At 29.5% G+C, this 57,671-nt stretch carries 49 protein-coding genes, 5 pseudogenes and 1 riboswitch (2 of these 55 only partly in view); of the genes and pseudogenes, 38 read left to right on the top strand and 16 right to left on the bottom strand.

All coding sequences use genetic code 11. From position 1 onward, the window contains the following. From prdC to JJC02_15870, 20 genes and pseudogenes are all read left to right on the top strand, one after another. Positions 1-987, top strand: partial view of a proline reductase-associated electron transfer protein PrdC gene (prdC, locus tag JJC02_15965; protein UDN54348.1) — the 3' portion only. It extends 327 nt beyond the left edge of the window; only the last 987 of its 1,314 coding nucleotides appear in the window; the start codon falls outside the window, past its left edge; the stop codon is at positions 985-987. A gap of 441 nt (positions 988-1,428) precedes the next feature. Beyond that, a riboswitch (cyclic di-GMP riboswitch) is annotated at positions 1,429-1,514 on the top strand. A 589-nt stretch (positions 1,515-2,103) separates the two neighbouring features. Beyond that, complete coding sequence (locus tag JJC02_15960; protein UDN54347.1) at positions 2,104-4,131, top strand: cell surface protein; 2,028 nt, start codon at positions 2,104-2,106, stop codon at positions 4,129-4,131. A 356-nt stretch (positions 4,132-4,487) separates the two neighbouring features. After that, a complete protein-coding gene (prdR, locus tag JJC02_15955; GenBank protein ID UDN54346.1) occupies positions 4,488-6,248 on the top strand; it encodes a sigma-54 dependent transcriptional regulator PrdR in 1,761 nt (586 codons plus the stop codon). 427 nt (positions 6,249-6,675) lie between these two features. Then, positions 6,676-8,550, top strand: a complete 1,875-nt coding sequence (gene prdA, locus JJC02_15950; protein UDN54345.1) for a D-proline reductase (dithiol) proprotein PrdA — start codon at positions 6,676-6,678, stop codon at positions 8,548-8,550. A gap of 80 nt (positions 8,551-8,630) precedes the next feature. Next, a complete protein-coding gene (locus JJC02_15945; protein ID UDN54344.1) occupies positions 8,631-8,915 on the top strand; it encodes a hypothetical protein in 285 nt (94 codons plus the stop codon). 37 nt (positions 8,916-8,952) lie between these two features. Beyond that, positions 8,953-9,678: a D-proline reductase (dithiol) protein PrdB gene (gene prdB, locus JJC02_15940; GenBank protein UDN54343.1), complete on the top strand. Its 726-nt coding sequence runs from the start codon at positions 8,953-8,955 to the stop codon at positions 9,676-9,678. Between the two features lie 79 nt (positions 9,679-9,757). Continuing rightward, positions 9,758-10,516 (top strand): proline reductase cluster protein PrdD, encoded by a 759-nt coding sequence (gene prdD, locus JJC02_15935; GenBank protein ID UDN54342.1) that lies wholly within the window; start codon positions 9,758-9,760, stop codon positions 10,514-10,516. 13 nt (positions 10,517-10,529) lie between these two features. Beyond that, positions 10,530-10,997, top strand: a complete 468-nt coding sequence (locus tag JJC02_15930) for a proline reductase (GenBank protein ID UDN54341.1) — start codon at positions 10,530-10,532, stop codon at positions 10,995-10,997. A 16-nt stretch (positions 10,998-11,013) separates the two neighbouring features. Then, positions 11,014-11,343: pseudogene (locus JJC02_15925) on the top strand (proline reductase). A gap of 19 nt (positions 11,344-11,362) precedes the next feature. Next, positions 11,363-12,370, top strand: a complete 1,008-nt coding sequence (locus tag JJC02_15920) for a proline racemase (GenBank protein ID UDN54340.1) — start codon at positions 11,363-11,365, stop codon at positions 12,368-12,370. A gap of 119 nt (positions 12,371-12,489) precedes the next feature. After that, positions 12,490-13,371 carry a TSUP family transporter gene (locus JJC02_15915; GenBank protein ID UDN54339.1) on the top strand — a complete coding sequence of 294 codons (882 nt, stop codon included), beginning with the start codon at positions 12,490-12,492 and terminating at the stop codon, positions 13,369-13,371. A gap of 664 nt (positions 13,372-14,035) precedes the next feature. After that, positions 14,036-14,671: a single-stranded DNA-binding protein gene (locus tag JJC02_15910; GenBank protein ID UDN54338.1), complete on the top strand. Its 636-nt coding sequence runs from the start codon at positions 14,036-14,038 to the stop codon at positions 14,669-14,671. Between the two features lie 182 nt (positions 14,672-14,853). Beyond that, the gene (locus JJC02_15905) at positions 14,854-15,423 is read left to right on the top strand and encodes a methyltransferase domain-containing protein (GenBank protein ID UDN54337.1); all 570 of its coding nucleotides are present in this window, start codon (positions 14,854-14,856) and stop codon (positions 15,421-15,423) included. Positions 15,424-15,500: 77 nt separating this feature from the next. Beyond that, a complete protein-coding gene (locus JJC02_15900; GenBank protein UDN54336.1) occupies positions 15,501-15,638 on the top strand; it encodes a hypothetical protein in 138 nt (45 codons plus the stop codon). Continuing rightward, a complete protein-coding gene (locus tag JJC02_15895; GenBank protein UDN54335.1) occupies positions 15,635-17,410 on the top strand; it encodes a sigma 54-interacting transcriptional regulator in 1,776 nt (591 codons plus the stop codon). The genes JJC02_15900 and JJC02_15895 overlap by 4 nt, the downstream gene beginning before the upstream one ends. Before the next feature lie 355 nt (positions 17,411-17,765). Next, a complete protein-coding gene (locus JJC02_15890; protein ID UDN54334.1) occupies positions 17,766-19,073 on the top strand; it encodes a serine dehydratase subunit alpha family protein in 1,308 nt (435 codons plus the stop codon). Between the two features lie 327 nt (positions 19,074-19,400). Further along, positions 19,401-19,940: a hypoxanthine phosphoribosyltransferase gene (hpt, locus tag JJC02_15885; protein ID UDN54333.1), complete on the top strand. Its 540-nt coding sequence runs from the start codon at positions 19,401-19,403 to the stop codon at positions 19,938-19,940. A gap of 218 nt (positions 19,941-20,158) precedes the next feature. Then, complete coding sequence (locus tag JJC02_15880; GenBank protein UDN54332.1) at positions 20,159-20,692, top strand: sigma-70 family RNA polymerase sigma factor; 534 nt, start codon at positions 20,159-20,161, stop codon at positions 20,690-20,692. Positions 20,693-20,754: 62 nt separating this feature from the next. Then, positions 20,755-21,972, top strand: a complete 1,218-nt coding sequence (locus JJC02_15875; protein ID UDN54331.1) for a DUF4179 domain-containing protein — start codon at positions 20,755-20,757, stop codon at positions 21,970-21,972. A 103-nt stretch (positions 21,973-22,075) separates the two neighbouring features. Then, positions 22,076-23,122 (top strand): collagen-like protein, encoded by a 1,047-nt coding sequence (locus tag JJC02_15870; GenBank protein ID UDN54330.1) that lies wholly within the window; start codon positions 22,076-22,078, stop codon positions 23,120-23,122. A 211-nt stretch (positions 23,123-23,333) separates the two neighbouring features. Here the strand turns inward: JJC02_15870 and JJC02_15865 are convergent, their stop codons facing one another. The 6 genes from JJC02_15865 to JJC02_15840 all read right to left on the bottom strand — a co-directional run bounded on the left by JJC02_15865 (position 23,334) and on the right by JJC02_15840 (position 29,457). Beyond that, positions 23,334-24,089, bottom strand: a complete 756-nt coding sequence (locus tag JJC02_15865; GenBank protein UDN54329.1) for a 4-hydroxy-tetrahydrodipicolinate reductase — start codon at positions 24,087-24,089, stop codon at positions 23,334-23,336. Positions 24,090-24,405: 316 nt separating this feature from the next. Continuing rightward, positions 24,406-25,122 (bottom strand): 2,3,4,5-tetrahydropyridine-2,6-dicarboxylate N-acetyltransferase, encoded by a 717-nt coding sequence (dapD, locus tag JJC02_15860; protein UDN54328.1) that lies wholly within the window; start codon positions 25,120-25,122, stop codon positions 24,406-24,408. A gap of 201 nt (positions 25,123-25,323) precedes the next feature. Continuing rightward, positions 25,324-26,073: a 4-hydroxy-tetrahydrodipicolinate reductase gene (locus JJC02_15855; GenBank protein ID UDN54327.1), complete on the bottom strand. Its 750-nt coding sequence runs from the start codon at positions 26,071-26,073 to the stop codon at positions 25,324-25,326. 67 nt (positions 26,074-26,140) lie between these two features. Beyond that, positions 26,141-27,028 (bottom strand): 4-hydroxy-tetrahydrodipicolinate synthase, encoded by an 888-nt coding sequence (locus JJC02_15850; GenBank protein UDN54326.1) that lies wholly within the window; start codon positions 27,026-27,028, stop codon positions 26,141-26,143. Between the two features lie 116 nt (positions 27,029-27,144). Beyond that, on the bottom strand, positions 27,145-28,146 hold the full coding sequence (locus JJC02_15845) for an aspartate-semialdehyde dehydrogenase (protein ID UDN54325.1): 1,002 nt from the start codon (positions 28,144-28,146) through the stop codon (positions 27,145-27,147). A 429-nt stretch (positions 28,147-28,575) separates the two neighbouring features. Beyond that, complete coding sequence (locus tag JJC02_15840; GenBank protein ID UDN54324.1) at positions 28,576-29,457, bottom strand: 4-hydroxy-tetrahydrodipicolinate synthase; 882 nt, start codon at positions 29,455-29,457, stop codon at positions 28,576-28,578. Positions 29,458-29,778: 321 nt separating this feature from the next. Here JJC02_15840 and JJC02_15835 point away from each other — a divergent pair, with 321 nt between their 5' ends. The 14 genes and pseudogenes from JJC02_15835 to JJC02_15770 all read left to right on the top strand — a co-directional run bounded on the left by JJC02_15835 (position 29,779) and on the right by JJC02_15770 (position 44,933). Then, positions 29,779-30,972, top strand: coding sequence for an L-serine ammonia-lyase (locus tag JJC02_15835; GenBank protein ID UDN54323.1), 1,194 nt, complete (start codon positions 29,779-29,781; stop codon positions 30,970-30,972). Positions 30,973-31,178: 206 nt separating this feature from the next. Beyond that, on the top strand, positions 31,179-32,297 hold the full coding sequence (locus JJC02_15830; protein UDN54322.1) for an N-acetyldiaminopimelate deacetylase: 1,119 nt from the start codon (positions 31,179-31,181) through the stop codon (positions 32,295-32,297). A 131-nt stretch (positions 32,298-32,428) separates the two neighbouring features. After that, positions 32,429-32,674: a small, acid-soluble spore protein, alpha/beta type gene (locus tag JJC02_15825; GenBank protein UDN54321.1), complete on the top strand. Its 246-nt coding sequence runs from the start codon at positions 32,429-32,431 to the stop codon at positions 32,672-32,674. Next, entirely contained in the window at positions 32,661-33,407 is a 747-nt protein-coding gene (locus tag JJC02_15820; GenBank protein UDN54320.1) for a methyltransferase domain-containing protein, read from the top strand. The genes JJC02_15825 and JJC02_15820 overlap by 14 nt, the downstream gene beginning before the upstream one ends. 263 nt (positions 33,408-33,670) lie before the next feature. After that, positions 33,671-34,546, top strand: coding sequence for an Hsp33 family molecular chaperone HslO (gene hslO / locus JJC02_15815; GenBank protein ID UDN54319.1), 876 nt, complete (start codon positions 33,671-33,673; stop codon positions 34,544-34,546). A 417-nt stretch (positions 34,547-34,963) separates the two neighbouring features. After that, the gene (locus JJC02_15810; GenBank protein UDN54318.1) at positions 34,964-35,341 is read left to right on the top strand and encodes a hypothetical protein; all 378 of its coding nucleotides are present in this window, start codon (positions 34,964-34,966) and stop codon (positions 35,339-35,341) included. Positions 35,342-35,433: 92 nt separating this feature from the next. Then, the gene (locus JJC02_15805; protein UDN54317.1) at positions 35,434-37,611 is read left to right on the top strand and encodes a DUF1430 domain-containing protein; all 2,178 of its coding nucleotides are present in this window, start codon (positions 35,434-35,436) and stop codon (positions 37,609-37,611) included. Between the two features lie 5 nt (positions 37,612-37,616). After that, positions 37,617-38,261, top strand: a complete 645-nt coding sequence (locus JJC02_15800) for a putative bacteriocin export ABC transporter (GenBank protein ID UDN54316.1) — start codon at positions 37,617-37,619, stop codon at positions 38,259-38,261. 431 nt (positions 38,262-38,692) lie between these two features. Next, positions 38,693-40,933 (top strand): excinuclease ABC subunit UvrA, encoded by a 2,241-nt coding sequence (locus tag JJC02_15795; protein UDN54315.1) that lies wholly within the window; start codon positions 38,693-38,695, stop codon positions 40,931-40,933. 355 nt (positions 40,934-41,288) lie between these two features. Continuing rightward, the gene (locus JJC02_15790; protein ID UDN54314.1) at positions 41,289-42,824 is read left to right on the top strand and encodes an ABC transporter permease subunit; all 1,536 of its coding nucleotides are present in this window, start codon (positions 41,289-41,291) and stop codon (positions 42,822-42,824) included. A gap of 14 nt (positions 42,825-42,838) precedes the next feature. Next, on the top strand, positions 42,839-43,600 hold the full coding sequence (locus JJC02_15785; protein ID UDN54313.1) for an ABC transporter ATP-binding protein: 762 nt from the start codon (positions 42,839-42,841) through the stop codon (positions 43,598-43,600). 123 nt (positions 43,601-43,723) lie between these two features. After that, positions 43,724-44,137, top strand: coding sequence for a cupin domain-containing protein (locus JJC02_15780; GenBank protein UDN54312.1), 414 nt, complete (start codon positions 43,724-43,726; stop codon positions 44,135-44,137). Between the two features lie 129 nt (positions 44,138-44,266). Next, a pseudogene (locus JJC02_15775) lies at positions 44,267-44,518 on the top strand (DUF3781 domain-containing protein). Between the two features lie 106 nt (positions 44,519-44,624). Beyond that, positions 44,625-44,933: pseudogene (locus tag JJC02_15770) on the top strand (MarR family transcriptional regulator). 151 nt (positions 44,934-45,084) lie between these two features. Here JJC02_15770 and JJC02_15765 read toward each other — a convergent pair. Both JJC02_15765 and JJC02_15760 read right to left on the bottom strand, forming a co-directional pair. After that, a complete protein-coding gene (locus tag JJC02_15765) occupies positions 45,085-45,396 on the bottom strand; it encodes a hypothetical protein (protein ID UDN54311.1) in 312 nt (103 codons plus the stop codon). 55 nt (positions 45,397-45,451) lie between these two features. Beyond that, complete coding sequence (locus tag JJC02_15760) at positions 45,452-46,045, bottom strand: nitroreductase (protein UDN54310.1); 594 nt, start codon at positions 46,043-46,045, stop codon at positions 45,452-45,454. A gap of 514 nt (positions 46,046-46,559) precedes the next feature. On the opposite strand from JJC02_15760, the gene JJC02_15755 reads away from it, so the two are divergent. The 3 genes and pseudogenes from JJC02_15755 (at position 46,560) to JJC02_15745 (ending at position 48,085) form a co-directional block, all read left to right on the top strand. After that, a complete protein-coding gene (locus tag JJC02_15755; GenBank protein UDN54309.1) occupies positions 46,560-46,790 on the top strand; it encodes a hypothetical protein in 231 nt (76 codons plus the stop codon). A gap of 54 nt (positions 46,791-46,844) precedes the next feature. Continuing rightward, the gene (locus JJC02_15750; GenBank protein ID UDN54308.1) at positions 46,845-47,495 is read left to right on the top strand and encodes a membrane protein insertase YidC; all 651 of its coding nucleotides are present in this window, start codon (positions 46,845-46,847) and stop codon (positions 47,493-47,495) included. A gap of 222 nt (positions 47,496-47,717) precedes the next feature. Further along, a pseudogene (locus JJC02_15745) lies at positions 47,718-48,085 on the top strand (response regulator). 101 nt (positions 48,086-48,186) lie between these two features. Here the strand turns inward: JJC02_15745 and ascB are convergent. The 7 genes and pseudogenes from ascB to JJC02_15710 form a co-directional block, all read right to left on the bottom strand. Beyond that, complete coding sequence (gene ascB, locus JJC02_15740; protein UDN54307.1) at positions 48,187-49,611, bottom strand: 6-phospho-beta-glucosidase; 1,425 nt, start codon at positions 49,609-49,611, stop codon at positions 48,187-48,189. A 12-nt stretch (positions 49,612-49,623) separates the two neighbouring features. After that, positions 49,624-51,483 carry a PTS glucose transporter subunit IIA gene (locus tag JJC02_15735; GenBank protein ID UDN54306.1) on the bottom strand — a complete coding sequence of 620 codons (1,860 nt, stop codon included), beginning with the start codon at positions 51,481-51,483 and terminating at the stop codon, positions 49,624-49,626. A gap of 425 nt (positions 51,484-51,908) precedes the next feature. Further along, positions 51,909-52,799, bottom strand: a complete 891-nt coding sequence (locus tag JJC02_15730) for a MurR/RpiR family transcriptional regulator (GenBank protein ID UDN54305.1) — start codon at positions 52,797-52,799, stop codon at positions 51,909-51,911. Positions 52,800-52,828: 29 nt separating this feature from the next. After that, positions 52,829-53,249 (bottom strand): annotated as a pseudogene (locus tag JJC02_15725) (aldo/keto reductase). A gap of 23 nt (positions 53,250-53,272) precedes the next feature. Beyond that, a complete protein-coding gene (locus tag JJC02_15720; protein ID UDN54304.1) occupies positions 53,273-54,442 on the bottom strand; it encodes an MFS transporter in 1,170 nt (389 codons plus the stop codon). 64 nt (positions 54,443-54,506) lie between these two features. Then, positions 54,507-54,827 (bottom strand): carboxymuconolactone decarboxylase family protein, encoded by a 321-nt coding sequence (locus JJC02_15715; GenBank protein UDN54303.1) that lies wholly within the window; start codon positions 54,825-54,827, stop codon positions 54,507-54,509. 201 nt (positions 54,828-55,028) lie between these two features. After that, positions 55,029-55,910, bottom strand: a complete 882-nt coding sequence (locus JJC02_15710; GenBank protein UDN54302.1) for a LysR family transcriptional regulator — start codon at positions 55,908-55,910, stop codon at positions 55,029-55,031. Positions 55,911-56,505: 595 nt separating this feature from the next. On the opposite strand from JJC02_15710, the gene JJC02_15705 reads away from it, so the two are divergent. Continuing rightward, the gene (locus tag JJC02_15705; protein ID UDN54301.1) at positions 56,506-56,709 is read left to right on the top strand and encodes a hypothetical protein; all 204 of its coding nucleotides are present in this window, start codon (positions 56,506-56,508) and stop codon (positions 56,707-56,709) included. Positions 56,710-56,985: 276 nt separating this feature from the next. Here JJC02_15705 and cme read toward each other — a convergent pair whose 3' ends face one another. Next, positions 56,986-57,671 carry the 3' portion of a multidrug efflux MFS transporter Cme gene (gene cme, locus JJC02_15700; GenBank protein ID UDN56442.1) on the bottom strand. Its footprint extends 565 nt past the window's final position, so the window shows 686 of its 1,251 coding nt (coding positions 566-1,251); the start codon falls outside the window, past its right edge; the stop codon is at positions 56,986-56,988.

Below are 57,671 nucleotides of genomic sequence, written 5' to 3'. Positions count from 1 at the left end.
ACAATATTAGCAAATGCAGCTGAATGTGAACCTTTATTAGCTCATAATATAAAAGAAATAGAAGAAAGACCAGAAATAGTTTATCAAGGTATAAAATATGCTATGGAAGTTACTAATGCTGGAAAAGGTATGCTAGCAATAAAAAGCAAACATCCAAAAGCAATAGAAGCTTTCAAAAAAGTAATAAAGCCAGGAGACAACATAGAAGTTGCAGAACTAGTTGATATGTACCCAATGGGAGAAGAGAGAGCAATAGTAAGAGACGTTCTAGGAAAATTACTTGAGCCAACTCAATTACCTTCAGAGGCTAATGCAGTAGTAATAAATGTAGAAACATTAACTAGAATAGTAGAGGCTGTTGAGCAAAAAAGACCAGTTATATCTAAAAATATAACTGTAGTTGGTCAATTAAACAGTGGAAAAGAATCTATAGTATTTGAAGATGTGCCAATTGGAACTACTGTTGGAGAATTAATTGAAAGAGCGGGTGGAATAAAAGGTGAATATGGTGAGATAATCTTAGGAGGACCTTTCACTGGTAAAGCTACTACTTTAGATACTCCAATAACTAAAACTAGTGGTGGTATAATAGTTACTATGCCATTTGTTAATGAAAAGAGAAAAATGGGTCTTTTAGTCTGTGCATGTGGACCTAACGAAGAGAGAATGAGAGACATAGCAACTAAAATGGGTGTTACTGATATAGTATCAGTTCAAAAATGTAAACAAGCTCAAGAAATTAAAGGTGCATTAAAATGCGAAAATCCAGGACACTGTCCAGGACAAGCTCAAAAATGTATAGAGTTTAAGAAAGCTGGAGCAGAAGTTATATTAATAGGAAACTGTACTGACTGTAGTAATACAGTAATGGGATCTGCACCAAAATTAAAATTAGGTGTATATCATATTACTGACCATGTAATGAGAACAGTTAATCACCCATTAATAAGAAGAATAAAAGGTGACGTAAGATTAAAAATAAAATAATTAATTAATGTAAAATCATATAATAAAAACATCTTTAGAAGTGAGTCTTAAAAATTACTTCTGAGGATGTTTTTTTATGTAATATATAAGTTGAATTTATAAAATATGTAAATGAAATGGAAAAAATAGACAAAAATTAATCTATATTGTATAATAATGACAATAGCTATTAAAATTATATCAGACAAAAATAGTAAAGCTCAAGTATGTGATTTGTGTTGACATATATAAATTAAATTTAGTTAACTATCCAATAGAGTAAAAGTTTTTGTGTTATTTAAAGATACTCCATGGTATCTTTTTTAGTATAGAAACGAATTTTTGTCTCATATTAGAAAAATTATTTTGAAATATTAGTTTGTATTTTAATACATTCATAAAAAGTGCACTTAAAGAGTTAAAGCATTGAACAAAATATTAAAAAAATAAAAATTACAAAAACCTATTTATAGAAACTTTGAAGTATATCTTAAATTTGGGCACTTAAGGGATATATGGAGTTAGTAGTGCAACCTGCTATAAATATAAATAGGAGTAACTTTTAATTATCAAAAATATATAAACAGATACAATAAAGTACATAAATCATAGTAAATATAAATAAATATAAAATATATTTTTGAAATAGCTCCCTACATTCATAAAGAGTGTAGAGTGGCAGAACATCTGCCCAAAACTCCTTTAATTGCTGGAAGTTCCTAAAGCTAACTAAACCACAACATAATCATGAAATAAGGATAGATGTGATAGAGTGTATATTTGATAGATACTTGATGGTTACGAAAGTAGAAAAAATTAGTTAGATAGCATAAGGTTAAATCCTAAGTGCCTTAAAAATGGATAATCAGCAGGTAAGCTTCGAAAAGAAGAAACTTCAACGACTAGAGAGAAATCTCGTACCTACAAGTGTGGGGAAATGGGGAGTACTTAATTATTAGGTAATGATATAGTCTGTGCTTAATAGAAATATTAAGAAGTTCATTAGAGAACTGGTTAGGATTAACGACCCTAATTGAACACGCTAAAGATGTATTGTGGAATCAAATCTATACAAGAATATAATATTTTGAATTATATTAGATAGATACAATATATATTTTTAGTATCAGGAGAATTTTGAAAGTAAAAATTAAAAAATCAAGCATAATTAGTTTAGCCATCGCTTTTAGTATGGTATTTGCTACGTTTACGCCAATAGTATCTTACGCTGCTGAAATGAAGGATAAAGATGTAGTTCTTGATGGTGAGAAGCCATCAGAGGGACAAACTCCAGAAGGAGAACAACCATCAGAGGGACAAACTCCAGAAGGAGAACAACCATCAGAGGGACAAACTCCAGAAGGAGAGCAACCATCAGAGGGACAAACTCCAGAAGGAGAGCAACCATCAGAGGGACAAACTCCAGAAGGGGAACAACCATCAGAGGGACAAACTCCAGAAGGGGAACAATCATCAGAGGGACAAACTCCGGAAGGGGAACAACCATCAGAGGGGCAAACTCCAGAGGGACAACAGCCTTTAGAAGAACAAACTCCAGAAGAAGAATTAGTAGTAGAAGAAATGAACTTAAAGCAAAATATTGAGAAAATTCTTGATATGACTTTATCTCAGATAACTAAAATTGTATATAATTTTTGGGAAGATGAAGAATCTGTAAAAACAGATGAACAATCAGAAATTAATGAGGTACTTACTTCAAAAGATGGAAATATTAGCCTTTGGGATGATAAAAATTCAAAAGTAAAGAATAGTTGTTTATTAAAAGAAACAGATGGTTCAAATAGACCTTATTTTGATATAAGATTTGATAATATTACAAAAACCTTAACTTTTGATTATGTAATAGAAGGTCTTATAGGTGCAAGCCGTAAGGATGGTAAATATGTTATAGAAGGTGAAGATGGAGACCAAACTGCATTTTGTTATAATAATAATCTAAAAGCTCCAACCAGTGATAGTAAGAGTCCATATTTACCAGCAGAAGATTTTAATGGTCAAGAAAATAAAAATGAAGATGCAATTAAATCTATACTATATGCAGGTTCTGAGTTTGATGGATTTGGATATAAGCAACAATTTAATTTAGGTGGAAAAGAACATGAATTTATGACTCATTCTGCTACTCAAGATGCAATTTGGATTATGCTTGGACAAAGGAATGAGCAAGAAAGACTTAAGCTATATCAAACTAATATAAATAGTTATGATAGATATATAGCTAATGCAAAAACAGAGGAAGAAAAAGCTAAATATCAAAAACAGAAAGAAATATTAATAAATACAAAAGCTTATTTAGAAGCATTATTAGACGCAGGTCGTAAAGAATTAAAGCCAAATGATACAGGAAAACCTAGTCTGAGCAATTCTTCAACTGATATTAAATTTGACAAAAACCAAGATGGTACTTACGAAACAGAAGCTGTGGCTCTAGTGGGCTATAGTGGTGTAGTTAAGTTAAAATTGCCAGACGGAGTAACTGCTTATGATGAAAATGGAAATGTAATAGGTACAGGCGAAGTAGAAATTTCAACACAAAAAAAGTTTAAACTTAAGAGTATTAATAAGCCCGATGTAAAAGCTAATATATCTGCTGTATCTTATGATTATATTTTCCCAAAAGCTATTCAATATTTTAAGGCAGTTTTTGATTTGGGAGGTAAAGACCATTCATCTTTATTACCAGCTAGTAAGCAAAATTTATTGAGTTATACAATAGATCAAAAGAATGGTGAAGAAGTTAATTTCAGTATAGGTGTACCAACTGATGGAGAACCAGATGTAAATCCACCAGTGCCACCATCAGGAGGAGGAGACTCAAATGGACATAAGCCATCACCACCAACAGATGACACAGTGATAAATCCACCAGTGCCACCAGCAGATGATACTGTGATAAATCCACCAGTGCCACCAACAGATGATAATGTGATAAATCCACCAGTGCCACCAACAGATGATACTGTGGTAAATCCACCAGTACCACCAACAGATGATACTGTAATAAACCCACCAGTACCACCAACAGATGATACTGTGGTAAAATCACCAAAAACAGGTGACGAAACTCAAATAATGTCATATCTATTTATTGGCATAATTGCAATTTGTGGATTAGGGTATCATTGTAAAAGAGTAAAAAATTAATCTAGATTATTATTTATTAAGTTTAAAAATACATTGTCTCAAATTGATTTAAAAATCGTTTTGAGACATTTTTTTTTGCGTAAGTATAACTTATTTTAAAGTGTACACTAACTGTTTTATGAATAGAAAAATGATTTGAAGGTGAAAATAGTATTGAAAAAGTAATGTACTAAGTATATAATTCATTTGATTTTATTTGTATGAATTAAAAGTCAATTTTAGTGATTATACAAATTTAGATATTAATCTCTTAAGAAATTTTAATATTAATTATTCAATAAATTATTATTATAATATGCTAGAATAAATATATGTAAATAAGTTTTGATGAGGTACTACTATAAAGGGGGGACTTTATGTTTTCGATACCAGAAGTAAAAAAAGTAGAAGAAGTAATGGATACAAAATTTACAACTATAGACGAAGACACAAGAATTGAAGATGCAATAAAAGAAATGATAAAAAGCAATACAAAAACTCTAATGGTAATAGATTCATCTGGTGAATTAAAAGGTATTATATCTATGACAGATATACATAATCTTTATGAGATGCATAAAAAGTATGAAGGCCAGCCAGTAAAACTTATAATGAAAAAGGATGTAATATATGTCAGCGAAGGTTTAACCTTAGATGAGTGTAGAGATATAATGATATTGAAAAATATAGGAATTCTTCCTGTTCTTAGAAACAATAAAATTATTGGTGTCTTAAAACAAGAACATATTAGAGATTATCTATATATGCACTTAGAAGACTATGGATTGACTTTGAAATATATTATAGGTCAAATTAAAGAAGGAATTTGTGCTATAAATAACGAAGGTGTTGTTATCTTGTGGAATAAGTTTATGGAGGAAAGGTATGATATAAAGTCTGAAGACATCGTTGGACGACCTATGAATGAATTTTTGGAAAATACTATTTCAGAAAAAGTGCTAAATAGCAAAGTTGGAATGAGTGACTTGTATTTTACGGATAAAAAAGAAAATATGTATGCGTTAGTCCATGCAAATCCTATATTTTATAAGGAAGAATTTATTGGTGTTGTATGTACAGAAGTTGATGTTACAGAAGCTAAGATACTAGCTCTTGAGCTTGAAAAAGTAAATGATACATTAAAATATCTAAAGAACGAAGTTAAGAATTTATCTAAAGGTAGTTTTGACAAGATTTTAGGTAAAAGCTATAAATTAGAAAAATCGAAAGCGATTGCAAAACAAGTATCTAGAACAAATAGTAGTATATTTATCTGGGGTGAAAGTGGTACAGGTAAAGAAGTATTTGCAAGAGCTATTCATGATTATAGTGAGAGAAAAGGTCAATTTATACCTGTTAACTGTAGCGCCATACCAAATGAGTTATTTGAAAGTGAGTTTTTTGGGTATGAATCAGGTGCATTTACTGGAGCAAGTAAAAAAGGTCGAATAGGTATATTTGAACTTGCAAAAGATGGAACTGTATTTTTAGATGAAATTGCTGATTTACCTCTTAGCATGCAGGCTAAATTGCTTAGAGTATTACAAGAAAAAGAAATAAGAAGAGTTGGTGGAGATACTACAATAAAAATAAATCCTAGGATAATATCAGCGACCAATAAAGATTTAGGGAAAATGGTAAAGGCAGAAAAATTTAGAGAAGATTTATACTATAGATTAAATGTTGTGGAGATAAAGATTCCTCCACTTAGAGAGAGAAAAGAGGATATAGGATTATTGGTTCATAGCTTTTTAGAAGAGATATGCAAACAAAATAATAAACCTGTTCTTAAAATTAGCAAAGATGTAATAGATATATTTCAAAATTATAGATGGAAAGGTAATATTAGAGAATTAAAAAATACAATTGAAAATATTGTTGTATTGTCCCAAAATTCTAAAATAGATGTGGACGATGTACCAAGTTATATGATAGAGTCTACAAATAATAGTGCTGAAGAAGAAGAGTATCCTTTAGATTTGACTAAAGCAACTCAAAAAATTGAGATAAAGAATATAACGAAGGCACTTAAAATGTCTAATGGGAATAAGGCTAAAGCAGCTAAGATATTAAATATACCAAGAACAACATTATATTATAAGATAGACCAATACAAGATAGATGTGTCTAAAATATGACACATGACTAAATTTTGACAAAATGATAAACTTTAATTTAAAACCTAGTAAAACCAATGCTTATAAAAGGGTTATGTATATGGGTATATTAAAAAAAATAAAAAAGTGTTGATTAATTGACACTTTTTTGTTTGAGAAAATGTTTACAAATACAAAAAATAACATATTTTAAATAAATATTTATAGAATATTTGGCTAAAAATAGCGATAGATAAAGAATTTATTATAGAAAAAATCTTTTTGTTAATAAGTTGGCATAGGAATTGCTTATAAATATAAAGTGACTTTAAGTGAGAAAAAATAATATTAATCATAAGAAATTACGTAGGTTTTAATTTACTTAATTTCTCAGTTAAGGGGTTTCCTATTGAGGAGTTGAGATTTAAAATAATAAATAAGAAAATAATGTAAGGAGGTATTTTATACTATGTCAATAACTTTAGAAACAGCTCAAGCCCATGCAAATGACCCAGCAGTTTGTTGTTGTAGATTTGAAGCGGGAACAATTATAGCGCCAGAAAACTTAGAAGATCCAGCAATATTTGCAGACTTAGAGGATTCTGGATTATTAACAATACCAGAAAATGGATTAACTATAGGTCAAGTACTAGGAGCTAAGTTAAAAGAAACTTTAGATGCTCTTTCTCCAATGACTACAGATAACGTAGAAGGATACAAAGCAGGAGAAGCTAAAAAAGAAGTAGTAGAAGAAACAGTAGTAGAAGCAGTATCAGAGGCAGCAGTAGTTCCAGTAAGCACAGGAGTTGTAGGTGAAACAGTTAAAATACACATAGGTGAAGGTAAGAACATAAGCTTAGAGATACCTTTATCAGTAGCTGGTCAAGCAGGAGTTACTGCTCCAGTAGCAAACGTTGCTGCTCCAGTGACAAGTGCATCAGAAGAAGTAACTCCAAAAGTTGGAGAAAAGAAACTTTTAAGAAGCTTAACTAAAAAACATTTTAAAATAGATAAAGTTGAATTTGCTGATGAGACTAAAATAGAAGGAACTACTTTATACATCAGAAATGCAGAAGAAATATGTAAAGAAGCTAATGAAACTCAAGAGTTAGTTGTAGATATGAAGTTAGAAATAATAACTCCTGATAAATATGAAACTTACAGTGAAGCTGTATTAGATATACAACCAATCGCTACTAAAGAAGAAGGCGAATTAGGTTCAGGTATAACAAGAGTTATAGATGGAGCTGTAATGGTATTAACTGGTACAGATGAAGATGGAGTTCAAATAGGTGAATTCGGTTCTTCAGAGGGTGAGTTAAATACCACTATAATGTGGGGTAGACCAGGTGCTGCTGATAAAGGTGAAATATTCATCAAAGGTCAAGTAACAATAAAAGCAGGAACTAACATGGAAAGACCAGGACCTCTAGCTGCTCACCGTGCATTTGACTATATAACTCAAGAAATAAGAGAAGCATTAAAGAAAGTTGACAACTCTTTAGTAGTTGATGAAGAAGTAATAGAGCAATACAGAAGAGAAGGTAAAAAGAAAGTTGTTGTTATAAAAGAAATAATGGGACAAGGTGCAATGCATGATAACCTAATATTACCAGTTGAGCCAGTTGGTACATTAGGAGCTCAACCAAACGTTGACTTAGGAAACATGCCAGTTGTATTATCTCCACTTGAAGTATTAGATGGTGGTATCCATGCATTAACTTGTATAGGACCTGCATCAAAAGAAATGTCAAGACATTACTGGAGAGAGCCATTAGTAATAAGAGCTATGGAAGATGAAGAAATAGATTTAGTAGGTGTTGTATTTGTTGGTTCTCCACAAGTAAATGCTGAGAAATTCTATGTATCTAAGAGATTAGGTATGTTAGTTGAAGCTATGGAAGTTGATGGAGCTGTAGTAACTACTGAAGGTTTCGGAAACAACCATATAGATTTCGCATCTCACATAGAACAAATAGGTATGAGAGGTATACCGGTAGTTGGTGTAAGTTTCTCAGCTGTTCAAGGTGCTTTAGTTGTTGGTAATAAATACATGACTCACATGGTAGACAACAATAAATCTAAGCAAGGTATAGAGAATGAAATATTATCTAACAATACTTTAGCTCCAGAAGATGCAGTTAGAATAATGGCTATGCTTAAAAATGCTATAGCAGGTGTAGAAGTTAAAGCTCCTGAAAGAAAATGGAATCCAAATGTTAAATTAAATAACATAGAGGCTATAGAAAAAGTTACAGGAGAAAAAATAGTATTAGAAGAGAATGAGCAATCTCTACCAATGAGTAAGAAAAGAAGAGAAATATACGAAAAAGACGAAAACTAAAATTTAGATAACAACTAAGATTTAGATAATAACATAAATTTAGATCCAAGTTTAAAACAGTATAGAGAGGTAGAATTATAATGGATAGGTTAAAATATATCTCATCAGAGACTTTTTATGAAGGTATTATAGTTGACATCAAAGGTGGTGGAGTGACTATAGACCTAAAAGGTAGACTTGGACAATTTAAAATACCTAATAGAATGCTTATAACTGACTACGAACTTAAGATAGGTCAAGAAGTTGGATTCATGCTAAGCTATCCTGAGGTATTAAGTCCAGAGCCTAATCAAGAGTATGTAGAAAATATTAGGAGAGAAAAAGAAAAACAAGCAGAAATGCAATCAAAGCAAGAAGAAAAATAATAAATAATCGTTTGAAAATAGAAGGGAGAGGAAATATATGAGCCTTACAACAGTACAAGGACTTCAATCTGAAATATTCGTTCCAATAACACCTCCTCCAGTTTGGACTCCTGTAACTAAAGAATTAAAAGATATGACTATAGCTTTAGCTACAGCAGCTGGTGTTCATTTAAAATCTGATAAGAGATTCAATCTAGCAGGAGATACTTCATTTAGAGCTATACCTAATACAGCTACAGTTGATGAAATGATGGTATCACATGGTGGATATGACAATGGAGATGTAAACAAAGATATAAACTGTATGTTCCCTATAGATAGATTACATGAATTAGCTGCAGAAGGGTTTATCAAAGGAGTAGCTCCTATGCACTATGCATTCATGGGTGGTGGAGGAAACCAACATGTCTTCACTGAAGAAACTGGTCCTGCTATCGCTGCTAAACTTAAGGAAGAGGGAGTAGACGGTGTAGTTATGACAGCTGGCTGAGGTACTTGCCATAGAACTGCCGTGATCGTGCAGAGAGCAATAGAGGAAGCTGGAATACCTACAATAATAATCGCAGCTCTTCCTCCAGTAGTTAGACAAAACGGAACTCCTAGAGCAGTTGCTCCATTAGTTCCAATGGGTGCTAATGCTGGTGAACCACATAACATAGAAATGCAAACACATATATTAAGAGATACATTAGAGCAATTAGTTGCAATACCATCTGCTGGTAAGATAGTTCCATTACCATACGAATATAAAGCTCACGTTTAAAATGTAATTTATATTTGAAAATATAGAACCCTTCTTCTACACAGTTAGGAGAGGGGTTTTAAGAACAAAGGTGGATATTATGGAAGAAAAAATAATGAGAAGACTTGTTATAAAACCGTTTCATATGAATGAAGTTAATTTCGGTTCAAAAACTTCTATAAAGAAAGATGTACTTACAATAAATTTATCAAGTATAAATGAAATAAAAGAAAGAGAAGAGTTAATAACAGACATAAAAGTAGATATTATAAAACCTGGAGATTATGACAGAGAAATTAATACTATTATGGACATTATACCAATATCAACTAAAGTTTTAGGCAGATTGGGAGAGGGAATTACACATACTTTAACTGGTGTATATGTAATGTTAACTGGTGCAGATGAAGATGGAAATCAAATGCATGAATTTGGTTCTTCAGAAGGTATTTTGAGAGAACAAATGGTATTTGGGAGATATGGAACTCCATCAGTTGAAGATTATATAATTCATGTAGATGTAACTCTAAAGGGAGGCTTACCTTTTGAAAGAGCGCTTCCACTTGCAGCATTTAGAGCATGTGATGATTTTATACAAGAAATAAGAACGTCTTTGAAAATGGAAGACGGAAGAAATGCAACTCAAGCTCGTGAATATTTTGACAAAATTCGACCAAATGCAAAAAAGGTTGTCATAGTGAAACAAATAGCAGGTCAAGGTGCTATGTATGACAATCAGTTATTCTCAAAGGAACCTAGTGGATTTGAAGGAGGAAAATCAATTATAGATATGGGAAACGTACCTATGATTATATCTCCTAATGAATACAGAGATGGTGCCCTTAGAGCTATGACTTAAGAGAGGTGATATTATGGGAATAGGACCTTCAACAAAAGAAACATCTCTTCATCACTTTAGAGACCCACTTTTAGACATAGTTGAAAGTGATAAGGATGTAGATTTACTTGGAGTAATAGTAGTAGGAACTCCAGATGGAAATGAAAATAAAACTTTTGTGGGACAAAGAACGGCTGCTTGGCTGGAAGCCATGAGAGTAGATGGAGCTATAGTTTCATCAGATGGTTGGGGAAACTCACATGTTGACTACGCTAACACATTTGAGGAAATAGGAAAAAGAGATATACCTGTAGTTGGAGTGACGTTTAATGGTACTCAAGCTAAGTTTGTTGTAAGCAATCAATATATGGATACCATAGTTGATATGAACAAATCAAAAGAAGGTATTGAGACAGAAGTTGTTGGAGAAAACAACACAAATGAAATAGATGCTAAGAAAGCTTTGGCATTTTTAAAACTTAAAATGAGAAAACAAGGATAATGATTCTGACATAGACTTAGCAACTAAACTTGGAAGATGGATTGAATCATTTCTACCTGATGGAGTGATTATAACTTTAGATATAGCAGGAAACCAGCATATTGATTTTATAAATGTTATAGCAGAGTTTGTAAAATCAGATATACCTACAGTAGGTCTTACTATTATGGGAGCAGATGGACTAGTAATTACCAATCCACATTTGGATAAAGCTATCATAATTGATTATAAAAAGACAACAGGCTACATAGAAACAGAAGTAGTTGGAGACAATCACATGGATGAAGCTAATGTTAAAAAATCATTGGCTTTCCTAAAATTAAAAATGCGTAAAGACGCAAAATAAACCTAAGGGGGAATTTGATATGAAATTTAGCAGAAGTATACAAGCTATAGACTCTCATACAGCAGGTGAAGCAACTAGAATAGTTGTAGGTGGAATACCTAACATAAAAGGAAATTCTATGCCTGAAAAAAAAGCATATTTAGAAGAAAATCTAGATTATTTAAGAACTGCTATAATGTTAGAGCCAAGAGGACATAATGATATGTTTGGTTCTGTAATGACTCAACCTTGTTGTCCAGATGCTGACTTTGGAATAATCTTCATGGACGGTGGCGGATACCTTAATATGTGTGGCCATGGTACAATAGGAGCTATGACAGCAGCTATAGAAACAGGTGTAGTTCCAACAGTAGAGCCTGTAACTCATGTAGTTATGGAAGCTCCAGCAGGAATAATAAGAGGAGACGTTACAGTTGTAGATGGAAAAGCTAAAGAAGTATCATTCTTAAACGTACCAGCTTTCTTATATAAAGAAGGTGTTGAAGTTGACTTACCAGGTGTTGGAACTGTTAAATTTGACATATCATTTGGTGGAAGCTTCTTTGCTATAATACATGCAAGTCAATTAGGTTTAAAAATAGAACCTCAAAATGCGGGTAAATTAACTGAACTAGCAATGAAACTTAGAGATATAATAAACGAGAAAATAGAAATACAACATCCAACTTTAGCTCACATAAAAACTGTAGACTTAGTTGAAATATATGATGAGCCAACTCATCCAGAAGCTACTTACAAAAATGTAGTTATATTTGGTCAGGGTCAAGTTGACAGATCTCCATGTGGAACTGGAACAAGTGCTAAACTAGCTACTTTACATGCTAAAGGTGAATTAAAAGTGGGAGAAAAATTCGTATATGAAAGTATATTAGGAACTTTATTCAAAGGTGAAATAGTTGAAGAAACTAAAGTTGCAGATTTTAATGCTGTAGTACCTAAAATAACTGGTTCTGCTTATATAACTGGATTTAATCACTTTGTAATAGATGAAGAAGATCCACTTAAACATGGATTTATTCTTAAATAAGTAATAAATAAATTGGGAAATTAAAATAGAATAGTAGTCACTTATCGGCTACTATTCTATAGCTTTTAGGCTATAAGATTCAGAATATATGAAAAAGTGAAAAAATAGGAGGACAGATTATGGTAGCAATCTTAAAGGCATTATACGTAGTATTCGCAGCAATCTTTGCAGTTGTGTTTGGTAAAGACGTAGCTAAGGCAAACAAAGAGGGGAAACTAGAAGAACAAAGTACTCCAAAAGTTGCTGTAACAGGATTTATAACAGACTTCTTTGATACATTAGGAATAGGCTCATTTGCTCCAACAATAGCAATGTCAAAAGCTTTAAAATTAAATATACCAGATAAAAAAATGCCTGGTACATTAAACGTAGCACATACTATTCCAGTTGTTACAGAAGCATTCATATTTACGTCAATTATACCAGTTGATGGTGGTACTCTAGTATCTATGGTTGTAGCAGCAGCTGTTGGTTCATACATAGGTGCAGGAATAATAGCTAAGATGGACGAGAGAAAAATACAACTTGTTATGGGTGTAACTCTAGCATTAACAGCAGTATTAATGTTATTAGGTCATCCTTGGATTAACTTATTACCAGGTGGAGGAAATGAATTAGGTCTTACTGATATTAAATTAGTAATAGGTGTAGTAGGAAACTTTATACTAGGAGCTTTAATGACAGCTGGTATAGGTCTATATGCTCCAGGTATGGCAATGGTTTATTTCTTAGGAATGTCTGCAAAAGTTGCATTCCCAATAGTTATGGGTTCTTGTGCATTATTGATGCCAGTTGCAAGTATGAAATTCATAAAAGAAGATGCATATACTAAAAAAGCATCAGTTATAATAGCTATATGTGGTTTAATAGGAGTTTTTGTAGCTGCATATATAGTAAAAACTTTACCAATGAATATATTAAAAGCATTAGTAATAATTGTTATAGCTTACACTTCTGCTACAATGATAATGGCTGCAAATAAAAACAAAAAGGTTGCTTAATTAAAGACTACTTAGTGTTTATTAAGTATTACAACTAATAACAAGAATTACAAACTGTTTTAAAATATTTAATTAGTATTTTAGGGCAGTTTTTATTTATTTAATTATAAAGCAATTAACATGCCAATTATATAATACATATAGCAATTTAGTAGATTTAATGTAAAAATTGTTGCATTTCCAAAGATTAAAGTACAATTTAAAGCTAAATATTTAAATTTTATAATCAATAAGTTTAATAAATATTCATATATTAATACAGATTAATAAAAATATGAGTTATTATAAGTCTTATATAACTTATAATTGAGGAAAATAAGTTTATAATGACTTGATATTTATCTGAATTGTTTGAATAAAATTAATTCGTTGAAATTGATTATATTATAGTAGTTAAATTTAAGTTATATATGACTTAATAATTTTGTAATAAGAATTTTATAATTAATTCAACACTGAAATAGATAGCTTAATTAGTATATATGGCATAAAAATATAATAATTGTATCATTATAAAAGTAAAAGATTAAATAAAATTTATAACTAAATAAAAACTTTTAAACAGCAATCAAAGATTTGTAATAAAATACATCCCTTATAAATATATTTATTATATAAGCTGATACCAGAAATATAAGAATTAACAATTGTGGAGGGATAAAATATGATAGCTGTTAAAGATGAGAATAATGTAGTAAACTTAAGAGGGGAGTTAGACAATAAGCTAGAATTTAGCCATGAGATATTTGGAGAAAAATTTTATAATATGAAAATAAAAATAAATAGACTAAGCGATTCTTTTGATATACTTCCAATGACTGTATCAGAAAGACTTCTCCAAGATATTGACCTTGATAAACAAAATTTAGTCAATGTCGTAGGTCAATTAAGATCATATAATAAAACATTAAATAATAAAAATAGATTAGTGCTTACAGTGTTTGTCAGAGAAATAAAAAGTATGGACGAGGAAAATAAAGATCCTAATAGTATATTTTTAGATGGATATGTGTGTAAGGAACCTGTGTATAGGAAGACACCTTTAGGGAGAGAAATAACCGATTTATTAGTTGCTATAAACAGACCTTATAACAAATCTGATTATATCCCATCAATAGTTTGGGGGAGAAATGCTAAATTTGCAAAGAATCTAAATGTTGGTGATAGAATACAGCTTTGGGGTAGAGTTCAAAGTAGAGAATATGAGAAAAAAATAGATGAAAATAATGTCGTTAAAAAAATGGCATATGAAGTATCCATATCGAAAATAAAAAAATTGGATGAAAATAACAATGAATAAACATAAAAATAGACTGCTTTTTATGAATAAAATACTAATAAATTTGGTATAATATCATATTAAAATGTATAAAGATTGTTTAAAAAAATACTAATGAAATATCTCTTGAATAGTTGCTCGCCATTTATTATAATGTAATCTGTACATAATTTATAATTGAGGAAATGAAGAGGTGAAGCATTGTGAAAAGCATATTATGTCAGATAAATAAACAGCCGGTTAAAGCTAAATATACATCTGATGAATTAGAATGTTTTTTGGATACAATTGAGTATAATGTAGGTGATAAAATATTGCTTGTTGGTCATATAGGAAACCTAGGCAAGAGATTGAGAGGTCTTGGGACTTCTGTAACTATACTGGAGAATAGTAACTATGAAGATGTCTGTTATTCTTTAGTGTATAATGAAAATTGCAATGTAGTTAAAGGTAAGTTAGAGTTTCTACCATTTGATGATAATCAGTTCAACAAGATAATAATAGTTGACCAATTTAATGTTATTACAGATTGTGAAAAAGCTTCATCTGAAATACAAAGAGTATTAAAGGGCAATGGAGAGGTTATATTAGAGGATTTAAATTTAAAAAATTTAAAAGTTAAGTTAAACTATCTTAAACATAAGTTTTGTGGTTCTGTTGCAAAGATTCACTATCCACATGAAGTATTCAATATATTTTCAAGATTAAACTTTGATGGTATGATTAAAGAGTCAAATAAATTAAAATATATTTATGTGGGAAAAAGAAGATAAATGAGTTAAAATATAAATATGGATATAATATAAAAGACTAGGTTAAGCCTAGTCTTTTATTATAAGGAGATGTTTAAATGGAAATAAATTATGAATTAATAATAATTGTTATGCTCTTTGTAATCCTAATGTCAATACAATTTACTTTAAATAAGATATACTTGATTCTTAAAGAAATAAGACAAATACTTATGTTAAAGAAAAATAAGGAATGATGATTATGATAGGTTTAGAATATATAAAATCGGATATTCAAAATATAGCTGAGGCTATAGTATCAGTACTCAATATAGATGTAACTATAGTAAATAAGGAGTTATTTAGGATTGCAGGTACAGGAATATATGTGGATAAAATAGGTGAGAAAGTAGATAAATATACGGCTTTTAAAAAATCACTTACAGAACAGATTACAATACTAATTGATGACCCAAAGAGTAGTGATATATGTAAAGAATGCTATAAGAATGGCGATTGTGTAGAGTTTGCAGAGGTATGTTGTCCTATTATATGTGATGGAGATTCTCATGGTGTTATAGGTCTTATAGCCTTTACAAAAGAGCAAGCACAGATTATAGAAAATAATAAAAATGGTCTTATAAACTTTTTAGGAAAGATGGCAGATTTAATATCTAATAAGCTAAAAGCTCAAATTAAGACATATGAATTGGAGTTAGAAAAGAAAAAACTAGAGACTTTATTAAATAATATGGATAAAGCTGTTGTGTCTATTGATGTGGATGGTAAGATTGATAAGTATAATTCAAAATTTAAAGAACTTTTTAATATAAAAGATAATATAACTGGCAAAAACATATTTGTCGAATTAGATTTTATAAAGAAGCCTTCTATAAATAATTTTAAGAAGGACAAATCATGTAGCTTTTTTTACAAGAGATACGGATATGACTCAAAGGGCATATATAACATAAACAAAATAGTGCTAAAAAATGAATTAAAAGGATATGTTATTGACTTTATAGATAAAAGAGAGGCTATAAAAAACTACAATAAGATGAATAAAGATTATAAGATAAAATTGGAAAACATAATTGGAGAAAGTGTAGCTATAAGAAATTCTAAAAAAGAAGCCTTAATAGCTTCTAAATCAACATCAACAGTACTTATTACTGGGGAGAGTGGAACGGGTAAAGAGCTCTTTGCAAGAGCTATACACAACCATAGTAATAGGGTAGATAATCCTTTTATAGCTGTAAACTGTGCAGCGATACCAGATAATTTATTAGAGAGTGAATTATTTGGATATGAAGAGGGTGCTTTTACTGGAGCTAAAAAAGGTGGAAAGCTTGGAATGTTTGAAGTAGCACATAAAGGAAGTATATTTTTAGATGAAATAGGAGATATGAGTTTGCATTTACAATCAAAATTATTGAGGGTATTACAAGAAAAAGAACTTAATAAAATTGGAAGTAAATCAAATGTTTTGATAGATGTAAGAATTATCGCTGCTACAAATAAAGATTTAGAAAAAATGGTTCAAAATGGTACCTTTAGAGAAGATTTATATTATAGACTAAATGTTATACCTATAAAATTACCAAGTCTAAGAGAAAGAAAAGAAGATATACCACTTATAATCAAGCATATGGTTAAGGAGTATTCAAAAAAATTAGATAAAAATGTTATCGATATAGATAGCATGGTTGTTGATGCTATGATTGAATATAAGTGGCCAGGTAATATAAGAGAACTACAGAATATTATTGAATATAGTGTGAATATGTCTTCATCTCCAATAATTACAATGAATGTAATTCCTCGAAAAATTAAGAATACATTTGTAGAGGAGTTAGAAGTTAAAAGTGACAGGATAATTCCACTTGATGAACTAGAGAAAATCGAGATAATAAAAGCTTTAAATAAATACAAAGATTATAAAAAAGATAAAGAATTAACAGCTAAAGCACTTGGAATATCAAGAGCTACATTATATAGAAAGATTGAAAAATACAATATAATTTCATAGTAATATAAGAGCATAATAAAAAAATATATAAAATTTAAATAGTAGTAGTCTATAAAAAACAGTATGTGTGAATCGTCTCAAAATGATATAGAATCTCATTTTGAGATTTTTTTTTGTCTTTTTGCGAAATTGTCGCATATTTCCCCATTTTAAAAAATATAAAACCTCTATCCAAATAAAAAAAATATATAAATAAAACCAGTCGTCCCAATAATTATAGAATATCAAATTAAAAATATGAACAGAAATAAGAAATATGGCATGTATTTTGCTATAAATATAGATGAAGATAAGAAATTATTTAAAAGAATTATTTAAGTACTAAATCTAAACTTAATTGGGAGGTTTATATATAATGAGAGATATAAGAAAAGAATTAGTAGAAATGTTAAAGGCAGAAGTTAAGCCAGCAGTAGGATGTACTGAACCAGTAGCTTTAGCTTTAGCATGTGCAAAGGCAAAGGAATTATTAGGAGAAGAAATAGTTGAAAATTGTATGTTAGTTAGTCCTAGTATCTATAAAAATGGTATGTGCGTAGGTATACCAGGTACTGAAAGATTAGGACTAAAAATAGCAGCAGCTCTAGGTATAGTAGGTGGACATTCTGAAAACGGATTAAGTGTTTTAGAGACCCTAACAAAAGAAGAAGTTAAAATAGCTGAGGATTATATGGATAATACTCCTCTATCAATAACTCCTGCTGATACAAGAGAGAAAGTGTTTATAGAAGTTGTGTTAAAAGGAGAAAATCATGTTGCTAAAGTTAGAATAAGAACTAAGCATGATAATTTTACGTTCTTAGAAAAAGATGGAGAAGTATTATTAGACAATGAACCAAAAGTATCAGTTTCAAATGATGCAACAGAAAAAGCTGAGAGCTTAATGGATACTGTAACTATACAAGAATTAATAAAAAATGTAGAAGGCATTGATTTTAAAGATATAGAATTTTTACTAGATGGGGTAAAAATGAATGAAGAAATGGCTGAATATGGATTAAAGCAAAAAACTGGTATTGGTGTAGGATACGGAATTAAAAAGTCTATGGAAGAAGGTCTTTTAGGTAATGATGTTATAAATTATGCAATGATGTTAACTGCTGGAGCTTCAGATGCAAGAATGGCAGGGGTAAAAATGCCTGTTATGAGTTCAAATGGAAGTGGAAACCATGGATTAACAGCAATTCTTCCAATCGTTGCTTACAATAAAAAGTTTCCACAATCTGATGAAAGACTAGCAAAAGCTTTAGCTATATCTCATTTAGTAACTGGTTATATTAAGAACTATACAGGAAGATTATCTGCTGTATGTGGATGTGGTGTTGCTGCATCTACTGGAGCAACTGCTGGTATCTCGTGGCTTATGAATGGTACTGAAAAGCAAATAGAAGGGGCTATAGAAAATATGATAGCTGACTTAAGTGGAATGATATGTGATGGTGCAAAAGCTGGTTGTGCATTAAAATTATCTTCTGCTGCATCTGCGGCTATACAAAGTGCCATAATAGCTAAGCAAGATTGTTTTGTACCACCACTAAATGGTATAGTTGGTTCAAGTGTTGAGCAAAGTATACAAAACTTAGGTAGAGTAAGTGATAAAGGTATGTCTATAACAGATGAGATAATCCTAAATGTAATGAATGATATGAATAAAGTTGACTAGTATTTTAAAATATATTTTGTAGTATGAGGTATAACAAAAATAGCATAAATAAATTTAATTAGTACCATCTAATAAAATACGATTATGTATAAGTTTATGTATAATAGAAAAAACTTGTTAGTGCAAGTTTTTTCTTTTTTTGTCTAAAATATATAGTATGTAATTTAGTATGAATATATTGACTACTTAAAATATAAGATACATTGTTAATAATTGTTGAATGAAATTAAAAACTCAATAATATTGGCTAATATTGAATAAGAGTATTGAAAAAGTGAGCAATCTCTTATAAAATTAAGAAGGATTATTACAATTGGAGGTCTTTTTATGGATATAGAAACAAAAAAATGGGAAGTGTTGTATTCAGAAGAAAAAATTAAAGATAAATTAAAAGAATTAGGAGCAATTATAGAAAAAGATTATAAAGATAAAAATCTTATGGTGGTTTCTCTATTAAAAGGTAGCTTTATATTTTGTGCAGACTTAGTTAGAAATATAAATTTACCACTTAGAGTTAATTTTATGACTACATCTAGTTATGGAAACAGTGAAGAAAGTACTGGAAAGGTTAAAGTGGTTTCAGATGTGACTACTGATATAGAAGGATATGATGTGTTAGTTGTAGATGATATTACTGATTCTGCACTTACTATGGATTTTGTATTAAAACATTTAAAATCTAAAAACCCAGCTAGTTTAAAATGCTGTGTTCTTTTGGACAAACCAAGCAGAAGAAAAGTCGATTTAATACCAGATTATTGTGGATTTGAGATAGAGGATAAGTTTGTGGTTGGATATGGATTTGATTTTGGTGATTACTATAGAAATGTTCCTTATATATTTAATGTTACAGATGAAGATAGATAAGCAATTATATAATTTTGTGTATGCCTTAATATGATTTTTATTAATCGTGTTGAGGTTTTTTTATTTAAAAAGAAATCTAAAGTAGGATTAGTTTAATTTTATACAGATTAACTGGTTTTATTTTTATAATTTAATAAAAAAATTTTAAATAATTGATAGGAAATAAGATTTTTAATTGTATTAGTAATTGTAAAGGCTTTTACAAAGGAGGTATTAACTTGGAAGATAAACTGATAATCAAAAATATAAAAAAACAAAAAGAAAAAGGAATGGAAATGCTTATTGATGAGTATGGGAGTTTTATAACATCTATAGTCAGAAGAACCCTTGCTAATGCTAGGATTTATGAAGAAGAATGTATAGACGATGTACTTTTATCAATATGGAATAACATAGAAAAATTTGATAGTGAAAAAAATTCTTTTAAAAACTGGATAGGTTCTATTTCTAAGTACAGAGCAATTAATTATAGAAAAAAGTATGCAAATAGCAATGTCTATTTAGATTCAGAAGCTAAAGAAATAATCTATATAGACAAGGACTTAGATAAAAGGGAAATTGAAGAAGAAGTAGATAATCTTATAAGTACATTAAGTTATAAAGATGCAGAGCTTTTTAGAAAGTATTATTTAGAAGATGTATCTCTAAAAGACATAGCTGTGCAAAATGAAACTACTGTTGAGAATCTACATAATAGACTCTCAAGAGGGAGGAAAAAAATGAGACTTAGTTTAAGTAAGAAGAAAGCCTAAGTATAGAATTAAAAATAGTAAATGGTTTAAATATAGAAAATATAGAAGAAAAGGAGAATTTTATGAGAGATAAATTTGATTTATTTAATGATACAAATATAGATATAGGAGAATATGATGATGTTGTATTGAGTAGTGAAGAAAAAGATGAGATGAAAAAGAGAATGAAATTTAAGGTTCAATATAATAAGAATAATAATTTTAAGAGGTATGCTCTAGTAGGGGGATTATCAGTAATTATTTTAGGCACATCTGCATTTACTAATAAAACTACTCTAGCATATATGCAACATCTAGGAAAACAAATAGAATATTTCTTTAATAAGGATACTGAAGAACTTAAACCTTATAAAAAGATTGTGGATAGTGTTGCTACAGATAAAGGAATCAGCATAAAGTTAAATGAGATTATGCTTGGAGATGGAGAACTATTCCTCAATATAAGTGTTGATGATAGTAAGCTTGATAAAGATACTTTGGGATTAAAGAAAGAAAATGGATTCTTAGGAATTGATGATATTAAAATTAAAGTTGGAGATATGAACTTTGTCTCAATAACAGGTCCTTCTACATCAGAAAAAAATAAAGATGGTACTACTAATATGCTTATGACCTGTAAACTTGATAATTTGGATAAGAATGAAGATGGGAAAAGTGATATAGAAAATTTTGATTTATTAAAAAACATAGATTTAAATAAGAACTACGATATAAAGATAAGTATAAATAAAGTAGAGTATGAGTTAAACAAGGATATAAAAACATCAAAAGAAATAGAAATAGGAAATATGGGTGGAGTAGAAGGTGAACATCTAAATGGGTATCTTAGTGGGAATTGGTCATTTAATACAAATATAAATGGTTCAAATATAGTTAAAGATACAAGGATTTATAATGTAGATAAGAATGTAAAACTAAAAAATAAAAATGTTGATGTTGATTTAATATTGAAAGAAGTAAGAGTTTCTCCTACAAAGGTTAGGATAATATATGGATTTAAGACTAATAAATATAATTTTGATAAGGATGATAATGCACCAAAGATATTAAAGTTTGCACTTAAAGGTGGAAGAGGAAAAAATTTAGAGCTTCTTAGTGGTTCTGGAGGCTATGATTTAGGATATTCTAAAGGCAATTATGTTGAATCTTATTTAGAATACGAAATTAAAAAAGATGTTAAAAAAATAAGTGTGACTCCAATAATAGAAGACTGGGGTAAGAAAGGCAACAATGTAACAACATTTAATAATCAAAGTATAGATATTGATATAAGTGAATAGATATATTCTCACATAAGAAATTGTCGATTCATATAATTAATTAGAGCAATACTCAATAGTCATAGAGTATTGCTCTAATTTTAAAATAGGGAGGATTTATTATATGAGTGCTTACAATGACAATTTAGGTTCAAGCTTGTATCAAGATGTAGGTCCAACCGGTCCAACAGGCCCAACCGGTCCTAGAGGAGCAACCGGAGCAACTGGGGCAAATGGAATAACAGGTCCAACAGGAAATACAGGAGCAACCGGAGCAAATGGAATAACAGGTCCAACAGGAAACAAAGGAGCGACAGGAGCAAATGGAATAACAGGTTCTACAGGTCCAACAGGAAATACAGGAGCAACCGGAGCAAATGGAGTAACAGGTCCAACCGGAAACACAGGAGTAACAGGGTCAACAGGTCCAACAGGAGTAACAGGAGCAACCGGAGTAACAGGGGCAAATGGAGTAACAGGTTCAACCGGAGCAACCGGAGCGACAGGAGCAAATGGAGAGACTGGTCCAACAGGTTCAACCGGAAATACAGGAGCGACAGGACCAACAGGAGCAGTAGGAGCAACCGGAGCAAATGGAGTAACAGGTTCTACAGGTCCAACAGGAGCAACTGGAGTAGCAGGAACAGCAGGTGTAATAGGTCCAACAGGCCCAACAGGGGCAAATGGTGTGGCAGGAGCAACCGGAGCAACAGGAGCAACCGGAGCAAATGGAGCAACAGGTCCAACGGGTCCAACAGGAGCAACAGGGGTATTAGCATCAAACAATGCACAATTTACTGTATCATCTTCAAGCCTTGGGAATAACTCACTAGTAACATTTAACTCATCATTTATAAATGGAACTAATATAACTTTTCCAACAAGTAGTACCATAAATCTTGCAGTTGGAGGCATATATAATGTATCTTTTGGTATACGTGCTATACTTTCTCTTGCGGGATTTATGTCAATTACTACTAATTTTAATGGAGTAGCTCAAAACAACTTTGTTGCAAAAGCAGTAAATACACTTACTTCATCAGATGTAAGTGTAAGTTTAAGCTTTTTGGTTGACGCTAGAGCAGCAGCTGTTACTTTAAGTTTTACATTTGGTTCAGGTACGACAGGTACTTCTCCAGCTGGGCATGTATCAGTCTATAGAATACAATAATTAATATGACAAATAAAGAAAACTATAAAATAGCAAATGATATGGTTCTATATAGTAATAAATAAAATAATAGAGAAGAGAGTCTTTATAGACAAAAGGACAGTATACAAGTTGGAAACTCTTAGAATATATATTAAAATCTCAATCAATTAAGTATTCAAATTATCAAATATGAATATCTAAATAGATTGAGATTTATTATGTACAAAATTTATCCTAATATATCTGACATTTTATAAAGCCCAGATTGTTTGCTAACTAAAAATTTAGCTGCAACTATAGAACCGTTTGCAAACACCTCATCAGATTGAGAATGATGACTTAGTGTAAGAACTTCATCATCACCTGCAAATATAACGTCATGGTCACTGATTATATTGCCACCTCTTATAGAGTGTATTCCAATTTCATTTGGTTTTCTTTTACAATCTCTACCATATCTTCCATGTGTATTTATACTTTCAGGCAAGGAGTCTTTAATTGCATTGGCTATCATAGTAGCAGTTCCACTAGGAGCATCTTCTTTTCTATTATGATGTTTTTCTATGATTTCAATATCAAAGCCTTCTAACATCTTTGAAGCATCCTTAACTAATTTTATTAAAATATTTACTCCAAGAGATGTATTTGATGATAATAATATAGGAATATTTTTTGATGCTTCTTCTATTTTGTTTAAATCACTCTCATCATATCCAGTAGTAGCTAATACTACAGGTGTATTATTCTTTAGTGCATATGATAAGATAGGTTCTAAAGTTTCGTGATGTGAAAAGTCTATTATGACATCAGCATTTTCATTTACATCAGTAATTGTTTTATAAAGCCTTGTATCACCATGAGATATTTTTTTACCAGCAGACCTAGCTACACCACAAACTAGCTCTAATTCACTATCTTTTTTTACACATTCTGCTAATACTCTTCCCATTGTACCATTATAACCACTAATTATAACTTTCAACATAAATTCCTCCTATGAAATTAATAAAAATTTGTTATATTGTTGTAAGTTTATTTTATCACTAATATAATTTATATAAAACAATATTAAAAATAATAAGAGTATAATTTACTAGATATTAAAAAATTGAACTTAGATTTAATCTATATTAAATATAGGTTCATATATCACAAAATTTACTTAAAAATCAAAATTGAAGGAATTAAAAATATATAATAATAATAAAAACATTACAAGTGAGGAATAAGATAAATTATAAAAAAGAGGCATATCTCTATTTTGAGATAGCCTCGTTCTTAGTTAATACATTACTATTTAATTAGTCTAAACTTCTAAGGTCATCCATAAGTTTAGTCTTGTCAGCCGTTTTTTCATCTTTCATTTTTATAACCTTAGCAGGAGAACCAGCAACAACAGCACCAGCTTCTACGTCAGTAGTTACAACAGCACCAGCTGCAACAACAGCACCTTTACCGATTCTAACACCTTCAAGAATGACTGCATTAGCTCCTATTAAAACATCATCTTCAACTATAACAGGAGTAGCAGAAGGTGGCTCTAAAACACCAGCAACAACAGCACCAGCACCTAAGTGAACATTTTTACCAAGAGTACCTCTAGCTCCAATAACAGCATTCATATCTACCATAGAACCTTCACCAATAACAGCTCCTATATTTATAACAGCTCCCATCATTACAACAGCATTTTTTTCTATAGTAACCATGTCTCTTATTATTGCACCTGGCTCTATTCTTGCATGTTCACTTAAAGTATTTTTTAGAGGAATAGCAGAATTTCTTCTATCGTATTCTACATGAGTATCTGTTATATCTTTACCATGTTTATCTAATACTTCCATTATATCTTCATAGTCACCTACAAATATATAAGAACCATTACTTCCAAATACTTTAAATTTATCAGTTGATTGGAAATGTAAAGAATTAGTATTTACATATACCTTAACAGGTGTTTTCTTTTTTACTTCTTTTATATATCTTGCTATTTCATAAGCATCGTTTAAATTTACCATTTGTTAATTCTCCTTGTATTTCATTATATTTCTTTTATTATATACTTATTTATCAATTTTAGTATATACTTACTTCTCATTATTTATATTTTATTTTACAGATTTTTTATTGTATAAGCATAGTATTAAGTAAATTTATTTATCATATATATTTGTATCATATATATTTGATTTATACTGTTTATTATTATATTATTGTTATTATCCTAACATACTGTCCATATTATAAAATCCTGGTTTTTGTTTAACTAAGTATTTAGCAGCAGCTATAGAACCACTTGCAAAAATACCACGAGATTGGGCTTGATGGCTTATTGTAAGGACTTCATCATCTCCAGCAAATAGAGCATCATGTTCACCAACAATGTTTCCACCTCTTATAGCGTGAATACCAACTTCGTTTGGTTGCCTTTTTGCACTGCGACCATATCTACCATAATTATTTTCAACGTTTGGTAAAACCTCTTTTATAGCGTTAGCAATCATAACAGCTGTGCCACTTGGGGCATCTACTTTTCTGTTGTGATGTTTTTCTATTATTTCTATATCAAATCCTTCTAATAATTTAGATGCATCTTTAACCAATTTCACTAATACATTTACACCAAGAGACATATTATATGATTGGAATATAGGAATAACTTTAGCCGCTTCATGTATTTTGTTCATTTCTTCATCATTATATCCAGTAGTAGCAATTACTAAAGGAGTCTTCGTTTTTAAAACATAAGATAAGATATTATCTAAATTAGAGTGATGAGAAAAATCTATAACTACATCAACTTCTTCAACTATAGTGCTCATATCTTCATAGATTTTGAGGTCACCTTCACAGCTATCCATACCTCTAGCTGCAACACAAACCAATTCTAATTCACTATCTTCTCTTATAGTGTCGGCTAAAATCTTACCCATTTTTCCATCATAACCAGTTGCTATAACTTTTAACATAATTTCCTCCTATGATTAAGGGCTAACTTTTGACCAAACTTATCCTTTTACTATGCATTAATTTTTACTATGCATTAACTTTTAGTCCAAAGTTAACTAACTCTTTCTTTAATACTTCTAAATTTGCTGGGTCCATTTCTGCCAGAGGTAATCTTAAATCTCCAACATTGAATCCTAATAAATTCATTGCAGTCTTAACTGGTATAGGATTTACTTCTATAAATAAAGCTGCAATCAGAGCATCCATACCAAGTTGTAATTTTCTAGAACCTTCAATATCGCCTTCAAAGAATTTGGCTACTAAATCGTGAGTTTCTTTAGGGCAAACATTAGCAAGTACTGATATAACTCCTTGACCTCCTAAAGATAACAAAGGAAGTATAGTATCATCATTACCAGAGTAGATAGCAAAGTCATCTGGTATCAAGCTAGCTATTTCTGCAACTTGTCCTAGGTCTCCACTAGCTTCTTTTACAGCAACTATATTATCTATTTTAGCAAGTTCAACTATAAGGCTAGGACTTATAGTTACACAAGTTCTTCCAGGGACATTGTAAAGTATAATTGGAAGTTTGACACTATTAGCTATTGTTTCAAAATGACGTTTAAGCCCAGCTTTATTGGCTTTATTGTAATAAGGAGTTATTATTAATAGAGCATCTACTCCTAATTTTTCAGCTTCTTGACTTAAATTAACTGAGTGCATAGTATCATTAGAACCACTTCCAGCGATAACAGGAACTCTTTTATTAACTTTTTCTACAACATACTTAATAGTAGCAAGTTGTTCTTCATCAGTCATAGTATTAGCTTCACCAGTAGTACCACAAGATACTATAGCATCAGTACCATTAGCTATTTGGTATTCAACTAATTCACCTAATTTGTCAAAATCAACCTTGTTATCCTTTGTAAATGGTGTAACTAGAGCAACAGCAGAACCTCTAAATATCATATAAAATCAATCCCCTCTTTTTTATTTTTGTGTTTTATATTACAGTTACTTCTAATGCTTGTTTTTGAATTATTATTAATATTTTACAAAATCATATATTTATACAAGTTTGTACATTATACTAAATCGTATGATAAAGCCATTTCAGCTATTTGAATTGCGTTAGTTGCAGCGCCTTTTCTTATATTATCAGCAACAACCCAAAGATTTACACCATTATCAACACTAAAATCTCTTCTTATTCTTCCAACAAATACTTCATCTCTATCATCAAATTCTACAGCAGTTGGATATTCATTTTTAGCAGGATTATCAACTACTACAACACCTGGAGCCTCTTCAAGTGTTTTTACTAAATCCTCTAATTCAAATGGATTGTTAAATTCAACGTTTATAGATTCACTGTGACCATTTTTTACTGGAACTCTTACAGTAGTTGCAGTTATTTTTAAGTCGTAGTTATCAAGTATTTTCATAGTTTCATTTACCATTTTCATTTCTTCTTTAGTGTATCCATTTTCAGTGAATGAATCTATATGAGGAAGACAGTTGTAAGAGATTTGATGAGGGTAGAATCCAGTAGGATTGCCATTCATTCCTTTCTCTAAATCTTCAACACCTTTAACACCAGAACCAGATACAGCTTGGTAAGTAGAGTAAACGACTCTCTTAATTTTGTATTTGTCATCAAGTGCTTTAAGAGGAACCATAGCTTGTATAGTAGAGCAGTTAGGATTAGCTATTATACCCTTATGATTTTTTATGGCTTCTGGGTTAACTTCAGGAACTACTAAAGGTACATCTGGATTCATTCTCCATTGACTAGAGTTATCTACTACTAAGATTCCATTTGAAGCAGCTATTGGAGCATACTTTTCACTAATACTTCCTCCAGCAGAGAATAATGCTATTTGTATGCCTCTATCAGTAAATGAAGTTTCCTTTAATTCTTCTACTATATATTCTTTACCACAAAACATTACTTTAGAACCAGCTGATTTAGAAGAAGAGAATAAAAATAGATTTTCTATTGGAAAATTTCTTTCTTCTAATACTTTTAAAAATGTTCTACCTACCATTCCAGTAGCACCAACTATTGCCACATTTACTTTTTTCATATAAATTCACCCCAATTTTAAATTATTAAAACATTGTTTTATTTGATTTTAGTTATACAAGTAAGATATGTTAATATTTTTATATATCCAAAAACTTTAATATTATATTAACAACTTTAATTATATACAAAAAACGCACAAAGGTATACTTTGTACGTCTAATTTATCACTCAAAGTAAACCCTGTAGCTCATCACCTATAAAAATAAGTGACAGTATTACACATGTTATGTGCAATCCCAGAAAATATTATTGCAAGAAATATTTTCTTCGGCTGTAAATCCTTTTTCCAATCATTAACACCTGCCAGCTACTATTGGATACTCTTAGTTACAGCTACCTCTACCCTAGGTTAATAGGATATTAAAATTTGATTATTCTAATAATAATACATATTTAAGAAAAAATCAACTTATTTATATATATATTGCTAAAATTTAAATCCAAAATTTGTCAACTCTTGTTTTAACACATTAAGATTAGATTCTTCCATTTCAGCTAGAGGAAGTCTTAAATCTCCAACATTAAAACCTAAAATATTCATGGCAGTTTTAACTGGAACTGGATTTACTTCTATAAATAAGGCAGCAATTAAAGCATCCATATCAAGTTGTAATTTTTTTGAGCCTTCAATATCACCTTCAAAGAATTTAGCTACTAAATCATGCGTTTCTTTAGGACAGATGTTAGCAAGTACAGAGATAACACCACTTCCACCTAATGATAATAGTGGTAGTATGGTATCATCATTACCGGAATATATAGCAAAATCTTCAGGCACTAATTTAGCTATTTCTGCAACTTGAGCTAAATCTCCACTAGCTTCCTTCACAGCAACTATATTATCTATTTTAGCAAGTTCAGCCACAACAGTTGGCTTTATATTTACTTTAGTTCTTCCTGGTACATTGTATAAAATAATTGGTAACTTAACGCTATTTGCTATTGTTTCAAAATGAAGTTTAAGACCTCTTTCATTAGTCTTATTATAGTAAGGAGTTATTATTAAAAGACCGTCCACTCCCAATTTTTCAGCTTCTTGACTCATATGAACAGACAACATAGTATTGTTTGAACCAGTACCTGCTATAACAGGTATTCTTTTATTAACTTTTTCAACTGTATATTTTATTACAGCAAAAATTTCAGATTCACTCATAGTAGTCGCCTCACCTGTTGTTCCACAAACAACTAGTGCATCTGTGTCATTATCAATATGGTATTCGATTAATTCACCTAATTTTTCAAAGTCGACATTATTATCCTCTGTAAATGGAGTAACTAAAGCAACAGCAGAACCTTTAAATAACATATAATCAAATCTCCTTTTTATCTAAATTTAATTTTTTAAGTACAATAATAATTATAGTACAAATTAATTAATTTTAATAGGTATAGTTAATATCTTAACTGTTTAAATAAGATATTTATATTATATTAATATTATAAAAATTTGAAATAAATGTTTTATTCTCAAAATATGTATATTAATTTAATAAAATATACCAAAATGGAAATAAAAAATAAATTTTATGCGAATTTAATAACTAATAATTAATATATTTAGGTTATAATAAATATGTGCGTAAAATCTAATAATAAGTAATAATACCGAAGATTCAGGAGGAATAATATGGATACTTTAAAGGAACTTTTTAAAATAGGAAGTGGACCTTCAAGTTCTCATACTATGGGACCACAAAGAGCAGCAGAAAGATTTAAGAATGAAAATCCAGATGCAGAAAGTTTTAGAGCAATATTATATGGTAGTTTGGCAGCTACAGGGAAAGGTCACTTAACTGACTATATAATTGAAAAAACCATAGCACCTAAAAAAGTTGAAATTGTTTGGAAAGAAGATATTATAAAAGATTTTCACCCAAATGGAATGAAGTTTGAAGCTTTAGATAAAGATGGAAATGTAACAGCTGAATGGACTGTATATTCTATAGGTGGAGGGACTATAGCAGAAGAAGGTCAAAGAAACAGTAAAAGTAAGAGCATATATCACTTAGATACAATGGATGAAATAGTAAAATGGTGTAAAGAAAATGACAAGACTTTAGTAGATTTTGTGTTGGAATGTGAACCAGAAGACATAAAAGATTATATAAAAACTATAAAAGATGCTATGAGAAAATCTATTGATGATGGACTAAGTACGGATGAAACAATACCAGGTAAACTATTATTAAAAAGAAGAGCAAGTACATTTTATAATGCATATCAAAAAGATAAGAATTTCTCAACACTTATATATGCATATGCACTAGCAACTTCAGAGCAAAATGCTTCTGGTAATATAATAGTTACAGCTCCAACTTGTGGTTCTGCTGGTGTAATACCAGGAATATTCTTTGCAATGCAGGATTTCTATAATTATGATGATGAAAAAATAATTGAAGCACTACTTGTAGCTGGAATAATAGGTAATATAATAAAAACTAATGCTTCAATATCTGGGGCAGAGGTAGGATGTCAAGGTGAAGTTGGCGCAGCTTGTTCTATGGCAGCAGCGGCAGTAGCATATTTAAAAGGTGGTACAATAGACCATATTGAATATGCGGCAGAAATAGCACTTGAACATCATCTAGGAATGACTTGTGACCCTGTACATGGATATGTTCAAATTCCATGTATAGAGAGAAATGCTATGGCAGCTCAAAGAGCTTATGATGCAGCTAATTATGCATTATTAACTGATGGTTCACATTCCGTCTCCTTGGACCAAGTCGTTGAAACAATGAAAGAAACTGGTATCGATATGCTGGATAAGTATAAGGAAACTGCTAAGGGTGGACTTGCTAAACATTTCTTCTCTTGCTAAAAAATGAAATTTTTTAATAATAATTCCCCTGTTTTGATTTATGAAACAGGGGAATTATTATTAATGGTGAATTATTTAATAATGCAAAATATTTTTATATTCAATTTAGTTTTTTATTTTTAATTAATATAGTATGTTATATAATATTTTAACTATAAGAGATATAGAAATATTTTTTTAATAAAATAGAATTTGGAGGAGATTACATGAGAGAGGCATCATATTTACAAGAGCAACTTTATAAGCATAGGAAGTCATTAAATCCTATTGCAGAGATTGGGAGAAGAGAGTATAAGACTTCAAAATACATAAGAGATTATCTTGATAAATTAGGAATTGAGTATGAAGTTTACTTAGAAACAGGTATAGTAGGTGTAATAGAAGGGAAAAGACCTAAAAAAGATATTGCTTTTAGAGCTGACATAGATGGTCTTCATAGTGAAGAAGGGGTAAAACATTTATGTGGTCATGATGGACATGCTACTATATTACTTGGATTAATTGAGTATTTAAATGATAATAAAGAAGAGTTAAATGATAATATAGTATTTATATTTCAGCCAGCAGAAGAAGGTCCTGGGGGAGCAAAAGCTTTAATAGATAAAGGTGTGCTTAGAAAATACAATGTTGACGAAATATATGGGCTTCATATATATCCAGAGCTACCAGAAGGTTATGTAGGCACAAGAGAGGGCTACTTTATGGCTCAAATAGGAGACATTGACATAGAAATAGTGTCTAAAAGTGGACATGGAGCTATGCCACAAAATGGAATTGATGGTATAGTGATAGCTTCAAACTTTGTAAGCTCACTTCAAACTATAGTATCTAGAAATATAAGTCCAATAGACAATGCAGTGTTGACTATTGGTAGAATTGAAGGTGGAGCTAGAAGAAATATAATAGCTGAAAATATAAAGATGGAAGGTACTATGAGATGTTTTAGCCCAGAAGTGTATGAGAGAATGAAGCTTAGAGTTAGGGAACTTGCTAGAGGGTTTGAATTAGCTTATAACTGTAAGGTTAATATAAATATTATAGATGATTATATTGCTGTTAAAAATGACAAGGGATTGTATCAAGAGTTTGTAGAAGCTGTTGGAAATGATACTGTTGTAGAGTTAGAGCCACTTATGATATCAGAAGATTTTTCTTATTATCAAAAAGAAGTTCCAGGATTATTTTTTATGTTAGGCTCAAGAAATGAAGAAAAAGGATTTGTAAATGGTCTTCATAATATAAATTTTAATTTTGATGAAAAGATATGTGTAAATGCATTGAATGTTTATTCAAAGTTATTAAAATATAAAAAGGCTATAGATTAGAGAAATAAATTATAAAGATTAAAAAGTTAAAATGCCTAAATTTAAAAAGATGTGAATTGATAAATACCCCTTACATATTTGTATAAATTTCTTTTAATTGACAAAAATACAAATATGAAGGGGTGATTTTTTTGAAAGAAAATATGCAGAGAGAAAAGAAGATAACTAATGGCAAGAATACTAAAATATTGACAAATGATGATATAATGAAATATGAGATAGCCTCAGAACTAGGTCTTATGGACAAAGTTGGTGAACGTGGATGGGCAGGACTTACAGCTAAGGAAGCTGGAAGAATTGGAGGTATGCTTACATCACGCAAAAAGAGGCTAAAAAAGATTGTAGAGGGGCTAAATAAAAAGGATGAGTCAATATAGTGATTTTGCGTTTGTATATGATGAGCTTATGAATGAAGTTGATTATGAAGGATGGGTTAAGTATATAGAAGATATAATAGATTATGAAGGTGTAAAAGTAAAAAATATATTGGAATTGGCATGTGGTACAGGTAATCTTACAATTCCATTGACTAAAAAGAATTACGATATAGCTGGTATCGATATATCTGATGAGATGCTTAGTGTAGCAAGAGAAAAGGCGGAAAAAGAAGGAGTAGAACTAGTTTTACTTCAACAAGACATATCAGAGCTTGATTTTGAAATATCTGATTTGGATTGTGTACTTTGTGCTTGTGATGGATTCAACTATATAACTTATGATGATGATTTAGAAAATGTATTTTCAAAGACATATGAATTGTTAAAGAAAGATGGAATATTTATATTTGATATAAGTTCATTTTATAAATTAGCTAATGTATTGGGAAATAATATGTATGGAGAGAATAGAGAAGATATAGCGTATATGTGGCAAAATTACTTTGATGAAGAAGAGAATCTAATTGAAATGGAACTGACCCTTTTTATTAAAGATGAATGTGGAAAGTTTGAAAGATTTGAAGAAGTACACCAACAGAGGGCGTACACTGAAGATGAGATAGTTGATATGCTTAAAAAATCTGGTTTTAAAGATATAAAATCTTATGGAGATTTTACTTTTGATAAACCTAATGAAGAAAGTCAAAGGATATTTTTTGTGTGTAAAAAATAGGATATTTTTATATGTAAAAAAATTTTGTATATAGAAGATAAATGTCATATGAAAATACAACAAATACAGGTTTATATATTAAAACAAAGTGATGATGCTTTATAAACTGTTACTTTTTGATAATTATAAAGTTTTATAGATTGAGAGTAAATCTAATATAGAAGAACTATTATCTAAGGTTAAAATAGGTAAGTATTTATATATTAAAATTAAAATAATAATATAGTGAAATGAGATAATTAACGAAATATGGAGGAATATAAATGAGAGATTATGTACTAAGAGCAACATCAGGAAATGGTCAAGTTAGAGCATTTGTTGCAACTACTAGAAACACAGTAGAAGAAGCTAGAAGATTACATGAAACTACAAAAGTAGCAACAGCAGCACTTGGAAGAACGTTAACAGCGACATCTATAATGGGACTAATGATGAAAAATGATAGTGATAAATTGACTGTAATAATAAAGGGTGGAGGTCCAATTGGAACTATTATCGCAACTGCAGATTCTAAGGGAATAGTAAAAGGATATGTGGGAAATCCACAAGTAGAGGTTGAAGACTATCCAAATGGAAAGTTAAATGTAGCAGCAGCGGTAGGTACAGAAGGTGTTGTAAAAGTTATCAAAGACTTAGGTCTTAGAGAACCATATAACGGGACTTATCCATTGGTAAGTGGAGAAATTGCAGAAGACTTTACTTATTATTTTGCTGTATCAGAGCAAACTCCATCAGTAGTAGCTTTAGGTGTGCTTACAAAAGAAGATGAAGTAGAGTTTGCTGGAGGATTTATAGTGCAATTGATGCCAGATGCAGAAGAAGAGACTATAGCGAAGTTAGAAGAAAATGTAGCAAACTTACCTTCAATAACTAATATGCTAAAGGAAGGAAAATCACCAGAAGATATATTAAATATTGTTTTAGATGGTTTGGAGCCTAAAATACTTGATACTTGTGAAGTTGGTTTTATGTGCGAATGTTCAAAAGAAAGAGTAAAAACTGCGTTGGTTGCAATCGGTAAAAAGTCATTAGCTGAAATAATAGAAGAAGATAAAAAAGCAGAAGTTGGTTGTCAGTTCTGTAATAAGAAGTATATGTATAGTGAAGAAGAGTTGCTTGAGATTTTAAAGGAAATGTAGAGTATGGGAATAGCCATATTGATGTAGTAATGTCATATTGATATAGTAATTAAAGTATAGTTTATCAACAATAGACATATTTGTATTAAAAAATAAGCTCAATAAATTTTTAAGCTTAATAAATTTTAAGAATTAAGAAGCTTTCTGGCTGTAATATTTGCAATGTTACAGTTAGAAGGCTTTTTTATTTTAGTCTACTTTATAAATAGTTCTTTTAAAGATTTCTTATTGAATATAATAATATAATGTATTTTTTATTAATGTGTATATAATTATAATGAATCCTCTTCATATATTTATATAATTTAAAAAAATTTTAATATTCTATTTATATATAATTATTTAGTTAAATTGTCCAAAAAAGGCATAGTTGTTCGTTATATATTTATGAAAAAATAAATAAAGGGGGATTTTCGAATGATGAAAAAACTAATGTCTTTAACTTGTACAGCAGTAATATGCCTAGGTATAACTGGAGTGGTATTTGCTGAGAGTAATGAAACTGAAGGTGGTGTTCATGTATTTGCTGATAATCAAACTAGAGATTCAAGTGGGAAGGAAAATGTAGGTGGAGGCGTATGGGAATATTCATCTACAACTATACGTAATAATGGAACAGGGTCATATTTGAAAGAGTGTAAATCTAATTTTTATCAAAAAAGCAAAAGACATTCATCAACTGCACGTGTTGGAAGTGCAAAAGATTATGATGAAGTTCCAGCTAAATTAACGTCACATGCAAGAGCTGTTGGAAAGGTATATGAAAAGGCAAAAGCATACTGGAGTAATCGTTAGTAAATATAAATCATTTACATAAAAAGAGGCTAATTAAGTGCCTCTTTTTATGTAAATAAAGCAATATCTATTGTACAAAGAAAGGTGATATTATGAAGAAAATTTTAGTATTATTTCTTTTTATATTTTCTGTATTTTTATATGCTGTTAATTTTAGTCAATACGATTCAGAAAAAGCAAATGAGTTAAATAATTTAGAATCAACTATAGCTAGTCCTTTTAGTATCCCTAATGATGGTGTATTATCCTCTGGAAAAGAAATGTATCAAATAATAAAAAAAGTATCAAATAATATGAATGTAAATATATACAGAACATGTACTAAAGCAAATAAAAATGGAGAATTTGAATATGTAAAGTATATATTAATAAACAATAAATCAACTGACTTTTTTAAGTCTATAGATATTGATAACTTTTCTAAAAGAAGTAATTTAGAAGGTAATAAATTTTATGGTACAGAGAATACAAAATCTAAAAATCAAATTGGATTGATAAAGGACTTTGGAAATAATGACAAAATATCAATATATGATTTTAATAAACTGTATGAAAATTTTCCTGTTGCAGGTACATATTCAGTAGAACTTAGTGATGGAATAAGTATGTCTGATTTTTTATCTAATTTATCTACTGAAATAAATAAAAACTTAAATACTAACTTAAAACGAAGCGATTTAATAGCGGAAGAAACTGATGAAATTCAGAATAAAAAAGCAAATTTTTTATTTCAATTGTGTACTTTTATATCAGCAATAGTTAGTATTTTATTAATTATTTTTATAATATTTAATAATTCTAAACAAATATCAATATATAAGCTTCATGGAATAAAGGATAAATCTATTTGGAATGATTTATTTCAAAAATACATTAATGTGTCCTGTTTTTTATTTATATTATTTTCAGTATTAATATCTCTGTTTTTTGGTCTTCCTAGAGATTTTATATCTATTGTATTATTTAAACAAATACTTTATTTTATACTTTTCAGTATAATATCACTTGTTTTTTATATGTATATGAGCGGGTGTAATATCAATATGAATCTGAAAAATAAAAATTCTGATATTATTATAGTAATATTCAATTATACTTTTAAAATAGTGGTAGTTTTTATATTGGTTACAAATTGTATCTCTTTGATAAGTAATATAGATACTTTGAACTATAAACTAGAAAATCTAAAAAATTGGAATAAGGTAAAAGATTATGGTGCAATTTATCCAGTTTTAGTTGGAAATGATGGATTAGAGAAATCAGAAACAGAGATTAATGCAACGGAAAAACTGTATAATTTGTTAAATAAAAAAGGGTCTATATATATAAAATCTAATCTTTATGAAGATGATAGGGAAAAAGATAAGTATTTTGATGGATATTTTACTTTAGTAGTTAATCCAAATTATCTAGAAAAATTTCCGATTTACAATATTAGTAATGAAAAAATAAATGTTGATGAAAATGATACTAATTGGATTGTATTAATTCCTGAAAAGTATAAATATGAAAAAGAAAAAATTATGAAATATATAATTGATAGTAGAAAATCTATATACGATTTTGAAATAGATAATTTTACAGGGAAAAAGTATGACAGCATTCTTTCTCAAAAAATTAAAATTATTTGGACTAAAAATGACCAAAATATTTTCTCATTTAATCCAGATGTAAAAAAGCAGAATAATAATATATTAAAGAATGAAATTATAGAAGTAATGACCGAAAAAAATTCTTATCCTAATGAGAAGTATGGTATTTGGGGAGGAGGAAATACAGATCCCCTTAAAATAAAATTAAAAGATAATGATGCAGAAAAAACATATAAATCATTATTGCCATATCTAAATAAATGGAGTCTAAGTGATAACTATACTACATTGATAAACAGTAATGAATTAATATTAAATTATATACATACTTTAAAATATAATATTAAAAATATACTTACTCAGATTATAGTAATAATTATAGTCTTTGCTATAATAATATTTCAAAATTCTTTGATAATATTTCAAATACTTAAGAAAAAGATTATTGTAAAAAGTATTCATGGTGCTGGATTTTTAAAAATATATGGAAATATTTTACTAATATTAGCATCAACATGGATTATTCAACTAGCCATAGAGTACTTGTTATCAAAATCAATAAAGTCCAATGTAATGTTAATATATATAGCATTTTTTATTATTGAATTTTTATTTACATTTTTATCTATTTCCATATTAAAAAGAAAGAATAAGATAAATATATTAAAAGGAGAATAAACTTTATGAATAATATATGTAAGCTTACGAATATAACAAAATTTTATAAAGATAAGGAAGTTTTTAATAATATAAATTTAGAAATTAAAAAGGGAGAAATGCTTGCTATAACTGGGAAAAGTGGCACTGGAAAGAGTACAATTTTGAATATAATTGGATTGTTAGATAAAGTTGATAGTGGAAATATTGAGCTATTTGGAAAAGATGTTACTAATTTGTCAAGAAGAAATAAGGAAATATTATTAAGAAATAAAATATCGTATCTATTTCAAAACTTTGCTCTTATTGATAATTATACTATTGGTAAAAATCTAGATGTAGCATTATATTACTCTAAAATGAACAAAAAAGATAAGGAATTGCTAAAGTTAAGGGTTTTGAAAGACTTGGATTTAGAAATTTCATTAAATAAAAAAATATATTCTTTATCTGGTGGAGAACAACAAAGAATTGCTTTAGCAAGGATTCTTTTAAAACCTAGTGAACTCATATTAGCAGATGAACCTACTGGTTCATTAGATTCTAAAGCAAGAGAAAAAATATTGTCAACATTAAAGTTATTGAATGATAGAGGCAAAACAATCGTAATTGTAACTCATGATGATATTGTTGCAAATATTTGTAGCAGAACAATTAGTATTGATAAGTAAAAAATATTCCTAGTTATAAAAATAAAATTATAACTAGGAATATTTTTTATTAAATAATTTACAATCTAACGAATTTATAATTTTTATTGGCGGATTTGATTCTAGTAATAATGGGTAATAATAATTATTTCAAAAGTATCTAATCTTATTTAAAATACTCATTTTTTTTTATTTATTAAAAGTAATATATAATTTTTTAAGAAATATCGTATCTTATTTATGATTTTAAAATCATAGATGAGATACTTTTTTATATTTTCTATAAAAATTAAACCCTACATTATACTACCAGATAAAACCTACATGCTATAATTTGACCTGTGTTTATGAAAAATAATGGGTAATCTAATAAAATAGTATTTTATTTAGGCATAATCACTACTATTATTTACTTCAAGAAATCTAAATAGAAACAATGTAGGAGGGAAAATATGAATAATGAATTTATAATTTTAAAAGGATGCAAAGAGAACAATTTAAAAAATGTATCTTTAAAAATACCTAAAAGAAAAATAACTATATTCACAGGTGTATCAGGTTCCGGAAAATCATCTATTGTATTCGAGACAATTGCAAAAGAATCCCAACGCCAGTTAAATGAAAGATTTAGTACTTTTATAAGAAGTTTTTTACCTAAGTATGGAGAAGTTAAAGCTGATTGTATAGAGAATCTATCAACTCCAATTATTGTAGACCAAAGTAGACTTGGTGGCAATTCAAGGTCAACTCTAGGGACTATTACAGATGTAAACTCATTTTTAAGAACCTTATATTCAAGATTTGGAAGTGAACGTATAGGTAATGCTAACATGTTTTCTTTTAACAATGTCGATGGTATGTGTCCAGACTGCCATGGACTTGGAAAAAAGCTAATGCCTAATATGAATAATATTCTTGATATGAATAAATCTCTAAATGAGGGAGCTATATTGCTTTCAGGGTTTGGAGTGGGTTCTTGGCACTGGAATATATTTGCTGAATCAAGATACTTTGAACTTGATAAAAAAATCTGTGATTATTCAGAAAAAGAGTTAGAAAAATTCTTATATGGTGAAGCAGAAAAGATTAAAGGAGAAAATGCTGGTCAAACTAATATGACATATGAAGGATTGTTAATTAAGTTTAATCGTCTATATTTAAGTAAACAAGTAGAAATCTCTGAAGCTACGAAGAAAAAAATGAGTAAACTTCTTATAGAAGACAAATGCCCTGTTTGTAATGGAAGGAGACTTCATGAAAGGGTGTACAAGTCTTTAATTAATGGCTATAACATAGCAGATTTAACTAGTATGCAAATTGATGAATTAGTTGAAATTATTAAAAATATAGATGAACCAGAAGCCCAACCTATACTTAAGGGAATAATAGAAAAATTAAATAGTATAATAGATATAGGTCTTGGGTATTTAAGCTTAGATAGAGAGACATCTTCTCTATCAGGGGGTGAATCTCAGCGTATAAAGATGGTTAAATATCTGAATAGTAATCTTGTAGATTTAATGTATATATTTGATGAACCAAGTGTAGGTCTTCATCCTAAAGATGTATATAAATTAAATAAACTTTTAAAACAATTACGTGATAAAGGAAATACAATTATAGTTGTTGAACATGACCCAGATGTCATTAAGATTGCAGACCATATTGTAGATGTAGGTCCAAAAGCTGGTAAGTATGGTGGAGAAGTTGTGTATGAAGGAAGTTATGAAAATTTACTTACAAGTGGGACAGTAACAGGAAATGCTTTAAATAAATTTCTTCCTATTAAAGAAAATGTAAGAGAACATAGAGGATATTTAGAAATTAAAAATTGCAATAAAAACAATTTAAAAAATGTATCTATTAATATACCTAAAGGTGTACTGACTTTAATTACTGGAGTAGCAGGAGCAGGTAAAAGTACCTTAATTAAGGATGAATTCTTAAATCAAAATCCTAATGCTGTGCTTATAGACCAAAGCCCTGTGTCAGCAAATTCAAGGTCAAGTTTAGCAACATACAGTGGCATTATGAACAATATAAGAAGTATATTTTCAAAAACAAATGGAGTGAATTCTTCTTTATTTAGCTCAAATTCAGAAGGAGCTTGTGATAATTGTAAAGGGTCTGGAATAGTAGAGATGAATCTTGCCTTTATGGATAGTATAAAGAGCGTTTGTAATATTTGTGAAGGTAAAAAATTTAAAAAAGAAGTTTTAGAATATAAGTTTCAAGGGAAGAATATAATAGAAGTTCTTGAAATGTCTGTATCAGATGCGATTGAATTTTTTAGTCTAAAGCAAATTAAAACAAAATTACAATGTATTGAAAAAATGGGAATAGGATACCTTACTTTAGGGCAAACTCTTGATACCTTATCTGGAGGAGAATGTCAAAGATTAAAGCTTGCTAGTGAATTGAATAAGGAAAGTTCAGTGTATATATTGGATGAGCCTACAACAGGTCTTCATATGGCTGATATTGAGAATTTTATAGATATAATTGAAGAAATTGTAGATAATGGAAATACTGTTATAATAATTGAACACAATATAGATGTAATTAAAAGAGCTGATTGGATTATTGATATGGGACCTGAAGGAGGAACAAAAGGCGGAAAAGTAATCTTTGAAGGTACTCCAAAACAATTATGTAATAATAAAGTATCATTAACAGCAAAGTATATAGTATAATGAATAAAATATAATAAATAAATGATATATTAATAAATATAATGGGTATGTAAAATGATACTTAAACTTAACAATATTAAATAATATGAGAAATATTCAAATTTAAATAAATATAGTGTCAGAAATTCGTTTAAATATCAAAATTTTAACGATTCTGGCATTTTTTCTTATTTTTATAGATAATATATAAGAAAATATTCTCTAATAGTTACTTTTTTGTGCCTACTTGCAAGTTTAATATTATAACTTTAACATGTAATTTATGGAATAATTTGTTGATGTATTAAAATGAGTACTATTACTAAATTAAAATTTAAATCTTGTTAAGTAAAACTCATAAAAAGGAGTGAGATAAATGATAAACGATATTTTGACATTATTATCTGAGAGAAGTGATTTTTTCATAAAATTATCTATAGAGCATTTGACTATTTCTATTATTTCTATAATAATCGCAATAGTTTTAGGTGGTATAATTGGTATCATTGTAAGTGAATTTCATAGTTCATCTAAACCCATATTAGGAACTATTAATTTTCTATATACCATTCCGTCGATTTCTATGTTAGGATTTTTAATACCATTTTCTGGAATTGGAAATACTACTGCTGTTATTGCTCTTACTATCTATGCACTATTACCTATGGTTAGAAATACATATACTGGAATTACTAATGTAGATAAAAATATTCTTGAAGCGGCTAGAGGGATGGGAAGTACAGATTTTCAGATACTATATAAAATAAAGCTTCCACTAGCTTTGCCAGTTATTATGTCTGGTATTAGAAATATGGTTATTATGACAATTGCCTTAGCTGGTATTGCCTCGTTTATAGGTGCTGGAGGATTAGGTGTAGCCATATATAGAGGAATCACGACAAATAATACAGTAATGACAATTACTGGAAGTATACTTATCGCTTTATTAGCTTTAGTATTTGATTTTATTTTAGGATTAGTAGAGAGATTTTTTCAAATAAAAAGAAAAAAGAAAAATAGAAAAAAAGTTTTTTACATTCTAGGTAGTTTTATTCTCATATTAGCTATCTTTACATCATATTTCTTTAATTCTTCGAAGACTCAAACTATTCATATTGCTACAAAACCTATGACTGAACAATATATTCTTGGTGAGATGTTGGATATTTTAATTGAAAAGAATACAAGTTTAAAAGTGGAAATTACACAAGGTGTAGGCGGAGGAACATCTAATATTCAGCCAGCTATGGAAAATGGAGAATTTGATATTTATCCAGAGTATACAGGGACAGGTTGGAATATGGTACTTAAGAAAAATGAATTATATACTGAAGATATGTTTAGCAAACTACAATCAGAATATAAAAATAAACTTAAAATGCAATGGACTGGTATGTATGGTTTTTCTAATAGCTATGCGTTGGCAGTCAGAAAAGAAGTTGCAGAAAAATATAACTTAAAAAATATCTCGGATTTAAAGGATGTATCTTCTAAATTAACATTTGGAGCAGAATATGATTTTTATGAGAGAGAGGATGGATATACTCCATTGTGTAATACATATGGATTAAACTTTAAAAACACAGTTGACTTAGATATTGGATTAAAATATCAAGCTATCAATGAGGGTAAAATTGATGTAATGCCTATATTTACAACTGATGGTCAGTATAGTGTTTCAGACGTTGTAGTTTTAAAGGATGATAAAAACTTCTATCCATCTTATCAATGTGGAAATGTTGTTCGTTCAGAAGTATTAGAGGAACATCCAGAGTTATCAAAAGTATTTAAAATGGTTGAAAATACTTTGACTGACAAGGAAATGGCTAAAATGAATTATGATGTAGAAAACAACAATTTAGAGCCTAGAGAAGTTGCACATGAGTTTTTGAGTAAAAAAGGTCTTTTGTAATTGGAGGAAATATAATGACACCTATTATACAATTTAAAAATATTAAAAAACAATATGATGATAAAACTATCATAAATAATCTTAATTTAGATATAGAAAAAGGAGAATTTTTAACTGTTATTGGTTCATCTGGTTCTGGTAAAACAACACTTTTAAAAATGATTAATGGTTTAATTTTGCCAGATGGTGGCAATATCTTGATAAATCAAACAGATATTAAAAATGAGGACTTAATTAAGTTAAGAAGAAAAATAGGATATTGTGTGCAGGGAAGTGTTCTTTTTCCTCATATGACTGTTGAAGAAAACATTTCATATGTACCAAATCTTTTCAATAAAAAAAATAAATCAGAAGTAAAAAATGCTGTAGACAAGTGGATGGAGATAGTGGGATTACCGAATGATATGAAAGTCCGCTATCCATCAGAATTATCGGGTGGGCAACAACAACGTGTAGGTATTGCAAGAGCTTTAGCTTCTTCACCAGAAATTTTACTGATGGATGAACCTTTTGGTGCAGTCGATGAGATTACACGAAAGCAATTACAAAAAGAGATAAAAGAAATTCATAAAAAAACAGGAGTTACAATTATATTTATTACACATGATATTTATGAAGCTTTGATTTTAGGTACAAAAACTTTGGTATTAAATCATGGGATTATTCAACAGTATGATACTCCTAAGAATATTTTAAATTCTCCTGCTAATCAATTTGTAGACCAATTATTGAATATAAGAAAATCTATAATAGAGGATGAGGATTTAAAGGAATAGATTAAAAAATAAATCTAAATTAAAAATTAAATTATTATAGTAAAATCTATTGCCTTAGAGTTAACTTCAAGTTGTATACTTGAAGTGTAAAAAAGTTAGATTAAGGCATAGGGGGAATTAGAAATGAGTAGAAAAGAAGATTTAGGTGTAGGAGCAGTTTTTCCTATTGGTGAGGAAAATAAGGCATTTGCACAGTATTTTACAGGAGAATGTTATTTAAATATGCTTAGCACGAATGGAGTATCAATTGGAAATGTAACATTTGCACCTTCTACAATAAATTCATGGCATATACACCATAAGGGAGGGCAAATTTTACTTGTGACTGGAGGTAGAGGATATTATCAAGAATTTGGAAAGCCAGCTCAGGAATTACATGCAGGTGATGTAGTAAATATACCACCAGATGTAAAACACTGGCATGGAGCTGCACATGATAGTTGGTTTCAGCATCTAGCTGTAGAGGTGCCTGCTGAGGGTGCCTTCAATGAATGGTTGGAGCCTGTATCTGATGAAGATTATAGTAAACTTAAATAAAAAGCTAATAAGTTGTAAGCGCAGTTAACAGATAAGTCTATAAAGCTTTGGAAATAAGGAATGTTACAAGTATGTTTCTATAAGAGTTGAAATATTAAATCTTATAAAGGGTGAGGTGTTCTGATACGAATGAATCCAGAAAATGAATTACTTAGAAATCTGGATAAATTACATACAACAGAATTAGGTGTTGTAAGAATTAAGAAAAACCTTTCTTTGGAGACAAATGATGTAGTGAACTGGTGTAAAACTAAAATAGAATCTTAAAGTGCTGTTATTAATAGAAAGGGAAAGAACTGGTATATAAGTGTAGATAATTGTATTATAACAGTAAATGTTTATAGCTACACAATCATTACAGCTCATAAAGAAAAGAAATGAATTGCAACATATAGAAATTAGGAGTGTTTTATGCTATCTATTGTGTAGTAAATTTATTATAATAAGTTCATCAGAGTCATTTATAAGTTTACTCATATTACTATGTATTACACAAGATACTATATTTAAAAAAATCCTTGTGAATCCTAGCAATATAACAAGAGCTTTGGCAAATTTAGAAAAAGAAGGATTCATCACTAGAAAGCCAAGTGTAAAGGAAAAAAGAACATGGCATTTATACCCTACAGAGAAATCTTTAGAATGTTATGATGAAATATTAAGAATAACAAATGGATATGTAGAAGAATTGTTGAGTTCGTTTGAGAAAGAAGAGAAAGAGTTATTTATATCAATGTTAGAAAAGGTGGCCTTTCTAGCTATTGATAAATATATTAAATTAATTTTTATTAATTAACACTAAAATAATTTCATGTATAACTTTAGGGTGCATTTTCAGGAGCTACAGTTAGATTGTAGAGTGTAGATACTCTGCCTTGCTTGAGAAGGTTGTTTAAAAAACAATCAAATTTTCATAATAGCTCAAGAAAATGCACTATTTACAATGTTTATTTTGTTTTGTGTACAATTTTAGAAATAATTACTCTAATCAAATCTAAGATTATGCCATAAATAAGAAAAGAAAGTATAGATGCTATGTACCAATAAATCGAAATTGACCCCATAATCGTTCTACATGGTATTTGCATACCTGAATCCATAAAAACAAGAAAACTATCAGTGCGAGAAATAATAGATAAGATAGGATTTAAGCTTATTAGAACAATACTTTTTGAGTCTTGACCAATTTGATGCATATAAATCTCAAATAATGCTATTAAAAGAAACCAAAATGTAAAAGATTTAACTATTTTTTTCATTAAAATACCTCGCCTAATATAAATTCTGTTAGTCTTATTTACCCAATATAATTATTTATCTCCACTCAGTTACATCGCTTAATCGTAATCTAGGTCTCATTGCTGGTTCTTCATCAGGATAACCCAAAGATATTGCTGCTACCAATTGGCTGTCTGTATCTAACCACTCACATAATTCACGATATGCAAAATATACATCACAAATCCAAAGACTACCTAGACCTAATTCCACAGCCTCAAGTGACATGTTTTGAATTGCAGCTCCAATTGATTGTATATTTGCCATTTCATAAAAGCGTTCTTCAGCAGATAAGCTTTCTAAAGGTGATTTACCTAATATGTTTAAAATAAAGATTGTTACTGGAGCTTGTTCCATAATTTTAACTGTGTAATTTGCACCAGCAATATGTTGACGACTTTCTGTAAGAAGTCCATTGTCATCAATTTCATTTTGAATGCCTTTAGTCATAGCTTTAAGCATAGATTCTTTTTCCTTTTCAGTGACAACAACAAAACGCCATGGTTGTCTGTTTTTAGATGAAGGTGCATTTATTCCAGCTTCAATTATTTTCTCTATAGTTTCATGTGAAATGCTTTGATTTTTATATTTTCTAATACTGCGTCTTTTTGATATAGAATCACTTATCATCTTAAGTAACCTCCGTTTATTTTTGGGGAAAATTCCTTTGAGTTTTATTTTCTATTTTTAATTATTTTAGCATTAATCTGGAAAAAAGTCATTGATTTTAGTATCAGATTATTAATGATTATATTAAGAATTGTATCAAAGATTATACGATTATACTAATGGATTGTATTAGGTATAATATTTAATACTGACGGTATCAAAGGTTGTATTTAGTATTATATTAGGATTATATTGAATTAAGGTTTATAATTGAAAAATAGACTATAAAAACTCAATATTGTTTTTTTAGACATAAAAAATAATACTTTAGGTGGTTTCTATTAAAGATTAAAAGAGTTAAGATTGGATACTTATAAATGTAAGTATGATAAATAAGAATAATAAATATGATAATCTGTATATTTACATTAGGAGCTTTTTATAATATAATTATTTAAAACTAAATATGAATACTGGAATTATTTAAGCCTTGAAATTGTATAAAAATAAATATAAGTATTGAGGTGGTGATGTAGTGAGATTAGATATGGATAGTATGTTATATATACTAATTTATATGACATTATTGGTATCCATTATTGGAAGTATATTTTATTTTTGCAAAGACCTCTTAAATCATAAAATTAAATATGTTTTAATGAGAAACTTATTTGCAAATAGAACTGCATATTCTGAAGAAAGATTGCCTAAACAATATATAGTTTTTCAGAAATATGATATTTGGAGGTATTGTAGTTTATTTTAATTTGAAATGAATCTGTTATAATTCTAAAGATTAAAAATAAAAGGAGAGAATAAAATGGATTTCATTTCAAGTATATTGCAAGGATTATTAAGTATATTATTTAACTTTACAGGAGATTTTGGAATTTCTATTGTACTTATAACTTTAATAGTGAAGTTAGTACTAATGCCACTATCATTAAAACAAAGGTTTTCTATGAAAAAACAGCAAGAATTAGCAGAAAAAATGGAACATATAAAAGAAAAGTATAAGAATGATACTAAGGAACTGGAAAAACAAATACAAGTAAATTCTGTAGAAAGTATGAAGAGTATGCTGGGATGCCTTATAGTTTTAGTACAAATGCCAGTAGTATATGCTTTATATCATGTATGTTTAGATATGACAAAGGGATTTACAACAATTATAATTCCGTGGATTGCTAATTTAGGTGCATTTGATAACTTATTTATATTACCTTGTATATATACATTAATTATGTTAGCTTCAAACTTAGTGAATTATATACCATATTTTAGGATAAATTCTCAGGCAAAGTTTAATAAACAAATGGCTATAGTAACTACTATAACAAGTCTTATATTGACTGTTAGAACTCCAGTAGCCATAGGTCTGTATTTTATAACAAGTGCAATTTATTCATTAGTTGAAGATATTTGTTTTAGAATATATTTTAATCGAAAAAATGGAACAGTAATAAAGTAATATAATTATTATTCTAGAAATATTTTAGCCTGCTAACAGGAGATAAAGTTAGCAGGCTATTTTTATCAATAATATCAACGCTATTAATAAGAGTATAAAAAAATACTATCAAAATACTATGAAAAAATAGTTGATAAATAAATTAATATAAGCTAAAATAAAGTCTACAAAAAATAGTTAAAAAATAAAAATGCTAAAATACTAGTTGTAAAAGATGAAAAAATGCAAGGTATTATTGTAGAATATATGCAAAAAGGAGGATATACTTGTATAATTGCTGATGATGGAGTAGAGGAACTTACAATATTAAACAACAATAATATAGATTTAGTGATATTGGATATTATGATGCTATATTTAGATGGATTTTCAGTGTGTAGAGTTTCACGTGAAATGACTAATATACCTATTATTATATTGACAACTAAAGGTGAAGAGGAGGACAAATTAAAGGGTTATGAATATGGTGCAGATGATTATATAACAAAACCATTTAGCTCAAAATACTTTTAACAAAAGTTAATTCCTTATTACTTAGATACACTATTGATATTCCAAAAAATTCATTGATTTTAGGAAAGATTTTTCTAAATTTTTTACTTCTAAATAACAAAAGAATAGAGCTTAGCACTATTCTTTTGTTGTTCATTATAATATTCTCAATTAAAGTTAACTTTAAGGCAAGTATCTATTATAATTCTTCACCATTTGAAGCGATAACTTTTTTGTACCATTCAAATGATTTTTTCTTCGTTCTTTTCAAAGTGCCATTACCTTCATCATCACAATCAACATAGATAAATCCATAACGTTTACTCATTTGTCCGGTGCTGGCTGCAACTAAATCAATACAACCCCAAGTCGTATAACCGAGTAGTTCTACACCGTCGATTTCTACTGCATCCTTGAATGCTTGAATATGTTTTTTCAAATAATCAATACGATAATCGTCTTCAACATAACCATTTTTATCTGGTGTATCAATTGAACCTAAGCCATTTTCAACAATAAATAAGGGTTTTTGATAACGGTCATACATTTGATTTAAGGAATTTCTTAAACCAAGAGGATCAATCTGCCATCCCCATTCAGTAGAAGGAAGGTATTCATTTTTGATTGATGGGAACAAATTTCCTGTTGCCTGTGCATAATCCTCTGGATACGCACTAACCGTTCGTGAACAATAATAAGAAAATGTGACGAAATCTACTGGTGAAGCCGCGAGAATTTCTTTATCGCCATTTTTCATTTGAATATTCAAACCTTCACGTTCAAATTTTTTCAAGGCATAGTTTGGATATTTACCACGTGCTTGTACATCAATAAAAAAATAACCTTCTCTATCACGATTAATTGCTTCTTGGTAGTCTTCTGGTCGGCAAGTGTATGGATAATGGCTTCCACCAGCTAACATACATCCAACCATATTTTCGCTATCTACCTCATGAGCAATTTTAGTTGCTAATGCACTCGCAACTAATTGATGATGCGCTGCCTGATATTTAATTTCTTGCTTGTTATCGCCTTCTTTAAAGACGATTCCTCCACCTACGAAGGGTTGGTGAAGTAAAATATTGATTTCGTTGATTGTTAACCAGTATTTAACTAGTCCTTTATAACGTTTAATTATCGTTTCTGCATATTTAACATAAAAATCAATTAACTTGCGGTTTTTCCAGCCACCATATTCTTTGATTAAATGAACAGGAACATCAAAATGGGCAATTGTTACTAATGGTTCAATATTATGTTTTCTTAATTCCCTAAAAATATTTTCGTAAAAAATTAGACCTTCTTCGTTAGGTTCTTTATCATTGCCATTTGGAAAGATACGAGACCATGAAAGAGACATTCTATAGACTTTAAAACCCATTTCTGCGAATAACTGTATATCTTCCATATATCTATGATACATATCAATCGCAACTTTTGCTGGATAATAATATCCTTCTTGCCACTCCAACATTTCTAAATCACCAGATGCTACTTTCTTCCTATCTGGTCCTGTTGGAAGAAGGTCTACATTTGATAAACCCCTTCCACTTTCTAACGCGCCACCTTCAGCTTGGTTAGCAGATGTTGCGCCACCCCATAAAAAATTTTTACTTAATGCCATATTAAATCACTCCTAAACTCTGATTGCTAATACATCTTCATCTTTATTTATATTTCCTTGTTTAATTGTTTCAATTGACGAATACTGAGGTGTATTGGTTACCACAACTGGAACTTGAGTTGGGTAGCCAGCTTCTTTAATTTTATTTATATCAAAAGTTAGTAGTAATTGACCTTTTGTTACCCTTTGATTTACTTCAACTAATGCATCAAAATATTGACCATTCAATTCGACTGTGTTCAAGCCAACATGAATTAAAATTTCAACACCAGTATCAGAAACTAGACCAATAGCATGCTTTGTAGGGAAAACTGCTACAACTTTTCCATTGAATGGTGCAAAAACTTCTCCTTCAGATGGCTCAACTGCAAATCCTTTACCTAATGCTTCTGATGCGAAAGCTTCATCTTGAACCTGATTTAATGGAATCACGGTACCAGGAATTGGACTAATTAGACGAGTATCATCTAAAACAACTGGTTTGATTTCTGGAACTTCTTCTACTTCCTCTTCTTTTTCATATTTAAAGCTTAAAATATATGTAAATGTTGCAGTAACAGCTGCTGAAATAATCAAAGCAATGATGATGTTCCAGAAGAATCTCATTGTATCATCACCAATATAGAGTAACACTGCTGGTAATCCAGATGAACCAGTTGCAAAACGGTGTGTATTTGTCAATCCAGCATAAAGACCACCAGATGCTCCACCAATCATTGCGGCAATCAATGGATATCTTTTAGGTAAGTTAACTCCATAAAGTGTTGGTTCAGTAATTCCCATATAAGCTGTAATCGAACCAGAAATTGCTACTTGTTTTAATTTCTTATTTTTTGTGCGGAAAGCAACTACAGCAGATGCAGTTGCTTGAGCAATATTTGAAACCAAAGCACCTGGTCCAAAGATACTGTCATAACCTAATTCAGCCATTTGCATAACTCCAAGTGGAGCCACTCCATTGTGTAAACCAAACATAACCATGACTGGTAGTAAACCACCGATAAGAACAGCTGGTAACCAACTTACATTCACACTTAAGTAAGTAAAGAATGTTGCTAAGTAGCCACCAAGAATACTTCCAATTGGACCTAACAGTGAAAAGGCTAATGTTCCCATAATAAGGAATGTCAACATTGGAACAAACACTAACTCTATTGATTTAGGAATAACTCTTCTTAAGAATTTTTCTACATATGATTGGGAAAAAATAACAATTAAAATAGGGATAACAGAACCAGTATAATTAACTAAAGTAAATGGTATAAATCCGAAAAAGTTTACTGGATTACCCGCAGTTACAAGTGCTCCCCAGTTTGGATGCATCATCATTGCTGCAACAGAAACTGCAAGAATTGGATTACATCTCAATTTTTGTGCAACAGTAAATGCTAAAATCATTGGTAGGAATAAGAATACTCCATCAGCAAATAGATTTAGCATGTAATATGTTTGAGAATCAGGTGTGATAACATTAAATACAATTAAAAGTGCTAAAACTGCTTTAACCATTCCGGCACCAGATAATGCTGGAATAACTGGTTGGAAAGTTCCTGCAACAAAATCAATTACTATGGCAACAGGACCTTTTTTTTCTGATGAACTGCTATCACTTGAACTTTGAACATCAATATTCTTTTCAATTTCTTCAAATACATCTTTTATATGTGTTCCAATTACTACTTGGTGGACACCAGCATTATTGATATATTTAGTAACACCATCTAAATTCTCTAGCTTATCTTTGTTTAACTTCGATTCATCTGCTAATTTAAAGCGTAATCTAGTTTGACAATGATATGCATCAGTAATGTTTTCTTTGCCACCTAATTGTTGAATAATATCTTTTGCCAACTGTTCATATTTTTTACTCATACAAACCACTCCTAAATAAATTTAAAGAAAATTTATGCTGTCACCGGTAAGACATAATGTTCCTTCTGGATACAATTTATCATTTATAGATAGCTTTTCCAATAGTTTTAACCAAACTCGAAATAGATTCCATATTATTTTCAAATACACTATTTTTTGTGAAATTTATTTTATGATTTAAAAAAATCATATTGATATAATGTTTACTTTAACTGATATACTTTTCGTAAAAAGAGAGCATGATAACAAAATTTTTTTAATTAATTAAAGAAACTTCAAGGAGTTTGTGATTCCACATTAACGGAACGAGGTATTGAACAATAATTCTATATAAACTAACTATTACATTCATTTGAAAGATTAGCTTTTTAAGAGGTAATTTAGTAAAAAAAGGAACTCACTATTTTTAGTGAATTCCTTTTCGGTTAAAAATCTTCAGATATATCTTTAAAGGTGGCTTTTCTGCTCGATTCCAACGTACGAGAGTTTTCAATTTTCGTCTGCATGTTCTGATTATAATTCAATGAAAATATTTTTGCATATAGAATGTTCAAAATGAATTGAATCGATTCTTCAGTAGAGAAATTCGCAATCTTTGAATACAATTTCTCTCTACTTGATATATTCAGAACAATTGTAGAATAGTCTCGTAAATAATTATCTCCACCACTTGTAATACTAATTATAGGGACACTATTATTCAAAAGTAACTTTACGTTTTTCATTGGATAGGAATCAGAATTATTTCCAGAATAAGATATAATTACTGCGCAATCCTTGTGAGTCAGCATATTCGAAACAAGACCAGATTCATCTGCATCTGTAACAAACGCTTTTTTATGAATTGTATTCAAATTTCTTTTAAACAATTCTCCAAAATACGAATTTGGACTTCTTCCATAAATCATAATGGTTTGTGCATCATTAAGAATTTGAGCTGCCTTGTTTATATCTGAAACTGACATTAAAGAAGTTGTTTCTTTTATTGTTTGAATACGAAGATTCGCAATATTTTCAATGATTTCCAATGTATCTGATGAACTATTAAATGGTATATTAATATCTACATCAAGATGACTATCATCAAAGTGAGCAAGCTCATGTGTAAAAGCATAAACGAACTCTTTCCAACCAGAATAATCAAAGTACTTTGCAAAGCGAACCAGTGTTGGTTTAGAAGTATGGGTCATTCGTGCAATTTCATCCATCGAATAGCTTGCTAATTTCGTTCTATTTGTTAAAAGAAATTCTCCGATTGTACGTCTTGCATCATTTTGTTTAAAAACAGTTTCTTCGATTTTTTGAAAAAGATACATAATAAGTCACACTCCTAAAATTCAAACAATCATTTACTAAGTCTTCTCATTTCACAATTATTTATTTTAGATTCATAATTTGTAATTTTTTTACCTAGTCTAAATACATTATCATTGATTTGTGACATAATTGCTTTTCTAGATAGACCTTGACCATTTGGTCCATCAAACATTTTTTGATGAACTTTTGTTGCTAGAATAATTTCATCTCGATTTGCATAATCCTTTAAAACTTTTCCTAAAATCTCTTCGCTATGTCCTAGAGAATAAACATTTGCTGTATCAAAAAAATTGATTTCTAAATCTAGTGCACGTTTAATAATTGGGCGACTTTCTTCTTCCTCATAATACCCACTTGTGAATCCAGTTATTTGGATTACCAAAACTCATTGTTCCTAGACAAATTCTTGAAACATCCATCCCTGTATTTCCTAATTTAACGTATTCCATTTATATTCCTCCTTAGTATTTTTCTAAACAGTCATATGCTTATTAAAAATCAATGTAATAAAACCAATACAACATAATGATAATCCAGTGACAATTATTTGATTGCTCGCGCTTGTGTTTGAACTGAAAAAGGAAATAGCTTGAGAAGCATATGGAGCGAGAGTTGCCCCCAAGTTATAAGCAACTAAGACAACAGTCGTTCCAAATTTTGCTACTTCCTCTCCGCCGGTAGTAAACGTATGCATAAAGTAAGGCATAATATTACGAAAAGCAAAACCTAAAGTCAATGAACAAATTAAAATAAATATAACAGAGGAAGACAAATTGGTTAAAAAGATACTTATACCCGCAATGAATGCTGCAATAGGTAACAGCCAGCGTTTCAAATACATATACGTTACTCCAAATAAATTTCCTGCAATAAAAGCTCCTGCTGCAATGGCTGCAATCATATTACTACCATTTGTCGCATTACCAATACTTCGTTCAATTAATAGTGGTGTGATTTGCAAATTGTAATTAATGAACAAAAGAACGATACAAAATAAAATAAAACCTAAAAGAATAGATTTCGTTCTCCGTTCTTTTGAAACCGAAACTTGTGTATCAATTTCTTCCGTATTTACAAGATTCAATCTTTGATTCGGAATAAAAATAGCAACAAAAACTAAACTAACAATAGCAAAGCCATAAACTATGAAGGAAATTGACCAGTTTCTTTTTATTAGTTGTCCAACACTTATTGTCATAATAATACCGCCTAAACCTTCACAAGCACTTTCTAATCCCAATGCTTTTACTTTATTTCTAGTATCTTTTTGGTACAAACTGCTAATCATTTGAATTAATAAGCGATTAAATAAACCAATACCTAGTCCCAATAAACATCTTGAAAGAAATAGAATAAAAAAACTACCTTGATACCAAGCAGGTAATGTTCCAAAGATACCTACTATGATTAATCCTGTAATGATGGTATATTTCTTACCTATCCTATTTTCAATTAAACTAGTTAAAAAGACACCAATCACTAAAAATAGTGATGGAATCGTGGTTAGAAGTCCAACGTATACTGGGCTTACATAGGGGAAGCTTTGTATAATTGCTGGGTTATTTGCAGAAATGGCCGGTGCGGAATTAACAATCAGAGCAACTGATAATAAGGCAATTAATTTCATTGAAAAAAATGTCATTTTATCTCCTTTATCGACAGTTTTACTTTAGCAACCAGTCAATTGATTGCTAGAGTAAAACAAATTATTCTTTATCATCAAAAATTTCTTTTGCTAAATTAAAAGCTGACCATGCTTTGGGCCATCCAGCATAAAAAGAAAGATGTGTAATTAATTCTACGATTTCTTCTTTAGTTACACCGTTTTCTTTAGCAATATTTAGATGTGCTTCTAATTGTGGGACACCTTGTGTTAAAAGACTTGCTATAGTAATTAAGCTACGATCTCTAGGAGACAGTTCTTTTTCACGTGCCCATATTTCTCCAAATAATATATCATCATTTAATGTAGCAAATTGTGGAGCAAATTCACCTAAGTTATCTCTTCCAGCTGTTTGTTTTTTCATGTTTTATTCCTTCTTTCTTATTTTTTACTTCTTCAGATTTTGCCATTTATATCTCCTCCGTTACTGGATATTGAGTAAGCCAATTTGAAACAGCATTATCAGCTTTATCACCTCAAAAAAGCTATAACATAAACTCGAATAGCTTACAAGTTAATGTTACAGCTTTATTTACATATAGTCCAATACCTATTAGGCTTAGTTTTATGCTTTCAAAGCATATTCTATTTTTTTTATGAATGTTAGAACTGTTGAACTACGGATTGAATCTTTTTTCCATACAAGAACACAATTAGTTTCCATAGAAGGAGTAAAAGGAAGAAATTTTGTGTTGTCTTTTCGATTATCAACTGCACCTTTAATTGCCAGAGCTACACCAACTTTGTTTTCAACTAAAGAGATTACATTAAAAATTAAATTGTATTTTCCAATAATGTTTAAATCATCTTCTGTAAAATTTCCCCATGAACAAAGCATATTCTGTACTTCTTTTCGACTTGAACAAATTAATGGTACACCCAAAATTTCTTTTGCAGAAACACTGTGTTGATTCGTTAAAAAATGTTCAGTAGATACCAACAACCCCCATATTTCTTTATCTGGTAAAACCAACTTATTATACTTATCTACAGGAGCTGGTTCTATTAACAGTGCTACATCTAAAAGACCTTTATCCAATTTTTCAACTATATCATTGCTTGTTCCACTAAAGATATTGAAGGTTACTTGTGGATGGTCTGCAATCATTTCCTCTAACATTTGTGACAAAAAACGAGAGCTATTTGCTTCTACACAACCTATTGAAATTTGACCCTTCAAGATTGCATTTTGATAGTTAGCAAATTCCTGTTCAGTCTTTTCATTCAATTCCAAAATTTCTTCTGCTCTTTTTTTCAAGAACATTCCTGGTTCGGTTAAATAAAGTTTTTTGTTTTGTCGTATGAATAAGTCAATATGTAAACTTTCTTCAAATTCTCTAATTTGTCTACTTAATGTAGGTTGAGTGATATGAAGTTTTTTTGCAGCTTGGGTAATATTCTGTTCTTCTGCTACTGTAAGGAAGTATTTTAACATTCTAATTTCCATTTACGCCAACCTCCTTCATATTTTTTAAAGGGTTTTAATTGTTTATTTCAGAAAAATCATGATTAATAATTACTAATAGCTCGAGAGTTTCACCTTCATAGTAGGTAAATTTTAAAATACACCAATTGCTAATTTTATTGGAATCAATTTTACTAATGACTCCAATAACATATAAAATGACGATAAGTAGTACCATGAGATGTATATCTCCAATATATTTCAACGTATCCTAAGTACTTTAGAAAGTTTGGAAGTAAGTATCATCAAAAAATCTCATTACTTGTAAAGTATTCTCTAGGAATTTTAGCTTGTTGAATTACTGTTGCTGTTAATGGAGAATCACGCCAACCTTGTAGACGAATTAAATATAAAACCTTTTTCATTTTATCACCTCAAATTTATTATACACGTTAAAGTTACCTTTAACACAAGTAAGTATTTAATTCAATTTGTTTATTTAGTCATTACTATATATTTCACTTCGATTTCACAAGAGAGATATTTTGATTTCACCGAATAGAAATAAAATAAGTTTAAATAAATTAAAAAAATCGAAGGGTAGTTAAATAAACTTAGAATGTGGAGTACCTATGAAATGGTATACATGGTGGACTATTATATTGATAGTCTTGGTTTCTATTCACTTAAAATTAAGTTTGAAAGTAGTGGGGTAGACGACAAAAAGAAAAAAATGATGAAGGAGGTTGTGATAGATGATAAAAGTCGAAGAGTTAACATTTTCTTATGGAAAAGACAAGCAGATACTTTGTATAGTGTAATAGTTAATTTTATTTTATAGTTACTTAATGTAATTTAGTAAAAAGTTCAATATAATTAGAGCCACTTAGTAAAAAATTTAGTAGGTACTTAAATTATGCAAATAACTTTGTTTTCCTCCGTTTCTATCATAAATTTAATTGTTGATATGAAGTGAAACGGAGGTATTATTATATAAAATTAATATAAGATAGTATCAAAATGTTATTTGATATAGAAATTATGTAATTTAAAATATATATTTTAAATTACATAATTATTTTTAATCAGGTAAATCAAGTTGAACTATTTAAGTATATCATTCGGATTTTTCTGAATTAAATATTCCTTGTTTGTAAAACTGTTTGGAGTAGGGGATAGCCAAGGCAAAAAATAAGAGTATAATACCTGCTACGATTATTAAATTATTAATAGATATTACATCTGCCATTGGACCGAAAATCACCATACCAAGAGGTATAAAACCAGTGTATATAATAATAGGTAAGCTAAGAACTCGACCTTGCATTTGTGGTGCTACATGTTCTTGTAACATAGTCATAGCTGATGCTTGAATAATTGGAATTGAAAAATTAGTAAAAAACATAAATATAAAAAATTGCCAAGCTTGTGTTACAAGACCTAGAATAATTGAAAAAATAGCATAAGATAATATCGCTATAAAAAAGGTCTTATTTCTATTTTTAAAGCCACCAAAAACACCTATAATCAATCCACCTAAAACCATACCTAAAAATCCAATCATTTCAATAATAGACAAATATATATAGCCCTTGCCAAATGTTCGTTCAATCAAAAGCCCTATAAGAAATCCTGATGGAACACAAAGAAGCATGAATGCCCCATAAGTGAAAAGTACTTTTCTAATGAACTTATCTGAAAAACAGTACTTTATTCCTGATACCATATCTGCAAAAAATGAGACTTTTTCAGTTTGTTTTGGTATGTCATGTTTAGGAATTTTGATGAATATCAACAATACAA

The sequence above is a fragment of the Clostridioides sp. ES-S-0054-01 genome (assembly GCA_021561035.1).
Lineage (GTDB): Bacteria > Bacillota > Clostridia > Peptostreptococcales > Peptostreptococcaceae > Clostridioides.
Note: the sequence above shows the minus strand (reverse complement) of the source record. Positions and strands in the feature narration are given on the sequence as shown.

Coding starts and splice junctions, on each gene's coding strand:
- dapD (UDN54328.1), bottom strand. CDS start 25,122: ATGGTAAATTTAAACGATGCTTATGAAATAGCAAGATATATAAAAGAA.
- JJC02_15835 (UDN54323.1), top strand. CDS start 29,779: ATGGATACTTTAAAGGAACTTTTTAAAATAGGAAGTGGACCTTCAAGT.
- JJC02_15715 (UDN54303.1), bottom strand. CDS start 54,827: ATGAAAAAACAAACAGCTGGAAGAGATAACTTAGGTGAATTTGCTCCA.
- JJC02_15840 (UDN54324.1), bottom strand. CDS start 29,457: ATGTTATTTAAAGGTTCTGCTGTTGCTTTAGTTACTCCATTTACAGAG.
- JJC02_15750 (UDN54308.1), top strand. CDS start 46,845: ATGGATTTCATTTCAAGTATATTGCAAGGATTATTAAGTATATTATTT.
- JJC02_15785 (UDN54313.1), top strand. CDS start 42,839: ATGACACCTATTATACAATTTAAAAATATTAAAAAACAATATGATGAT.
- JJC02_15730 (UDN54305.1), bottom strand. CDS start 52,799: ATGTATCTTTTTCAAAAAATCGAAGAAACTGTTTTTAAACAAAATGAT.
- JJC02_15735 (UDN54306.1), bottom strand. CDS start 51,483: ATGAGTAAAAAATATGAACAGTTGGCAAAAGATATTATTCAACAATTA.
- JJC02_15930 (UDN54341.1), top strand. CDS start 10,530: ATGGGAATAGGACCTTCAACAAAAGAAACATCTCTTCATCACTTTAGA.
- JJC02_15810 (UDN54318.1), top strand. CDS start 34,964: ATGATGAAAAAACTAATGTCTTTAACTTGTACAGCAGTAATATGCCTA.
- JJC02_15830 (UDN54322.1), top strand. CDS start 31,179: ATGAGAGAGGCATCATATTTACAAGAGCAACTTTATAAGCATAGGAAG.
- JJC02_15845 (UDN54325.1), bottom strand. CDS start 28,146: ATGAAAAAAGTAAATGTGGCAATAGTTGGTGCTACTGGAATGGTAGGT.
- prdA (UDN54345.1), top strand. CDS start 6,676: ATGTCAATAACTTTAGAAACAGCTCAAGCCCATGCAAATGACCCAGCA.
- JJC02_15870 (UDN54330.1), top strand. CDS start 22,076: ATGAGTGCTTACAATGACAATTTAGGTTCAAGCTTGTATCAAGATGTA.
- JJC02_15820 (UDN54320.1), top strand. CDS start 32,661: ATGAGTCAATATAGTGATTTTGCGTTTGTATATGATGAGCTTATGAAT.
- ascB (UDN54307.1), bottom strand. CDS start 49,611: ATGGCATTAAGTAAAAATTTTTTATGGGGTGGCGCAACATCTGCTAAC.
- JJC02_15760 (UDN54310.1), bottom strand. CDS start 46,045: ATGATAAGTGATTCTATATCAAAAAGACGCAGTATTAGAAAATATAAA.
- JJC02_15800 (UDN54316.1), top strand. CDS start 37,617: ATGAATAATATATGTAAGCTTACGAATATAACAAAATTTTATAAAGAT.
- JJC02_15910 (UDN54338.1), top strand. CDS start 14,036: ATGATAGCTGTTAAAGATGAGAATAATGTAGTAAACTTAAGAGGGGAG.
- prdR (UDN54346.1), top strand. CDS start 4,488: ATGTTTTCGATACCAGAAGTAAAAAAAGTAGAAGAAGTAATGGATACA.
- JJC02_15875 (UDN54331.1), top strand. CDS start 20,755: ATGAGAGATAAATTTGATTTATTTAATGATACAAATATAGATATAGGA.
- JJC02_15895 (UDN54335.1), top strand. CDS start 15,635: ATGATGATTATGATAGGTTTAGAATATATAAAATCGGATATTCAAAAT.
- JJC02_15705 (UDN54301.1), top strand. CDS start 56,506: ATGGTATACATGGTGGACTATTATATTGATAGTCTTGGTTTCTATTCA.
- JJC02_15915 (UDN54339.1), top strand. CDS start 12,490: ATGGTAGCAATCTTAAAGGCATTATACGTAGTATTCGCAGCAATCTTT.
- JJC02_15945 (UDN54344.1), top strand. CDS start 8,631: ATGGATAGGTTAAAATATATCTCATCAGAGACTTTTTATGAAGGTATT.
- JJC02_15805 (UDN54317.1), top strand. CDS start 35,434: ATGAAGAAAATTTTAGTATTATTTCTTTTTATATTTTCTGTATTTTTA.
- hpt (UDN54333.1), top strand. CDS start 19,401: ATGGATATAGAAACAAAAAAATGGGAAGTGTTGTATTCAGAAGAAAAA.
- JJC02_15920 (UDN54340.1), top strand. CDS start 11,363: ATGAAATTTAGCAGAAGTATACAAGCTATAGACTCTCATACAGCAGGT.
- JJC02_15765 (UDN54311.1), bottom strand. CDS start 45,396: ATGAAAAAAATAGTTAAATCTTTTACATTTTGGTTTCTTTTAATAGCA.
- hslO (UDN54319.1), top strand. CDS start 33,671: ATGAGAGATTATGTACTAAGAGCAACATCAGGAAATGGTCAAGTTAGA.
- JJC02_15865 (UDN54329.1), bottom strand. CDS start 24,089: ATGTTGAAAGTTATAATTAGTGGTTATAATGGTACAATGGGAAGAGTA.
- prdD (UDN54342.1), top strand. CDS start 9,758: ATGGAAGAAAAAATAATGAGAAGACTTGTTATAAAACCGTTTCATATG.
- JJC02_15890 (UDN54334.1), top strand. CDS start 17,766: ATGAGAGATATAAGAAAAGAATTAGTAGAAATGTTAAAGGCAGAAGTT.
- JJC02_15855 (UDN54327.1), bottom strand. CDS start 26,073: ATGTTAAAAGTTATAGCAACTGGTTATGATGGAAAAATGGGTAAGATT.
- JJC02_15900 (UDN54336.1), top strand. CDS start 15,501: ATGGAAATAAATTATGAATTAATAATAATTGTTATGCTCTTTGTAATC.
- JJC02_15710 (UDN54302.1), bottom strand. CDS start 55,910: ATGGAAATTAGAATGTTAAAATACTTCCTTACAGTAGCAGAAGAACAG.
- JJC02_15780 (UDN54312.1), top strand. CDS start 43,724: ATGAGTAGAAAAGAAGATTTAGGTGTAGGAGCAGTTTTTCCTATTGGT.
- JJC02_15790 (UDN54314.1), top strand. CDS start 41,289: ATGATAAACGATATTTTGACATTATTATCTGAGAGAAGTGATTTTTTC.
- JJC02_15720 (UDN54304.1), bottom strand. CDS start 54,442: ATGACATTTTTTTCAATGAAATTAATTGCCTTATTATCAGTTGCTCTG.
- JJC02_15795 (UDN54315.1), top strand. CDS start 38,693: ATGAATAATGAATTTATAATTTTAAAAGGATGCAAAGAGAACAATTTA.
- JJC02_15850 (UDN54326.1), bottom strand. CDS start 27,028: ATGATATTTAGAGGTTCTGCTGTTGCTCTAGTTACACCATTTACAAAG.